At 68.9% G+C, this 57,671-nt stretch carries 51 protein-coding genes (2 of these 51 only partly in view); 21 read left to right on the top strand and 30 right to left on the bottom strand.

Translation table 11 applies throughout. The annotated features are described in order from the left end of the window. Positions 1–515, bottom strand: partial view of an acyl-CoA dehydrogenase gene (locus tag B5X82_RS21185; RefSeq protein ID WP_079650212.1) — the start only. 1,561 nt of this gene lie to the left of the window's left edge; only the first 515 of its 2,076 coding nucleotides appear in the window; its start codon is at positions 513–515; its stop codon lies beyond the left edge, outside the window. Positions 516–643: 128 nt separating this feature from the next. On the opposite strand from B5X82_RS21185, the gene B5X82_RS21180 reads away from it, so the two are divergent. The 4 genes from B5X82_RS21180 to B5X82_RS21165 all read left to right on the top strand — a co-directional run bounded on the left by B5X82_RS21180 (position 644) and on the right by B5X82_RS21165 (position 4,985). After that, positions 644–1,459 (top strand): enoyl-CoA hydratase, encoded by an 816-nt coding sequence (locus B5X82_RS21180; protein WP_223811197.1) that lies wholly within the window; start codon positions 644–646, stop codon positions 1,457–1,459. Next, on the top strand, positions 1,459–2,238 hold the full coding sequence (locus B5X82_RS21175; RefSeq protein WP_079650163.1) for an enoyl-CoA hydratase-related protein: 780 nt from the start codon (positions 1,459–1,461) through the stop codon (positions 2,236–2,238). Before B5X82_RS21180 ends, B5X82_RS21175 begins: the two co-directional genes overlap by 1 nt. A gap of 100 nt (positions 2,239–2,338) precedes the next feature. Further along, complete coding sequence (locus B5X82_RS21170; protein ID WP_079650162.1) at positions 2,339–3,526, top strand: amidohydrolase family protein; 1,188 nt, start codon at positions 2,339–2,341, stop codon at positions 3,524–3,526. Between the two features lie 4 nt (positions 3,527–3,530). After that, positions 3,531–4,985: a class I adenylate-forming enzyme family protein gene (locus tag B5X82_RS21165; RefSeq protein WP_079650161.1), complete on the top strand. Its 1,455-nt coding sequence runs from the start codon at positions 3,531–3,533 to the stop codon at positions 4,983–4,985. Between the two features lie 152 nt (positions 4,986–5,137). Here the strand turns inward: B5X82_RS21165 and B5X82_RS21160 are convergent, their stop codons facing one another. Together B5X82_RS21160 and B5X82_RS21155 are read right to left on the bottom strand one after the other, a co-directional pair. Next, positions 5,138–5,932 (bottom strand): CoA-transferase subunit beta, encoded by a 795-nt coding sequence (locus B5X82_RS21160; RefSeq protein WP_079650160.1) that lies wholly within the window; start codon positions 5,930–5,932, stop codon positions 5,138–5,140. Positions 5,933–5,934: 2 nt separating this feature from the next. Beyond that, positions 5,935–6,819 (bottom strand): CoA transferase subunit A, encoded by an 885-nt coding sequence (locus tag B5X82_RS21155; protein ID WP_079650159.1) that lies wholly within the window; start codon positions 6,817–6,819, stop codon positions 5,935–5,937. Between the two features lie 172 nt (positions 6,820–6,991). Here B5X82_RS21155 and B5X82_RS21150 point away from each other — a divergent pair, with 172 nt between their 5' ends. From B5X82_RS21150 to B5X82_RS21130, 5 genes are all read left to right on the top strand, one after another. Continuing rightward, entirely contained in the window at positions 6,992–8,143 is a 1,152-nt protein-coding gene (locus B5X82_RS21150; protein WP_079650158.1) for a helix-turn-helix transcriptional regulator, read from the top strand. A gap of 292 nt (positions 8,144–8,435) precedes the next feature. Next, complete coding sequence (locus tag B5X82_RS21145; RefSeq protein ID WP_079650157.1) at positions 8,436–9,569, top strand: LLM class flavin-dependent oxidoreductase; 1,134 nt, start codon at positions 8,436–8,438, stop codon at positions 9,567–9,569. A gap of 175 nt (positions 9,570–9,744) precedes the next feature. After that, complete coding sequence (locus B5X82_RS21140; protein WP_079650156.1) at positions 9,745–12,024, top strand: TonB-dependent receptor; 2,280 nt, start codon at positions 9,745–9,747, stop codon at positions 12,022–12,024. A gap of 116 nt (positions 12,025–12,140) precedes the next feature. Continuing rightward, on the top strand, positions 12,141–13,238 hold the full coding sequence (locus B5X82_RS21135; RefSeq protein WP_079650155.1) for an NAD(P)H-dependent amine dehydrogenase family protein: 1,098 nt from the start codon (positions 12,141–12,143) through the stop codon (positions 13,236–13,238). After that, a complete protein-coding gene (locus B5X82_RS21130) occupies positions 13,235–14,287 on the top strand; it encodes an amidohydrolase family protein (RefSeq protein ID WP_079650154.1) in 1,053 nt (350 codons plus the stop codon). The genes B5X82_RS21135 and B5X82_RS21130 overlap by 4 nt, the downstream gene beginning before the upstream one ends. Here the strand turns inward: B5X82_RS21130 and B5X82_RS21125 are convergent. From B5X82_RS21125 to B5X82_RS21070, 12 genes are all read right to left on the bottom strand, one after another. Beyond that, entirely contained in the window at positions 14,244–15,089 is an 846-nt protein-coding gene (locus B5X82_RS21125; protein ID WP_079650153.1) for an SDR family NAD(P)-dependent oxidoreductase, read from the bottom strand. The genes B5X82_RS21130 and B5X82_RS21125 overlap by 44 nt on opposite strands. After that, positions 15,086–16,357 carry an MFS transporter gene (locus B5X82_RS21120; protein WP_079650152.1) on the bottom strand — a complete coding sequence of 424 codons (1,272 nt, stop codon included), beginning with the start codon at positions 16,355–16,357 and terminating at the stop codon, positions 15,086–15,088. Before B5X82_RS21120 ends, B5X82_RS21125 begins: the two co-directional genes overlap by 4 nt. Positions 16,358–16,380: 23 nt before the next feature. Then, positions 16,381–17,076 carry a dienelactone hydrolase family protein gene (locus B5X82_RS21115; protein WP_079650151.1) on the bottom strand — a complete coding sequence of 232 codons (696 nt, stop codon included), beginning with the start codon at positions 17,074–17,076 and terminating at the stop codon, positions 16,381–16,383. 14 nt (positions 17,077–17,090) lie between these two features. After that, positions 17,091–17,660 carry a hypothetical protein gene (locus B5X82_RS21110; RefSeq protein ID WP_079650150.1) on the bottom strand — a complete coding sequence of 190 codons (570 nt, stop codon included), beginning with the start codon at positions 17,658–17,660 and terminating at the stop codon, positions 17,091–17,093. Then, positions 17,657–18,415 (bottom strand): SDR family NAD(P)-dependent oxidoreductase, encoded by a 759-nt coding sequence (locus B5X82_RS21105; RefSeq protein ID WP_079650149.1) that lies wholly within the window; start codon positions 18,413–18,415, stop codon positions 17,657–17,659. Before B5X82_RS21105 ends, B5X82_RS21110 begins: the two co-directional genes overlap by 4 nt. Continuing rightward, positions 18,406–20,544, bottom strand: a complete 2,139-nt coding sequence (locus tag B5X82_RS21100) for a hydantoinase/oxoprolinase family protein (RefSeq protein WP_079650148.1) — start codon at positions 20,542–20,544, stop codon at positions 18,406–18,408. Before B5X82_RS21100 ends, B5X82_RS21105 begins: the two co-directional genes overlap by 10 nt. Further along, positions 20,537–22,300, bottom strand: a complete 1,764-nt coding sequence (locus B5X82_RS21095) for a hydantoinase B/oxoprolinase family protein (RefSeq protein WP_079650147.1) — start codon at positions 22,298–22,300, stop codon at positions 20,537–20,539. Before B5X82_RS21095 ends, B5X82_RS21100 begins: the two co-directional genes overlap by 8 nt. Position 22,301: 1 nt before the next feature. After that, positions 22,302–22,784, bottom strand: coding sequence for a hypothetical protein (locus B5X82_RS21090; RefSeq protein WP_079650146.1), 483 nt, complete (start codon positions 22,782–22,784; stop codon positions 22,302–22,304). A gap of 22 nt (positions 22,785–22,806) precedes the next feature. After that, complete coding sequence (locus tag B5X82_RS21085; RefSeq protein WP_079650145.1) at positions 22,807–23,688, bottom strand: TauD/TfdA dioxygenase family protein; 882 nt, start codon at positions 23,686–23,688, stop codon at positions 22,807–22,809. 44 nt (positions 23,689–23,732) lie between these two features. Beyond that, on the bottom strand, positions 23,733–25,466 hold the full coding sequence (locus B5X82_RS21080; protein WP_079650144.1) for an N-acyl-D-amino-acid deacylase family protein: 1,734 nt from the start codon (positions 25,464–25,466) through the stop codon (positions 23,733–23,735). A gap of 275 nt (positions 25,467–25,741) precedes the next feature. Next, entirely contained in the window at positions 25,742–27,238 is a 1,497-nt protein-coding gene (locus tag B5X82_RS21075) for an aldehyde dehydrogenase family protein (RefSeq protein WP_079650143.1), read from the bottom strand. 18 nt (positions 27,239–27,256) lie between these two features. Continuing rightward, on the bottom strand, positions 27,257–28,375 hold the full coding sequence (locus B5X82_RS21070; RefSeq protein ID WP_079650142.1) for a Zn-dependent alcohol dehydrogenase: 1,119 nt from the start codon (positions 28,373–28,375) through the stop codon (positions 27,257–27,259). A gap of 278 nt (positions 28,376–28,653) precedes the next feature. On the opposite strand from B5X82_RS21070, the gene B5X82_RS21065 reads away from it, so the two are divergent. From B5X82_RS21065 to B5X82_RS21035, 7 genes are all read left to right on the top strand, one after another. After that, complete coding sequence (locus B5X82_RS21065; protein WP_235862758.1) at positions 28,654–29,910, top strand: MFS transporter; 1,257 nt, start codon at positions 28,654–28,656, stop codon at positions 29,908–29,910. Positions 29,911–29,965: 55 nt separating this feature from the next. Further along, the gene (locus B5X82_RS21060) at positions 29,966–32,248 is read left to right on the top strand and encodes a TonB-dependent receptor (protein WP_176152647.1); all 2,283 of its coding nucleotides are present in this window, start codon (positions 29,966–29,968) and stop codon (positions 32,246–32,248) included. Positions 32,249–32,384: 136 nt separating this feature from the next. Continuing rightward, on the top strand, positions 32,385–33,209 hold the full coding sequence (locus B5X82_RS21055) for an IclR family transcriptional regulator (protein WP_079650139.1): 825 nt from the start codon (positions 32,385–32,387) through the stop codon (positions 33,207–33,209). Between the two features lie 148 nt (positions 33,210–33,357). Further along, positions 33,358–35,040 carry an N-acyl-D-amino-acid deacylase family protein gene (locus B5X82_RS21050; protein WP_079650138.1) on the top strand — a complete coding sequence of 561 codons (1,683 nt, stop codon included), beginning with the start codon at positions 33,358–33,360 and terminating at the stop codon, positions 35,038–35,040. An 11-nt stretch (positions 35,041–35,051) separates the two neighbouring features. Next, positions 35,052–35,987 (top strand): TauD/TfdA dioxygenase family protein, encoded by a 936-nt coding sequence (locus B5X82_RS21045; RefSeq protein ID WP_079650137.1) that lies wholly within the window; start codon positions 35,052–35,054, stop codon positions 35,985–35,987. A gap of 152 nt (positions 35,988–36,139) precedes the next feature. Continuing rightward, positions 36,140–36,847 carry a cupin domain-containing protein gene (locus B5X82_RS21040; protein ID WP_079650136.1) on the top strand — a complete coding sequence of 236 codons (708 nt, stop codon included), beginning with the start codon at positions 36,140–36,142 and terminating at the stop codon, positions 36,845–36,847. Positions 36,848–36,863: 16 nt separating this feature from the next. After that, positions 36,864–37,754 carry an alpha/beta fold hydrolase gene (locus tag B5X82_RS21035; protein ID WP_235862757.1) on the top strand — a complete coding sequence of 297 codons (891 nt, stop codon included), beginning with the start codon at positions 36,864–36,866 and terminating at the stop codon, positions 37,752–37,754. 125 nt (positions 37,755–37,879) lie between these two features. Here B5X82_RS21035 and B5X82_RS21030 read toward each other — a convergent pair whose 3' ends face one another. The 13 genes from B5X82_RS21030 to B5X82_RS20970 all read right to left on the bottom strand — a co-directional run bounded on the left by B5X82_RS21030 (position 37,880) and on the right by B5X82_RS20970 (position 51,430). Beyond that, positions 37,880–38,653: an SDR family NAD(P)-dependent oxidoreductase gene (locus tag B5X82_RS21030; protein ID WP_079650135.1), complete on the bottom strand. Its 774-nt coding sequence runs from the start codon at positions 38,651–38,653 to the stop codon at positions 37,880–37,882. Further along, complete coding sequence (locus tag B5X82_RS21025) at positions 38,650–39,459, bottom strand: hypothetical protein (RefSeq protein WP_079650134.1); 810 nt, start codon at positions 39,457–39,459, stop codon at positions 38,650–38,652. Before B5X82_RS21025 ends, B5X82_RS21030 begins: the two co-directional genes overlap by 4 nt. After that, entirely contained in the window at positions 39,456–40,385 is a 930-nt protein-coding gene (locus B5X82_RS21020) for an LLM class F420-dependent oxidoreductase (RefSeq protein ID WP_079650133.1), read from the bottom strand. Before B5X82_RS21020 ends, B5X82_RS21025 begins: the two co-directional genes overlap by 4 nt. A gap of 17 nt (positions 40,386–40,402) precedes the next feature. After that, positions 40,403–41,557: a serine hydrolase domain-containing protein gene (locus B5X82_RS21015; protein ID WP_079650132.1), complete on the bottom strand. Its 1,155-nt coding sequence runs from the start codon at positions 41,555–41,557 to the stop codon at positions 40,403–40,405. Then, positions 41,554–43,104 (bottom strand): class I adenylate-forming enzyme family protein, encoded by a 1,551-nt coding sequence (locus B5X82_RS21010; RefSeq protein WP_079650131.1) that lies wholly within the window; start codon positions 43,102–43,104, stop codon positions 41,554–41,556. The genes B5X82_RS21015 and B5X82_RS21010 overlap by 4 nt, the downstream gene beginning before the upstream one ends. After that, positions 43,101–43,520 carry a Zn-ribbon domain-containing OB-fold protein gene (locus B5X82_RS21005; protein WP_079650130.1) on the bottom strand — a complete coding sequence of 140 codons (420 nt, stop codon included), beginning with the start codon at positions 43,518–43,520 and terminating at the stop codon, positions 43,101–43,103. The genes B5X82_RS21010 and B5X82_RS21005 overlap by 4 nt, the downstream gene beginning before the upstream one ends. A gap of 1 nt (position 43,521) precedes the next feature. Further along, a complete protein-coding gene (locus tag B5X82_RS21000) occupies positions 43,522–44,451 on the bottom strand; it encodes a cyclase family protein (protein WP_079650129.1) in 930 nt (309 codons plus the stop codon). Between the two features lie 10 nt (positions 44,452–44,461). Beyond that, entirely contained in the window at positions 44,462–45,616 is a 1,155-nt protein-coding gene (locus tag B5X82_RS20995; protein ID WP_079650128.1) for a thiolase C-terminal domain-containing protein, read from the bottom strand. 216 nt (positions 45,617–45,832) lie between these two features. After that, positions 45,833–46,894: an LLM class flavin-dependent oxidoreductase gene (locus tag B5X82_RS20990; RefSeq protein WP_079650127.1), complete on the bottom strand. Its 1,062-nt coding sequence runs from the start codon at positions 46,892–46,894 to the stop codon at positions 45,833–45,835. 1 nt (position 46,895) lies between these two features. After that, entirely contained in the window at positions 46,896–48,533 is a 1,638-nt protein-coding gene (locus B5X82_RS20985) for an AMP-binding protein (protein WP_079650126.1), read from the bottom strand. Positions 48,534–48,535: 2 nt separating this feature from the next. Beyond that, on the bottom strand, positions 48,536–49,237 hold the full coding sequence (locus tag B5X82_RS20980; RefSeq protein ID WP_079650125.1) for an SDR family NAD(P)-dependent oxidoreductase: 702 nt from the start codon (positions 49,235–49,237) through the stop codon (positions 48,536–48,538). Further along, entirely contained in the window at positions 49,234–50,313 is a 1,080-nt protein-coding gene (locus tag B5X82_RS20975; protein WP_079650124.1) for a phenylacetate--CoA ligase family protein, read from the bottom strand. Before B5X82_RS20975 ends, B5X82_RS20980 begins: the two co-directional genes overlap by 4 nt. Before the next feature lies 1 nt (position 50,314). Next, positions 50,315–51,430: an LLM class flavin-dependent oxidoreductase gene (locus B5X82_RS20970; RefSeq protein WP_223811195.1), complete on the bottom strand. Its 1,116-nt coding sequence runs from the start codon at positions 51,428–51,430 to the stop codon at positions 50,315–50,317. 414 nt (positions 51,431–51,844) lie between these two features. On the opposite strand from B5X82_RS20970, the gene B5X82_RS20965 reads away from it, so the two are divergent. Then, positions 51,845–52,465 carry a TetR/AcrR family transcriptional regulator gene (locus B5X82_RS20965; RefSeq protein WP_079650122.1) on the top strand — a complete coding sequence of 207 codons (621 nt, stop codon included), beginning with the start codon at positions 51,845–51,847 and terminating at the stop codon, positions 52,463–52,465. Positions 52,466–52,689: 224 nt separating this feature from the next. Then, a complete protein-coding gene (locus B5X82_RS20960; RefSeq protein WP_209046668.1) occupies positions 52,690–53,751 on the top strand; it encodes an isopenicillin N synthase family dioxygenase in 1,062 nt (353 codons plus the stop codon). On the opposite strand, the gene B5X82_RS20955 is transcribed toward B5X82_RS20960, so the two are convergent. Continuing rightward, positions 53,690–54,535, bottom strand: a complete 846-nt coding sequence (locus B5X82_RS20955; protein ID WP_235862756.1) for an IclR family transcriptional regulator — start codon at positions 54,533–54,535, stop codon at positions 53,690–53,692. The two genes, B5X82_RS20960 and B5X82_RS20955, sit on opposite strands and share 62 nt — an antisense overlap. 78 nt (positions 54,536–54,613) lie before the next feature. Here B5X82_RS20955 and B5X82_RS20950 point away from each other — a divergent pair, with 78 nt between their 5' ends. Genes B5X82_RS20950 through dmpG form a run of 3 tightly spaced genes read left to right on the top strand, consistent with a single transcriptional unit; the run spans position 54,614 to position 57,374 of the window. After that, a complete protein-coding gene (locus B5X82_RS20950) occupies positions 54,614–55,393 on the top strand; it encodes a 2-keto-4-pentenoate hydratase (protein ID WP_079650121.1) in 780 nt (259 codons plus the stop codon). Positions 55,394–55,395: 2 nt separating this feature from the next. Further along, positions 55,396–56,340, top strand: a complete 945-nt coding sequence (locus B5X82_RS20945) for an acetaldehyde dehydrogenase (acetylating) (RefSeq protein WP_079650120.1) — start codon at positions 55,396–55,398, stop codon at positions 56,338–56,340. After that, on the top strand, positions 56,337–57,374 hold the full coding sequence (gene dmpG / locus B5X82_RS20940) for a 4-hydroxy-2-oxovalerate aldolase (protein WP_079650119.1): 1,038 nt from the start codon (positions 56,337–56,339) through the stop codon (positions 57,372–57,374). The genes B5X82_RS20945 and dmpG overlap by 4 nt, the downstream gene beginning before the upstream one ends. Before the next feature lie 7 nt (positions 57,375–57,381). On the opposite strand, the gene B5X82_RS20935 is transcribed toward dmpG, so the two are convergent. After that, positions 57,382–57,671, bottom strand: the 3' portion of a protein-coding gene (locus tag B5X82_RS20935) for a hypothetical protein (protein ID WP_079650118.1). The gene runs 16 nt beyond the window's last position; only the last 290 of its 306 coding nucleotides appear in the window; the start codon falls outside the window, past its right edge; its stop codon occupies positions 57,382–57,384.

Below are 57,671 nucleotides of genomic sequence, written 5' to 3'. Positions count from 1 at the left end.
ACCGCCTCCTGCGCCGCGCCGACCAGCCAGGCCGCCGACAGCAGGTCGCGCTCGGCCAGCGCCGCCGCGTGACGGTCGAGCGCCGCCGGGCCCGACGCCAGCGACGCGGCCGAACCGTCGGGCGCCACGATCGCCAGCTTGCCGCCGGTTGCGACGATCCGCCGCCCCGCGCCCGCACCGAGCAGCAACGGTCCCTCGTGCAGTTCCGTTACGTCGCCGCCCACCTCACCAAGCAGCCGCGCGGCAGCGAGAGCATCGACGAGCGGGATCGGCGCCAGCCGGCGCCCCGCCTGCTCGCAGAGCAAGGCCGCCTCCAACAGATCGGCATCGGCACCGCCCGCCGCCTCGGACGCGCGCATCGCGACGAAACCGGCCGCGACCGCCTTGGCCCAGAGGTCGGGCGAAAAGGCATCGCGTTCGGCGGCGCGCACGACATCGGCGGGGCATTCGGCCGCGAAGAAGCGTTCGGCAGCATCGCGCACCAGCCGCTGCTGATCGGTGAGGTCGAGATTCATGCATCGGGCTTCGCGGCGGCAGCGGCGGGCTGTCAAACCGCGCCGCATCGCTTCCAGCCCGTCGGAAGCCGCCGCTTCTCCCATGCGGTCATCACCCAGCCGGCGCATCGATGGCGGCTGGAGGACATATGGCAGATTTCATCGGCTACGCCGTCGCCGACCGGATCGCGACGATCACGCTCGACCGGCCCGACCGGCGCAACGCGCAGAACCAGCAATTGCTGGAGGAACTCAACGACGCCTGGGAACGGGCGGCGGCGGACGATGCGGTGCGCGTGATCCTGCTGCGCGCCGAGGGTCCCCATTTCTCGGCCGGCCACGACATCGGCCCGGAGGAGGTCGCCAAGGGCCCCTTCCAGCGGATCGCCGCCTCGATCCCGACGCACGGCCTGCTTGGCATCCATCAATGGGAGGCGCGCCACTATCTCGGCTTCTCGCGGCGCTGGCGCGACATCCCCAAGCCGTCGATCGCGGCGGTGCAGGGCGCGTGCATCGCCGGCGGGCTGCTGCTCGCATGGCCGTGCGACCTGATCGTCGCCGCCGACGATGCCCGCTTCTCCGATCCGGTGGTGCTGATGGGGATCGGCGGGGTCGAATATCACGGCCACACCTGGGAACTGGGCGCGCGCAAGGCGAAGGAGATGCTGTTCACCGCCCGGCCGATCGACGCGCATGAGGCCGAGCGTCGCGGCATGGTCAACCGGGTGGTGCCCCGCGCCGAGCTCGACGACGCCGCCCGCGCGCTCGCCGCCGAGATCGCCCGGATGCACCCCCACGCGCTCGCCATGGCCAAGCGCGCGGTCAACCAGACGCTCGACATCCAGGGACAGGCCGCCGCGCTGCAAAGCTGCTTCGACATCCACCAGCTCGGCCATGCGTCGGCCTATGCGCAAAGCGGCCAGTTCGTGCTGACCGACCTGCCCGGCATGAAGGGCAAGGACTGATGCTGCGCATCGCCGACGCGGACGGCGTGCGGACACTGACGCTCGACCGGCCCGAGCGGCTCAACGCGCTGACCCCGGCGCTGCTCGCCGAACTGATCGCCGCGCTCGATGATGCCGCGATCGACCCCGCCGTCCGCTGCCTGCTGCTCGCCGGCGCGGGACGCGGCTTCTGCGCGGGCCATGATCTGGGCGGCGACGACAAGCCCGGCGACGATCTCCGTCCCGACACGGTCGCGGCGATCATGCTGCGCGATTCGCGCGCGCTGACGCTGCTCCGCCACATGGGCAAGCCGACCGTCGCGGCGGTGCGCGGTCCGGCGGCCGGCAGCGGATTGCTGCTCGCCGCCGCCTGCGACCTGCGCATCGCTGCCGACAGCGCCGTCTTCAAGCTCGCCTTCGCCAGCGCCGGGCGCTGCGGCGATCCGGGCGGCGCCTATCTGCTCACCCGGTTGCTCGGCGCGGCGCGGGCGCGCGAGCTGTTCCTGCTCGACGAGAAGATCGATGCCACGCAGGCGCTGGCGATCGGCCTCGTCACCCGGGTCGTCGCCGACGACGCGCTCGATACCGAGGCGACCGCGCTCGCCCGGCGGCTCGCGCAGGGGCCGACCGGCGTCTATGCCGCGATCAAACGCAACCTCGCCGCCGCCGAGACGCTGGCCTTCGAGGAAAGCATTGCCGCCGAAGCACCCGGCAACGCCCGCGCCAGCCTGTCGCATGACGGCCGCGAGGCCGCGCTCGCCTTCGTCGAGCGGCGCCCGCCGGCGTTCCGGGGCTGGTGATCGGCGCCTTTCCGCGCCTTCGGAAAAGCCGCCGCACGGCTTGCCGCAAGCGCCCGCCGGCCGCCAGCATGGTTACGATTTCCCCAGACGAGCGTGGACGATGACCGACACCCTGCCCTTCCCCGTCTATGACGCGGACAATCATTTCTACGAACCCGAAGATGCGATCCTGCGCCACCTGCCGGCCAAATGGCGCGACCAGATCCAGTTCGTCACGGTCGACGGGCGCAAGAAGCTCGCCATCGGCGGCAGGATCTCCCAATATATCCCCAACCCGACCTTCGAGCGGGTGGCGGCGCCGGGCGCGCATCTCGACTTCTACCGCGCCCGCAACCGCGAGGGCCGCTCGCTGCGCGAGATCCAGGGCAAGGCGATCGCCCCGCCCGACGAATTTCGGCGCGGCGAGAAGAGGCTGGCGGTGATGGACCGCCACGGCGTCCATGCCGCGCTGTTCTTCCCAACGCTGTTCTCGGCGATCGAGAACCGCATGGCCTACGACCATGGCCTGCTCCACGACGCGCTCCACGCGCTCAACCTGTGGACCAGCGAGGAATGGGGCTTCGCGCGGCACGGGCGGATGTTCGGCGTGCCGATCATCTCGCTCGCCGACATGGACCGGGCGCTGGCCGAGCTCGACTGGCTGCTGGCGCAGGGTGCGCGCTGCGTCTGCATCCGGCCGGCGCCGGTGCCCGGCTATCGCGGGTCGCGGTCGATGGGCCTGCCCGAATTCGACCCCTTCTGGGCACGGATCGCGGAGGCGCGGATCTTCGTCGCGATCCACGCCGCCGACACCAATTACGACACGCTGATCACGATGTGGACCGGCGGCGCCGAATGGCTGCCGTTCGAGCCCAATCCCCTGGTCAACTGCCTGCGCATCATCGACCGGGCGATCGCCGACACGGTCGCCGCGCTGATCTGCGGCGGCGTGTTCGACCGGCATCCGGATGTGCGGATCGCCTGCATCGAGAACGGCGCCGCCTGGGTCCGCCCGCTGATCGAGACGCTGCGCTATGTCCATGGCCAGATGCCGCAGGCCTTCGGCCGCGATCCGGTCGAGGCGTTCCACCGCCACATCTTCGTCGCGCCCTTCGTCGAGGACGACGTCGGCGAGCTGGCGCGGCACATGGACATATCGCGCATCCTGTTCGGCAGCGACTGGCCGCACCCCGAAGGCACCGCGGAGCCGCTCGACTATGTCGAGGAACTGGCCGGGTTCGACATGGCGCAGAAACGGCAGATCATGAGCAGCAACCTGCAAGGCTTGCTCGAAGGGCGACGGGACTGAGACGATGGACGTGGCCGATCGCATCCGGCGGTCCTTCCGCGAACTCGGCGAGCGCACGGCAATCGAGTTCCGCGGTCGCTGGATAAGCTGGCGGGAGGTCGGCCGCTTCGCGGACCGGCTCGATACGCTGCTGGCGGCGGCCGGCGTCGCCCCCGGCGCGCGGATCGGCCTGGTCGCGCGCAACCGCGCCTCGCACGCGGCGGCGATGCTCGCGCTGGTGGCGGCGCGGCGATCGATCAGCCTGGTCCACCCCTTCCTGCCCGCCGCCGCGCTGTCCGCCGAGATCGAGCGGCTCGGCGCCGCCGCGCTGATCGCCGATGCCGAGGACTGGCCGCCGATCGCGGCGAGCTGCGCCCGCATCGGCTGCGCGGGCATCGCGCTGGCCGAGGAGCCTTTCCTGCCGGCGCCGGTCGACGGGCTGGAGTGCGCGATCATCGCCGGGGCGGCCGATGATGGCGTGATCGAGATATTGTCGAGCGGCACCACCGGCCCGCCCAAGCGGCTGCCGCTGCCGCTCCACGTCCTCCAGCGCGCGGTCGACAGCGCGCCCGAGGGCGAGGGCGCCGACGGCCCCCCGCCGCAGATCAACGTCTGGCCGCTGAGCGGGATCGGCGGGCTGAGCCTGCTCGCGGCAAGCGGCGCGCAGGGCGCCCCGCTCGTCCTGATCGAGAAATTCTCGGCCGAGGCGCTGGCCGACGCTGTGCGCCGCCACCGGCCGCCGATGCTGGGCCTGCCCCCGGCGGCGATCCGCATGACGCTCGACGCCGACATCCCGCGCGCGCACCTGGCGAGCGTCACCGCGATCTACGGCGGATCGGCACCGCTCGATCCCGACATTCAGGAGCGGTTCGAGCGCCATTACGGCATCCCGATCCACTGGGGGCTGGGCGCAACCGAATTCTGCGGCACGATCGTCCGCTGGACCCCCGAGATGCGCCGCGCGGTCGGCGACGCCAAGCGCGGCAGCGTCGGCCTGCCGATGCCCGGCGTGGAGCTGCGCGTGATCGATCCCGACGACGGATCGCCGGTCGAGGACGGGCGCGAGGGGCTGATGCAGGTCCGCTGTCCGGCGATCCGGCCCGACTGGGTGGCGACCACCGACCTGATCCGCATCGACGCCGACGGCTATGTCTATCATCTCGGCCGGCACGACGGCGCGATCATGCGCGGCGGCTTCAAGATCATGCCCGAGCGCGTCGCCGACGCGCTGCGCGAGCACCGCGCGGTCCGGGACGCGGCGGTGGTCGGCCTGCCCGACGCGCGGCTGGGGGCCGTCCCCGCCGCGATGGTCGAGCTGCACGGCGGCGCGGATGCCGACGAGGCGGTGCTGCTCGCCCATCTGCGCGAGCGGCTGCCCTCGACCCATATCCCGGTGCGGATCGCCGTCGCCGACGAACTGCCACGCACCCCCTCACTGAAGGTCAGCCTCGCCGCCGTCCGCGCGGCGATGATCGGGTAAGCCCGTCATGCTGAACTTGTTTCAGCATCCACCAAGTCGGTCGAGCGGGGCAGGCGTTGTGCGACATGGTCGTCGCAGGAACCGCCCGGTCCGGAGAGTGCCTCCCGGTGGATGCTGAAACGAGTTCAGCATGATGGTTGCCGATAAAGGCCTCACCCCCATTCGGGCCGGCCGGGCGGATTCCCCTTGATGATCGTGGCGCGGACGTCGTGCGGATCGAGCCGGGCGATCACCGCCAGTTCCTCGTCGGTCGGGGCCGGCGTCTCGGGCGTCCCTCCACCGTCGCGGTGGATCGGGAAGCCGGTATTGTCCTGCACCTCCTCGAAGCTCACGCCCGGGTGGAGCGAGACCAGCCGGATCGCATGGCCTGGCCCACCGAAGTCCATCACGCACAAATTGGTGAGGATCAGCCGCAGCTCAAGCCTGAACGGCTTGCGCCCGCCCGGCCAGCGCGCCGGATTATAGCCCGCCATGCAGACATAATCGACCTCACCCTCGACGAAGGCCCGCTTGTTGTGCGCGGGGAAGAAGAAGCTGTTCGGATGGTGGATCGAATTGCCGGGGAAGCCGCGTGCGCCGAGCAGCGCCGCCTTCGGTTGGTCATGGTCGCCGATCACGCTGATGTTGGTCTGGCCGTAGCGGTCGATCTGCACCGGGGCGACCATCGCGTGGCGGCGGCCGTTCCACAGATTGTCGAAGGTGCGCAGATAGGGCGCCCAGCCCTCGATCACCGGCTCGAAGCCGTCGCGCGGGCCGAGCGGCACCGGATCGCGCGCGAACCAGTTCTCGCCGTCGGTGATCATCAGGCGCGGATTGTAGAGCGTCTTGGCGAGGCCGGCCGCGAGGCGCGGCACGGGGGTGATGCCGGTGGCCAGCCATTCGGGATCGTCGGCCCAGGCCTTGGCGGCGCGGGCGATGATCAGTTCGGTGAGCGTATGCCGGGCCATGGTCAGTACACCGGCCTGGGCGCGGCAAGGATCGCGTCGGCGCCGCCGACCGATGCGACATAGGCGGCCTGGTCAACGTCGACATGGGCGGCGCGATAGGCGTTCCACGCGTCGTCGCTCTCGGCCGACGCGACATAATGGCGAAGATGCTTCATATCGATCTCGTAATCGGGGGCGGCGCTGGTCGGGTGCGCGCCGAACGGCGCCTCCGCGACGCCGGTGACGACCGCGCGCTCGAAAGGGTGGAAACGGGCGTTGCCGGGCAGGCCCAGCTCCTCGGTCGGGACGATGCGCTCGGCGCTCAGGAACACCCGGTCGGCGGCGCGCGCCATCAGCTCGTCGAAGAAGGGATCCGGCGACAGGATCAGCGCGTTGCCCCGCTCGTCCGAGCGGTGGACGTGAAGCAGCGCGGCGTCGAGCCGGAGCGCCGGCATCGCGATCAGCTCCTCCCCGTCCGCATAAGGACTGCGGATCGTGCGAAGGCCCGGATGCTCGGCGACCGAGGTCGCCATGCCACAGCGGGTCGGCAGGAAGGGAAGGTGCATCGCGGCGGCGCGCAGGCCCCAGTGGAGCATGCCTTCGTCCATCTCCCACACCTTCAGGCCCGCCTGGCGCGCCTTCTTGAAATGTGGCTCGATCGGGATGTGATCGAGCGAGACGAAGGCGAAGGCGAGCTTCGCGATCTTGCCGGCGGCAGCGAGCACGCCGACGTCGGGTCCGCCATAGGACACCACGGTCAGGTCCTTCAGCTTCGACCGGGCCAGCGCCCGGACCAGCGCCATCGGCTTGCGCCGGGTCGCCCAGCCGCCAATGCCGATGGTCATCCCATCGGACAGGCTGGCGATGATGTCATCGATCGACATTCGCTTGTCGAACGTAGTCGTCATGGCTCTCTCCTCTGCCCCTCGCTTTGCTAAGCGATCGCTTGGTTGTCAACATCGCCAGACGATATTCGGGATAATATCCCAAGTATCACCGCCACAGGCCGCGGCCGGTTGCCACCCGGACATTCGCTTGATAGCCTGACCGAATCAGCCGAGCCACCGGAAGGGGAGAGCCATGGCCACACGCGACGAGACGCCGCCCGCGAGGCTGCTCGAGGCGCTGTATGCCGGCGTGGCCGACGTCGCCGCATGGAACCGATTCCTGCTCGCCTTCGCCGACCATATGGGGGCGAGCCGCGCGGTGCTGCTGCTGACCCGCGTTGGCGAGGACCGCCCGCGCGAGATCCTGTCGCCGGGCAGCGACCGGCATCGCGCCGCGCTCTATGTCGACCGCCATTTCGCGACCGACCCCTTCGTCGGACTGCCGCAGACACGGGTGGTGTCGTTCGGCGAGTTCCTGAGCCGACGATCGGCGGGCGAGGTCCGCGCCATCCGCGCTTATCTGTCGGAAACGGTCGGCAATCAGATATTGGGCGTCGACATGACCCCCGCCCCCGGCCTGGTCGCGCGGGTCAGGGTCGCGCGGCTGCTCGGCCTGCCCGATTTCGGCAGGCGCGAGCGGGGGCGGATGGAGGCGATGGTGCCGCACCTGGCGATCGCGCTCAGGGGCCTGGCGCTGACGATGCGCCGGGACGCCGAATGCGCGATCCTGCGCGACGCGCTGGCGGCGAGCGGACAGGGCACGCTAGTGATCGACCGCGACCGCCGGATCATGGTCAGCGACGGCATCGCCGACGAGCTGATCGCGCGCCGGGCGGGGCTGAGCACGTCCAACACCCGGCTGCGCCTGGCGACCCCGGCGGCAGACCGGCAGCTCGGCGCCTATCTCGACGCGGCGCCCGGCCATGGCGACGAAGCCGGTTGCACCCTGCTGGTCGATCCGGCCGGCGACGACGTGCCGATCGCCGTCGCGGTGCGCCCGATCCGGCCGGCGATGCCGGTCTGGACGTCGGACCGCGAGCTGCTGCTGCTGCGGGTGCGCGATCCGGCGCGCCGGTCGCGCTTCGACGCGGCGACGCTGCGCGGCCCCCTGCCGCTCACCTTCGCCGAAGCGTCGGTCACCGCCGCGATGGCCAATGGCGAGACGCTGCGCGAGGCCGCCTCGCGGCTCGGCATCACCTACAACACGGCACGCGCGCATCTCCGCGCGATCTTCGCCAAGACCGGCACGACCCGGCAGGCCGAGCTGCTCGCCCTCGTCCAGACGCTGGTCCCCGCCGAGCGGCCGGCCGCCGTCGATCGCAAAGCCAGAGCATCCCGCCTTTGATTGGACGCACCCCCATCCGCTCATCCTGAGAGTCTGACCGGAACACCCCTTACCGCTCATCCTGAGGAGGACTGAGCCTGGCGAAGGCCCGTCTCGAAGGATATTTCCAGCCTCGAACGCCCCTTCGAGACAGCATTTCGACCAGGCTCAATGCTTCCTCAGGGCGAGCGGGGACTTTTGAGTCAGACTCTCAGGATGAACGGTTCAGGGGCGACCTCGTCCAACTGGACGAGGCGCGGCGGCCGCGGTGCGCCGACAAGGCCCGCGAACCCGGACAGGCAGGAAGCAGGCCATGAAATTCTCGATCATCTACGAAGCCCAGATGGTGGACACGTCGCGCGAGAACGAGGCGCGCGTCTTCCACGAGATCGTCGAGCAGGCATTGCTCGCCGAACGGCTCGGCTTCGACACGGTGTGGGCGGTCGAGCATACCGCGCTCACCCAATATGCGCATATGTCCGCACCCGAGACCTTCCTCGCTTATCTGGCGGGGCGGACGACGCGGCTCGGCATCGGCCATGGCGTCGTCTGCCTGCCGCCGGCGATGAACCACCCGGTCAAGGTCGCCGAACGGATCGCGACCCTCGACATATTGTCGAAGGGGCGCGTCCATTTCGGCATGGGCAAGGGCGGCACCCAGCAGGAGGCGGGGACCTTCGGCTATGAGCTGGCCGACCTGCCGCCGATGATCACCGAGTCGATGTACCTGATCCCCAGGATCATGACCGAGGAGGTCGTCTCGCACGACGGCACCTATGTGAAGATCCCCCCGCGCGAGATCCATCCCAAGCCGTGGCAGACGCCGCACCCGCCGATCTACATGGCCTGCACCAAGGACGACGCCCTGCTGACCGCCGGCGAGCGCGGCATCGGCGCGCTGGTCCTCGCCTTCAGCGGCCCGGCCGAGGTCGCGCGCAAGAGCGCCGTCTATCGCGAGGCCTATGCAGGGCGCGATCCGGCCAGGCAGGTCGGCTTCCGCCCGATCGAGCACCTCGCCGCCTTGTGCCCGACGATCGTGCTGGAGGATCGCGAGCGCGCCCGCCGGGTCGGGCTGCGCGGGCAGCGCTTCTTCGTCGAATCGCTCGCCCACTGGTACCAGGGCGGCCCGCGCCCGAGCGCCGAGGACCTGTCGGCCGACGAGAACGCCGCCGCGCTGGCCGAGCGCAAGGCCAATGTCGTCGCATACATCTCCGAGGAGCGGATCGAGTCGTCCCCGCGTGAGACGATCCACGACGTCGCCGACGACGCCTATGGCGATCCCCAGGACTGCCTGCGCCACGTCCGCCGCCTCGCCGAGGCCGGCGCCGACGAAATATTGTTCCTTTTCCAGATGGGCGGAATTGCCCACGCCGACATCATGGAAACGATCCGGCTGATCGGCGAGCATGTCATACCGGCCTATCGCGCCGGCCAGGGTTCGGCCTGAACGCGGAATCCTGCGCAATGCCGCCACCATAACCAAGCGGTCGCTCTATGTGCATGATATTCCGAAACGATAAGGCTTTTTTCAGTTGATATCAGCGAACGTCTTGACTCGTTTTGAATAACAAGCAATCACTTGGTGAACAAAATAGAGTGATGTTTGGGAGAGGGGTAGAGGAATGACACGCAAAACGGTGTTGACCATCCTGGCCGGCGTTTCACTGACGGCCTTGGCAAACGGCGCCTCGGCGCAGACCGTCCCCGACCAGGCGGACGAGCAGCGCCAGGGCCTCGAGGAGATCGTCGTGACCGCCCGCCGCCAGGCGGAAAATCTGCAGACCACGCCGGTGTCGGTGTCGGCGGTGTCCGAAAAGATGCTCGCGCGCGCCAACGTCACCCAGATCGACCGGATCACGACGATGGTCCCGAACGTCTCGATCCAGCAGCAGTCGGGCTTCCTGGGCGGCAACACCGCCTTCATCCGCGGCATCGGCACGCAGGAGCCGCTGCTGACGGTCGACTCGCCGGTCGGCATCTACATCGACGGCATCTATGTCGGCCGCAGCAACGCGGCGAACTTCGCGCTGGTCGACCTGCAGCGGGTCGAAGTGCTGCGCGGCCCGCAGGGCACGCTGTTTGGCCGCAACACCACCGGCGGCGCGATCAGCATGACCACCAAGGACCCGTCGGAGGAGATGGGCGGCGCGATCAAGCTGGGCGTCGCCAATTATCGCGAGCGGCAGGCGGCCGCCCGCTTCGACACCGGCAAGCTCGGCAATACCGGGATCGCGGCGACGCTGTCCTACCAGCATATGGAGCATGCCGGCTTCACCAAGAACCCCTTCTCGTCGAGCCGGGCGACGACGCCGGGCAGCCTCAACAGCGATGCGGTATGGGCGAAGGTGAAGGGCGAATGGGGCGATTTCAGCGCCACCTACATCTTCGACTGGAACGACCTGAGGGGCCTGCCGCTGGCGCAGCAGCCGCGCTTCATCTCGAACAACGTCCGCGGCTATTACACCAACGCCACCAATGGCGGCCTGTTCCTGAGCAACGTCAGCGAGTCCTACAAGAAGTCGCTCAACCTCGCCATCGCCGGGCAGCAGAAGGTCAAGATCTGGGGCCATGGCCTGACCCTCGAATATCATGTGTCGGACGCGTTGAACTTCAAGTCGATCACCGGCTTCCGTTCCTATCGCGCCAATCCGCTGGGCACCTATTACGGCCCGCCCGGCGTGTTCGGCCCGACCACGACCGGCATCAAGGAAGTCTATCCGTTCCTGAGCCTCAAGAAGGTCGAGGAGACCGACCAGGTTTCGCAGGAATTCCAGGTGCTCGGCGACACCGGCCAATTCAAATATGTCGCGGGCCTCTATTACTTCAAGGAGGACGGGTCGACGACCAACCCGTCCAATTCGACCTTCGTCATCTCGCCGACCCTGGCGTCGAACACCGCATCGGTGCTGCAATTCGGTTTCAAGGCGAAGTCCTATGCGGCCTTCGGCCAGGCGAGCTATCGCCCGGCCGCGCTCGACGACAAGCTCGAGCTGACCGCCGGTGTCCGCTACACCAAGGACAAGAAGGAGGTGAGCCAGACTCTGCCGAGCATCCGCAACGGCAAGAACACCTTCAACAACACCTCGTTCAACGCGATCGTTTCCTACCAGTTCACCGATCGCGTGATGACCTATGCCCGCTACGGCACCGGCTATCGCTCGGGCGGGTTCAACACCCGCGCCTCGGCGACGCAGAACTTCGTCTTCCTGCCCGAGAAGGCGAAGACGGTTGAAGCCGGCATCAAGACCGAGTTCTTCGACCGGCGGCTGCGCTGGAACGCCGCGGTGTTCCACACCGACTACAGCAACCTGCAGGTGACCCAGTTCGTCACCACCGCGGTCGGCAACAGCGGCGGCTTCACCTCCAACGCGAAGGCGACGTTCAAGGGCTTCGAGGGCGAATTGCAGGCGGTGCCGGTGAAGGGCCTGACCCTGTCGAGCAGCCTCGGCTACGTCGATCCCAAGTACAAGGTGTTCATCGCTCCCAATCCGGCGGTGCCCGGCACCTTCTTCAACGCCGCCGACCAGAGCGAATTCCCCTATGTGCCGAAATGGACGGCCAATGCGAGCATCCAGTATGAAGGCGACGACGTCGGCTTCGGCCGACCGCTGGCCCGGCTCGCCTATTCCTATATGAGCAACCGCTTCTTCCACGCGAACCAGTTCTCGGGGAACGTCTTCTACCGGAACATCCGGTCGGGCGCGAACAAGCGGCTCGACGGGCGGATCGGCCTGACCGACATCTCGCTCGGCGCGACCACGGTCGACCTGTCCTTCTATGTCGACAACATCACCAACCGCCACAACATCATCTCGGGCATCGACTTCGGTGCGCTGGGCTTCGCGATCAACAGCTATGCGCCGCCGCGGCGCTTCGGCCTCGATCTCAAGGTCAGCTTCTGAGAACGGGGGACGGGAGCCGGCCGGAGCCAACAGCCGGCCGGCTTCCAACCGATGGAAAGGGGGCGCCGTGATCCGGCGCCCTTTTTTCGGGAAGGACGAATAGGGAGAGGACAGTCATGGCGATCCGCGTCGGCCAATGGGCCACGGGCAATGTCGGAAAGAATGCGCTGCGCTCGATCATCAGCCATCCCGAGCTGGAACTGGTCGGGCTGGTGGTCAGCGACCCGGCCAAGGTCGGCAAGGACGCTGCCGAGATCTGCGGTCTCGACACGCCGACCGGCATCATCGCCACCGACGACGGCGACGCGCTGATCGCGCTGAAGCCCGACTGCGTCTCCTTCTGCTCGGCCGGCACGTCGGGCCGCGAAGGGGTTACGACCGGCAATCGCCAATCGGATGCCGCCGACCATATGTGCGACCTGCTGCGCGCCGGCATCAACGTCGTGTCGACGGCGATCATCCCGCTGGTCCACCCGGGCAGCGCCGACCAGGAGATCGTCCGCCGCCTCGAGGCCGCCTGCCGCGAGGGCGGCACGACCTGCTTCACCTCGGGCCTCGATCCGGGCTTCATGCACGACATCCTGCCGCTCGCCCTGTCGGGCGTGACCCGGCGGATCGACACGATCCGGGTCAGCGAGGTGATGAGCTACGGCGTCTGGGACAAGCCCGACGCGATCACCGGCAAATTCGGCTTCGGCAAGCCGATCGACGAGGTTCCGCCGATCGCCCGGCCCGGCGTGCTCGACATGATGTGGGGCTCGGTGGTGCGGCTGATCGCCGAGCAGCTCGGCCTCAAGCTCGACCGCACCGAGGAATATTACGAGCTCTATCCCGCGCCCGAGACCTTTACCATCCCGGCGGGCACGATCGTGAAGGGCAGCTCCGCCGGCATCCGCTTCGAGGTGCGCGGCATCGTCGCCGGCAAGGCAGCCGTCGTCGTCGAGCACGTCACCCGGCTGCGCGTCGAGGACGCCCCGCACTGGCCGAAAGGGCCGATCGGCATCGGCGGCGGCTATCGCGTCCAGATCAGCGGCGATCCCGATTGGGTGCTGGAGGTCGGCAATCCCGGCTATGCCGATCCGACCGTGCCCGGCACGCTCGCCACCGCGCTGCGCATCGTCAACGCCATCCCCGTCGTGGTCGCGGCGCCGCCCGGCGTGGTGACGCCGTTCGACCTGCCGATGATCACCGGCAAGGGGCTGGTCGCGGCATGACCGAAGGCCTGGCCGGGGACGACGTCGCGATCGAGCCCGACCTGCCGATCGTCGATCCGCACCATCATCTGTGGGACGGCATCGCCGCGCTGGGGCCGCGCGGCGGCCGCCGCTACCACACGCCCGACCTGCTCGCCGACCTCGGCGCGGGACACCGGATCGTCCAAACCGTGGCGATCGAATGCGGCGCGCATTATTTCGCCGACGGGCCGGAAAGCCTGCGCCCGGTCGGCGAGACATTGTTCTTCCTCGGCTCGGCCAAGGGCGCGTCACCGGGGCTTTGCGCGGGCATCGTCGGCCACGCCGACCTGCAACTGGGCGACGCGGTGGCGCCGGTCCTGGAGGCGCATGTCGACGCCGGCGAGGGCCGCTTCCGCGGCATCCGCCAGTCGGCCAATCGGGACGACGATCCGCTGTTCGACAATTGGCCGCGCCGGCCGCCGCCGGGCCTGCTCGCCGACCCCGGCTTCCGCGCCGGATTCGCGCGGCTCGCACCGCTCGGCCTGTCGTTCGACGCCTGGATCTTCCATCCGCAGATCGGCGAGCTCGCCGACCTCGCCGCCGCCTTTCCCGACACGGCGATCATCCTCGACCATGTCGGCGGGCTGCTCGGCATCGGCAATCACGGCACCCGCCCGGCCGAGACCTTCGCGCTGTGGCGCGACGGCATGGCGCGGCTGGCGGCGCGACCCAATGCGCTGGTCAAGATCGGCGGGCTCGGCATGCCGTTCGCCGGATCGCCGCTCCACATGCGCGAGCCGCCGGCGACGGTCGACGAGCTGGTCGCCGCCTGGCGCCCGGTGGTGGAGACCTGTGTCGAGCTGTTCGGCGCCGACCGCTGCATGTTCGAGAGCAACTTCCCGGTCGATTCCGCGACCTGCAGCTATGTCCGCCTGTGGAACGCCTTCAAGCGGATCAGCGCCGGCTGGTCGGCCGACGAGCGCGCCGCCCTGTTCGCGGGAACCGCGCGCCGGGCCTATCGACTGCCGGAGGCCAGCGAGGCGATCAGTCCCCCAGCAGCCGCTCGCGCAGCGCCGGATCGGTCATGAACACAGGCAGTCCGTCCGCGTCGTTGTAAGGCGGCCGGGCGAGCATGCCGCCGTCGACGGCGATCACCTGCCCCGACACATAGGCGGCAAGGTCCGACAGCAGGAAAAGCGCCACCCCGGCGATATCTTCAGGCAGGCCGCGGCGGCCGAGCGGCACCACCGCCTTCGCGGCGCGGTCCTTCTCGTCGGCCCCGCCGTCGAAGCGCTGGCGGCCGAGCTTGGCGGTGGCGATGCTGCCCGGCGCGATCGCGTTGACCCGCACGCCGGCGCCGCCCCATTCGGCCGCCATCGTCCGGGTGAGGTTGATCAGCGCGGCCTTGGCGGCGGCATAACCCGCGCCGAACGGCATGCCGGCAAGACCGGCGGCCGAGGCGATGTTGACGATGCTGCCGCCCTGCCCGTGCCCAACCATCGCGCGCGCGACCGTCCGCGACGCGGCAAGCGTCGGCACCGTGTTGAACCGCATCAGCCGATCGAAGATGTCCATCGCCCCGGTGGCCAGCAGCGGCGCGATCAGATCCTGGCTGGTGATACCGCCGACGACGTTGACCAGCCCACGCACCGGCCCCGCGTCGGCCAAAGCATCGGCAAGCGCCGCCTCGTCGGTAAGGTCGGCCTGGACGACGCGATGCTGCGGTCCGTACTGCGCCAGCGCCTCGGTGGCGCTGGCGCAGCCGAGGTCGGTCTTGTCGACTGCGAGCACCGTCGCCCCCGCTCTGGCCAGCAGCAGGCAGGCCGAGGTCCCGATCCCGCCGCCGCCCGCGCCGGCGACGACATGGATCTGTCCACCCAGGTCGATCATGCCGCCGCCACCGGTTCGGGCGCCGATTCGGGATCGGCACTGGCGGGCTTGCGGTTCGCGCGGAAGGCGAACAGCGCGCCGAGCATGATGAAAGCCCCGAACAGGATGAAGGCGGCGTGGATGCCGATCGCCATCCGCAGCGGGTGCATGATGAAGGGATTGGCGAACTCGCCCAGATAATGCGCGGGGGCGATGAAGCCGACTGCGCGGCCGCGCTGCTCCGCCGTCACCCGCTCCAGAATCTGCTGCGACAGATAGGGGGTGGCGATGCCCGCCCCTGCACCCATCATCGCGCAGGACAGGCCCATCGCCCAGACCGGATGAAGGCTGCCCATCAGGACGATTCCGCCGCCGAGCAGCAGCAGTGCCACCACGAAGGTCATCGGCCCCGACAGCCGGCTGCGGAGCCGGCCATAGTTCCACGAGCTGATCGTGAACATGATCGTCGCCATCGAGATCAGGGTCGACTGGAGCGTCGGCTTGGTGATGCCGTTGGCGGTCATCATGAACGACCCCTGCACCACCGACATGAAGGCGGCGGCGTAGATCGGGATCATGATCAGCAGGATCGGCCAGATCCGCCCGAACGCCCCGGCCCCCGCCGCGCGGGCCTGGACCGACACCGGCTGGGCCGGCCAGCGGCCAAGCAGCGCCAGCGGCACGAACAGCAGCACCAGCGCGTAGAGGCCGTAGGACACCCGCCATTCGACATGCTCGGCGATATAGCCCGAGATCATGATCGACCCCATCGAGACGACCGCCGCTACCGAGGCCTGGTAGCCGAGCACGCGGGCGAGCGTCCGCCCCTGGAACAGCAGCCCGGCCAGGGTGAGCAGAGCGGTATAGCCGCCCGCCGCGCCGAAGCCGACGAGCAGCCGGCTGAACAGGAAGGGCACGATGTCGTGGACGACGGCGCCGGCCATGCCTGCGAGCCCCATCAGCACCGCGCTGCCGATGATCACCGCGCGGATTCCGATCCGCTCGATCAGCCAGCCGGCGACCGGGCCGCCGATGATCACGCCGATGCACGGAACCGTCACCATCATCTGCGCCGCGAAGGCGCCCGCGTCACCGCCGCCGAAATGCTTCGCCACCGCCGGGATGATCGGCACAACCGGCGTCCCCATCATCGCGGTGAACACCGGCGGCACCAGCACGAGCAGCAGCGCGAGAAACGCCCTCGCCCGCGCCGTCGGGGTCGGCGCCTCGGCGATGAAGCCGCGCAGCCGCCGACCCTCCGGCTGGTTTGCGTCCACTGCGATCGCCATTCGTCCTCTCCTCGATGCGCGACCTAGCCGCGCAGGTGCCGTTGCAGGAATTCCTCGGTGCGCCGCTGCGCCAGGGCGCTGGCATCGGCATGGAAATGCACGCCTTCCGATCGCGCGAAGGCGTGGTGCGCGCCGGCGTAGATGTGGGTGGTCAGCGCCGGCGTCCGGCGCGCCTGTCCGGCCAGCGCCGCCTGCGCCTCCTCCGGCACGAAGCGGTCGAGCGCGGCGACATGCAGCAGGGTCGGCGCGAAACCGTCGTCGATCGCGTCGAGCACATGTTCGATGCCGATCCCGTAATAGGCGACCGCCGCGTCGGCCCCGGCCCGCGCGGCGGACAGGAAGGCGAGCTTGCCGCCCAGGCAATAGCCGATCACCCCGACCTTGCCCGAGCAGCCGGGCAGGGCGCGCAGCCAGTCGACCGCCGAGGCGATGTCGCGCACCGCCTTGTCCTCGTCGAAGCCCTCGTGCAGCGCCATCGCCTTGTCCCAGCCGGCGGGCGTGTCGGGATCGAACACCGCGTTGCGCTCCTGCCGCCACAGCATGTCGGGCGCGATCGCCAGATAGCCCTGCCGCGCCAGCCGGTCGCAGATGCCGCGGATGTCCTCGTTGACGCCGCGTATCTCCTGGATGACGACGATGCCGGGCGCAGGCGCGCCCTCCGCCGGGGTGGCGACATAGGCGTCGAAACGATCCCCGTCGAAGCTGTCGATCCGTGCCACCTGCCCCTCCCCGTTCAGACCGACGTCTGTTCGCCGTCGATCAGGATGCTGTTGCCGGTCGCGGCGAAATCCGCGCCCGCGCTCGCGGTCGCGATGCCGGCGATCGCGCGCGCGACGTCGGCATCGGCGGCTTCGAGCTGGGCGGCGGAGAGCATCGCGCAATTGACGCGGAGGCCGCGCGGTCGCCAGGCCTTGGCGACCGCTTTGGCCAGCGTCCTGATCCCCTCGGCCGCCATCGTCTGCGCGGCCGTCCCCGCCACACCGAGCATGCCGATATTGGGCAGCGCGATCAGCAGCGCCCCGCCCGGCTCGCGCATCCGGGGGGACAGCGTCGCCAGCAGGTGGCGGACCTCGTCCATCGGCCGTTCGGCCAGGTTGATCCAGGCGTCCTCCGCCAGCGTCGCGAAGTCGTCGGTTCGGATGTCGGTGATCGGCAGGGCGACGACCAGGTCGACCGCCGCCGTGCCCGGAAGGTCCCGGCCGGCCTGCTCGACCGCGAACCCTACCTTCGCGATCGCCGCGGCGACCGCGTCCGCCAGCGGTCCCTCGCCCGCCACGATCGCCCGTCGTTCGTCTCCGCTCATAGCATATAGGCCCCGCCCGTGAGGATCAGCGTCTGGCCGCTGACGAACCGGCTCTGCGGTCCGAGCAGGAAGGCGACGCCCGCTCCGATGTCGCTTTCGCAATCGCCGATCCGGCCCAGCGCGGCGCGGTTCGAGATAACCGGCACCATGTGCGGATGCAGCTCGAAGAATTTGTCCATCGCCGGGGTCAGCGCGACCGGGGCGATGCCGTTGACGCGGATGCCGAGCGGCCCCCATTCGCGCGCCAGGCTCTTGATGAAGCCGCGCTGCGCCCCCTTCATCGCCGAATAGGGCCCGATCGAGGGATTGCCCTCGATCCCGGCGTTGGACGTCAGCACCACCAGCGTCCCCCCGCTGGCGCGCAACGCCGGGAAGGCCGCCTGCGCGCAATGGAGGGTGCCGCGGAAGCTGACCCGCATCTGGTCGTCCCAATTGTCCTCGGGCACGTCCTCGATCGCGACCGGCACGCTGGAGAAGCCGCTGACTGCATTGTGGACCAACCCGTCGAGCTTGCCGAAGGCGGCAACCGTACCGGCGATCGCCGCCTCGACGCTGGCACGGTCGCCGACATCGCAGGTCAGCGCCGTCGCCCGGCCCCCGCGCGCCGCGATCTCGTCGGCGACGGCCTGCGCCGCTTCGATCCGCCGCGCGGTGACGGCGACGGCCGCGCCCTCGGCGGCGGCGGCGAGGGCGATCCCCCGGCCGACGCCCTGCGCCGCGCCGGTGACGAGCACCGAAAGTCCGTTCAGAGACATGTGACCAGATTTTCCCGGATCGAAGCCCGCTCATCGAGGCCGTTGCGCTCGATGACCAGGTTCAGGTGGCGGTCGACCTCGACGACATAGCCGGGCGGGCAGATCGTCGTGGATTCCGGTTCCTCGACGATCGCGGGGCCGGCGAAGGCGTCGCCGGGCGCCAGCCGGGCGCGATCGTAGACCGGCGTGTCGACAAAGCCGCCGGCCGCCGTGAAATAGGCGGGCCGCCGCCGCTTCACCGCCTGTGCCGCATCGCCCGGGCGCGGCGCGTGGACCGCCTGCTCGGGCTTGCGGACATGGGCGACGACGCGGACCTTGCAATGGACCAGCGTGCAGCGGTCCGTCGGCCGCAACCCGGCGGTCGCGGCATAGAGTTCGCGGAAGCTCGCTTCGGCCGCCGCGATGACGGCGGCATCGACCGGGCCGTCGGGGATCGGGATGGTCAGGTCGAGCACCTGGCTCTCGAAGCGGATCGACACCGCGCGCTCGACGACGATCCCCTCCTCGAACCCATCGCGGCGGAGCTGCTCGCGCCCCTCCGCTTCGAGCTGGGCGAACTGCGCGTCGAGCGTAGCGAAATTGCCGGTCGAGACGTCCGCCGCCATCGCGATCTGGTCATAGGCCATGTCGGCGACGAGCAGCCCGAAGGCGGAGCGGACTCCCGGTGACGGCGGGATGATCACGGTCGGGATGCCGAAATGCTCGGCGACGCCGACGACGTGGAGCGGCCCCGCCCCGCCCGAGGCGGTCAGCACATATTCGCGCGGGTCGATGCCGCGCTGAAGCGTGACGATGCGGATCGCCGAGGCCATGTTGGTGTTGGCCAGCATGTGGATGCCCCGCGCCACCCCGGTCGCGTCGATGCCGAGCTTCGCCGCCAGCCGATCCGCCGCCGCGCGGCTGCGATCGGGATGGATCTTCATCGTCCCGCCGAGGAAATAGTCCGGATCGAGATAGCCGAGCAGCAGGTTGGCGTCGGTCACCGTCATCTCGGTCCCGCCGAAGCCGTAGCAGGCGGGCCCTGGTTCGGAGCTGGCGCTTTCCGGCCCGAGCTGGAGGAAGCCGCCGCGATCGACCCAGGCGATCGATCCGCCGCCGGCGCCGACCTCGGCCAGGTCGATCACCGGCACCTTGATCGGCTCGCCCGCGTCGCGCCCGCCCGCGCTCGCCTTGCCGCCGACGCGGAAGTCGTTGGTGATGCGCGGCTGGCCGTTCTGGACGACGCCGGCCTTGGCGGTGGTTCCACCCATGTCGAACGAGATCAGGTTGTCGAAGCCGCAGGCGCGGCCGAGCTCGGCGGTCGCCATGATGCCGGCGGCGGGACCGCTCTCGATCATGTAGGCGGCCTTGCGGGCGGCGGCGGCGGCGGTCATCACCCCGCCGCTCGACTGCATGATCTGCAGCGGCCGGGCATAGCCCAGGTCACGCAACGCCCGTTCCAGCTCGTTGACATAGCCCGAGAAGGTCGGACCGATATAGGCCGAAAGCACCGCCGTCGAGGCGCGCTCATATTCCTGATATTCGGGCCAGATGTCGGACGAGATGCAGACATAGGCGCCGGGCATGTGGCGGCGCGCGATCTCGGCCACGCGCTGCTCATGATCGGGATTGGCATAGCCGTGCATCAGGCAGATCGCGACCGCCTCGGGCCCCTTGGCGGCGAGCGCCGCGATCCGCGCTTCCGCGTCGGCGACGTCGAGCGGCGTGATCACTTGGCCCAGATGATCCATCCGCTCGCATATCTCGGCGACCATGCCGCGCGCGACCAGCGGCTCGGGCCGGCGGTAGCTCAGGTCGTAGCGGTTCGATCCGATCGGCTTCTGCTTGCTGATCCGGAACATGTCGCCAAAGCCGAGCGTGGTGACGAAGCCGACCTTCGCGCCCTTGCGTTCGAGCACAAGATTGGTCGGCAGCGTCGTCGCATGGACGACGCGATCGATCTGGGCGCCGGTCGCCCCGACCAACGCCAGCGCCTCGCGCACCGCGTTCATCACGCCCCTGACCGGCTCGGCCGGGGTGGTCAGCGTCTTGACGTTGCGGACCTCGCCGGTCTGGCTGCAGACGATGACGAGATCGGTGAAGGTACCGCCGACGTCGACGCCGACGAAATAGGTGGGACGATCAGCCACGGCGCAGCACCTCGGTCGCCGCGTCGTCGATGCCGGTGCGATCCGGGTTGAGCACGACCCTGTAGACCTCCCTTGCCGCCTCGACCGAGACGATCCCTTCCTCGACGTCGGCGAGCACCAGCGCCGGATCGCGCTCCCGCGGGTCGCCCAGCCCGCCGCCGCCCGGACACATGATGGTCAGCACGTCGCCGGCCTTCAGCCGATGATTGGTGATCTTGCCGGGCAAGGCATATTCGCCCGCCTCGCCCCGGTTGACGATCCAGGCCGCGCCGCTGCCGGCCAGCCCGCCCCCGATGCCGGGCGGGGGGCGGTCGAAGCGGTCGGTCGCCCGCGCGGTGATCACCACGTCGGTCTGGAACTCGATCTCCTTGACCAGCCCCGCGCCGCCGCGCCAGCGGCCCGGGCCGCCCGTGTCGGGCGCCAGCCGGTAGCAGCGGTAGCGGACCGGATGGCCCCACTCATAGCCTTCGAGATTCCGCTCATAGCCGGCCTGGCCATGGAACAGCAGCGGCAGGCCGTCGCCGCCGTCCTCGCCATGGCGCGCCCCGCACGACCCGAAGCAGACGTCGAGCATGCTCCACAGCCCGCTGCCGTCCGGGGTCGCGCCTTGGATGTTGAGGGTGTGGACGGTGGCGCCAGGCGCCATCGAGCGGGTCTCGTCGATCACCGACAGCGCCTGCAGCACCGCGTCGATCACCGCCTGCCCGGTCGCCAGCCGGATGTTGCACGCCGACGGATAGGAACAGTTCACCACCGTGCCCGGCGGCAGCAGCACCTCGATCGGGCGATAGAAGCCCTCGTTCATCGGGATGGTCGGGTCGAGATGGCAGCGCAGCGCATAGTTGATGCACGACAGCGTCTGCGACGCGGTCGAGTTGATCGCGCCGGTCGCCTGTTTCGCGCTGCCGGTGAAGTCGAGCCGGCATTCCGATCCGTCGATCTCGATCCGGACATGGACGGGGTAGTCGCGGTCGGGGACGATGCCGTCATTCTCGACCGTGAAGCTGCCGGTGTAGACGCCGTCGGGCATGTCGGCGAAGCCCTGGCGGACGAGCCGCTCCGAATAGTCGAGCAGCTCGTCGATCATATCGCCGAGCGGTTCGTAGCCGAACTTCGCGACCATCTCCGCCAGCCGCAGCGCCGCGACGTTGCCGCCCGCCGCCAGCGCGTTGATGTCGCTCATCAGCTTGGCAGGGGTGCGGCTGTTCGAGCAGATCAGCCGCGTCACCGCCTCGTCGAGCTGACCCGCGCGGTAGAGCTTGGTCGGCGGGATGGTCAGCCCCTCGTGGAAGCATTCGCTGGCATTGGCCGGCAGCCCGCCCGACGACAGCCCGCCCAGGTCCGACACGATCATCATCAGCCCGCAGTAGAAAGCGGGCCTGCCCTCGTGGAACACCGGGCGGAAGGCGCCGACATCGGTCGGGTGGACGCCGCCGGCGAAGGGATCGTTGACGATCAGCACGTCGCCCTCGACCAGCGTCTCGGGCGGGTGATCGCGCAGCACGGCCTGCAGCATGGCCCGCAGCGCGGCCGAGTGCATGATCCCCACCTCGGTCTGCGCGATCAGCCGGGCGTCGGCGTCGTAGAGGGTGCAGGCGATCTCGGCCGAGGCCGCGACGAAGGTCGATCCCGCGCTGCGCGCGGCGCGGATGCCGGCCTCCTGCGCGACCAGCATCAGGCTGTTCTTGACGACCTCGCACAGGATCGGGTCGAGCCCCCGGCTCGTTTCGACGGCACCGCCGGTCGGCTGGCTCACCTCAGTTGTTCCTCGTGTCCTTCAGCCAGCTCGGCATGTCGATCGGCGGGTTGGGAAGCGGGACGATGCCCTTGTCGGCGAGCAGCTTCTCATACTCCTCGCGATTGGCGGGAAAGGAGCGCGGGTCGCCCATCATCACCTCGAACAGCTTGACCCCGTTGGGGCCCGCGATGAACGGGCCGAAGGTGTCGCCCTTGTCGAGCGCGATATGGGTGCCGGCCGGGCAATGGATATCGCCGCACATCATGTCGCCGTCGAGGACGAAGACCACGTGGTTGCTGTTGTGCCCGTGCGGGCGGACCACCATGCCCGCATCCCATTCGGCGTAGAGCGACAGATATTTGTCGGAGAACTCCATCCACTTCTCGCGGACCGAGGCGGTGCGGTCGCCATGCTGCTGGCGGCGGACCTCCTGCCACTTGAAGTCGTCGAGATGGGTGAAGCGAGCCTTCTTGTTGAGATTGGGGTCGATCGTCTCGTCCATGCATCCTCTCCGATGATCTTTTTCAGTGGGCGTGCGCGGTTTCGCGATCGGCCCCTCGTTTCCCATTGGCGCGTTCCGCGTCGGGAATGCCCTGGATGCGGGTGCCGGCGATCGTCACCCGCTGCATCATCCGGCGCTCGCGATAGTCGGCGACGGCATAATGCTGCACGGCCCGGTTGTCCCAGAAGGCGACGTCGCCGGTGTTCCAGCGCAGCCGCACCTGGAATTCCGGGCTGCGGACATGATCGTAGAGCAGGCGCAGCAGCGCGTCGCTTTCGGCCCGGCTCATCCCGTCGATCGCCACCGTCCAGTTGGCATTGACGTTGAGCAGGCGGCGGCCGGTCTCGGGATGGACCGCGACGACCGGGTGGAGCACCGGCGGCCACTGGTCGACCTTGTCGCGCAGCGAGGCGCCCATGACATGCTTGGTCCGCTCGGCCATCTGTTCGAGCGAGTGGATCGCGTTGAGCCCGTCCAGCATCGCGCGCAGGTTCGGCGACAGCGCGTCATAGGCGGCGTACATGTTGGCGAAGCAGGTGTCGCCGCCGATCGACGGCAGCAGGTGCGCCTGGAGGATCGATCCCATCGGCGGCGCCGGCATATAGGTGTTGTCCGCGTGCCAGCTATCGGCGCCCTCGCCCTTCGGGTTCTTCTGATCGAGGACGATCACCTCGGGCGCGGGCGACGATGCCGTGCGGAACAGCGGCAGATCGATGTCGCCGAAATAGCGCCCGAAGCGGACATGCTCCTCGACCGACAGCTTGCGCTGCCCGCGGAAGAACAAGACCAGATGCTCGAGCAGTGCGGCGCGAATCTCCGCCACCACGCCCTTGTCGAGCGGCTGGGACAGGTCGACGCCGTGCACGTCCGCCCCGATATTCGCCGTCACCTTGCGGATGTCCATCCGTCCAACCCTCTCCTGTTTGTCCTGCGTCCTGGCCCGCCGCGTCAGGCCGGCGACACCACCTCGCCGGGCAGGTTGGTGGTCAGCGCGCCGTCGAGGACGATCGGCCGGCCGTTGACGATCGTCGCCTTGACGCCCTTGCCCCACGCCTTGAACCGCCCGACGCCGCCCGGCAGGTCGCGCGCGAATTCCTTGCGCCACGGGCCGATCGTCTCGGGATCGAAGATCATGATGTCGGCCGGGCCGGTCACCTTCAGCGTGCCGCGATCGACCAGGCCGAGCAGCGAGGCCGGGATCTGGGTGATCTGGCGGATGCCCTCCTCCAGCGTCCAGGCGCCGCGATCGAGCACCCAGGAGCGCAGGAAGTAGGAGCTCCAATCGGCCGCGTCGTCCTTGGCGAGATGGGCGCCGCCGTCGGACACGCCGACGATCATGCGCGGGTCCTGCTGCGCGACGCGCACCGCCTCGGCCCATTCGGGGGTCTCGGTGCGCCAGCGGAACTCGGTCGCCATGTCCTCGTCGAGCAGTAGGTCGAGCACTACGTCGCCGGGCGCCTTGCCGGTTTCCGCGGCGATCTCGGCGACGCTCTTGCCCTGCAGCCCGGCATTGCGATCGTTCGCGACATGGTCGACGAACAGCGCGGTCCACAGCGGCGGCGGCAGGATCGTGCCCTTCTTGGGATCACGGTTGTAGTTCTCGACCGCCTGGCGCATCTCGTCGCGTGCGGCGGGATCGCGCAACAGCGCGTCGCGCTCCGCCTTCGGCAGCCGCATCATCGCATGCCACGACGCGACCGCCGCATAATGCGGGCATTCGGGGCTGAACACCACCGGCCGGTCGAACGGGCGGGAGATCAGCAGCGAATAGACCGGCGCACCGGCCGCCGTCGCCCGGTCGAGGAATTCGACCGACGCCTCCCAGGTCGCGGTCGGGGCATCGACCTTGTTGCGCCCGCCCAGCCCCTGGATGATGATCGGCACGCCCGATCGCTTGCCGAGCTCGATCAGATACTCCTTGTCCTCCTCGTTGAGGCCGCCGATCGAGCTGGCCGGCAGGAAGGTGATCGACCCCTTGCCGAAGCGGCCCAGTTCCTCGGCCAGCGCCAGGAATTCGGAGCGCTCGGCGAGGCGCGACGGCACCGGGTCGCCGTTGATGTCCATGTGCACCGCCGCCGCCGAGGAGGAGAGGCCGGCGGCGCCGGCCTCCAGCGCCTCGGCCAGCATCGCCCGCATCTGCCGGACCTCGTCCTCGGTCGCCGCGCGGCGATGCGAATCGTCGCCCATCACCCAGCGGCGCAGGTTCGAATGGCCGACATAGCAGGCGAAGTTGATGCCGAGCCTGCCTTTGCGGGTCTGGAGGAATTCGTCGAACGTCTCGAACTCGTCCCAGCGGACGGCGCCGAGCGCGATCGGGTTCATCTCCTCCACCCGGGCGAAGATGCCCTTCAGATATTCGCGGTCCTCGGCCTTGCAGGGCGCGACCGAGAAGCCGCAATTGCCCGCCAGCACCGTCGTCACGCCGTGGAAGCAGGATACGGTGGCATAAGGGTCGAAGGTGATCTGCGGATCATAATGGGTGTGCGGATCGACGATGCCGGGGGCGACGATGCAGCCTGCGGCGTCGATCTCCTCGTCGGCGGTCGCTTCCCCCAGATGCGCGAACTTGGCGATCCTGCCGTCGCGGATGCCGACGTCGAGCCGGCGGCGCGGCAGGCCGGTGCCGTCGACGACGATGCCGTTGCGGATCAGAAGATCGAAATGTTCGGCAACGCCCGTCATCCACTTCTCCTATCGATGGGGCGAACCCTGCGCCGCTGCCGCGGTCTGGCTGAATCGCCCTGCTGACTCGCAATCTATCCACCAACCGATCGCTTGTCTATATCGACGAGAAGAAGGGATGCGTGCCGGAGCGGACGGCGGCACACCTTCTTTTAATTTATAGAAATCAGTATCTTATTTTAAAATTTTCTTCCTGGATTTCGAACCGGCAGCAAATGCGAGAATCGCGAATGACCGGAAAATGACACTAAGCACTTGATAGGTTTGGAACAGGATTAGGCTAGATCGATCCAGACCGACTTGGTCTGCTGATAGCCGCGCAGGCTCTCCATTCCGCTGTCGCGGCCATAGCCGCTGTCCTTGTAGCCGCCGAACGGCACCGCCCAGTGCAGGCGGCGATAGGTGTTGACCCACACCGCCCCCGCCTCGATCGCCGCCGCCATGCGGTGGGCGCGCTTGAGATCGTTGGTCCACAGCCCGCAGGCGAGGCCATAGTTCGAATCATTGGCGATCGCGACCGCCTCCTCGGCATCGTCGAACGGCAGCACGCAGGCGACCGGGCCGAAAATCTCCTCGCGCACGGTGCGTGCCCGGTTGTCGAGCCCGGCGAACAGCGTCGGCTGGACGAAATAGCCGCCGGCATGGGGCGATCCGGCGCCGAACACCGCCTCGCCAGCCAGACCACCGCACACCGCCTCGCCGCCTTCCTGCCGGCCGAGGTCGAGATAGGATTTCACCTTCTCGAATTGCCGGTCGAGCGCGATCGGGCCCATCTGGCTGGCGGCGTCCATCGGATCACCCAACCGGATGCCGGTGATGATCTTCACCATCCGCTCGATCATCTCGTCATAGATCGGGCGCTGCACCAGGATGCGCGACCCGGCAATGCACGACTGGCCGGCGGCGCCGTTGAAGATGCCCATCGTGGTGACGCCGATGGCTGCCGCATCGAGATCGGCGTCGGCGAAGACGATGTTGGCCGACTTGCCGCCCAGCTCGAAGCTCAACGGCTTGATCGCCTCGGCCGAGCGGCGGGTGATCGCCCGCGCGGTCAGGGTCGATCCGGTGAAGCTGATCTTGCCGACGTCGGGATGGCCGGCGATCGCGTCCCCCGCCTCCGCTCCGAGGCCGGCGACCACGTTGACCACGCCGGGCGGGAAGCCCGCCTGTTCGAACAGCTCCGCAAGGACGAGGATCGAGCAGGACGCGGTCTCGGCCGGCTTGACGACGACGGTGTTCCCCGCCGCCAGCGCCGCGCCGACCTTCGCCGCGAACACCGAGCCCGGCGAGTTCCACGGCACGATGATGCCGACCACGCCGATCGGCTCGCGCTGGACATAGTTCACGCTCGCGGGGCTGACCTGGATCGTCTCGCCGTGGATCTTGTCGGCGGCACCCGCCCAGTAATGGAACATCTGCGCGATCGCGGGGATGTCTCCGGCCCGGGTGTCGTTGATGATCTTGCCGTTGTCGCGGGTCTCGATGACCGCCAGCTCCTCCAGCCGGGGGGCGACCAGATCGGCCACCTTACGCAGCAGCGCCGCGCGCTGCGCCGCCGCCATCTGCCGCCACGGCCCGCGGAAGGCGCGCTTCGCGGCGGCGACGGCAGCGTCCACATCGTCGGCGCGGCCGTCGGGAATCTGCGCCCAGACCTGCCCGGTCGCGGGATCGATGCTGTCGATCCAGCCACCGTTCGCGGCCGGCCGCGACTGGCCGTCGATCAGATTCTGGAAGCGCCGCACGCGCGTGTCGGCGCGGTCATAGTCCGCCATGTCGTTTCCCCATTCCTATCAGAGCAAGGCGCGGTCGATCGCGACCACGGTCTTCGCGGTCTGCGCCCGGTCGGCCTCGGCGATCGCCTCGCCGATGTCGTTGAAATCGAAGGTCTTCCCTACCAGTTCGTCGAGCTTTAGCATGCCGCGCTCGTAGAGGCCGACGATGCGCGGGATCTCCCGCCCCGGTATGTTGCCGCCGCCGAGGCAGCCCATCAGCTTGCGCTCGCCGAACAGCAACCCGGCATTGACCGAGACGTCCGACGCCCAGGGCACGCCGCCGATCATCACCGTCGTCCCGCCGCGCCCGGTGAAGCCCACCGCCTGGCGGATCAGCGCATGATTGCCGACCACCTCGAAGGCGAAATCCACGCCACGCGGTTCGAGCGCCTTGACCGCCGCGTCGACCTCGGCCGGGTCGCCGCCGCTCTGGATCAGGTCGGTCGCGCCCATGTTCGAAGCGATGTCGAGCTTCGCCCGATTGGTGTCGATCGCGATGATGCGCGACGCGCCCGCGATCCGCGATCCCTGGATCACGTTGAGGCCGACGCCGCCACAGCCGATCACCGCGACGCTGGCCCCCGGCGTCACCCTGGCGACGTTGAATACCGCGCCGAGCCCGGTCGTCACCGAACAGGCGCAGAAGCAAAGCCGGTCGAGCGGCAGATGCGGCGCGACCTTGACCAGCATCGCCTCCCGCATCACCGCATATTCGGCGAGCGAGCCGACGCCGACCATTGGAAAGACCATGCGCCCATCCTGCGAGAAGCGGGTCGAATCGTCGGCCATGCGCCCGACCGCGCTCTTGAACTCGGGGCCGTCGCAGAATTGGAGCTTGCCGCTGTTGCACTGATCGCAATGGCCGCACGGCCCGAACATCGCCATCACGACATGGTCGCCCCGCTTGAGGTCGCGGACACCGGGCCCGACCGCCTCGACCACGCCCGCGCCCTCATGGCCCAGGATGACCGGGCGGTCCTTGCCGACATTGCTGCGATTGTGGACGACGTGGAGGTCCGACCCGCAGATGCCCGAGGCGGCGATCCGGACCAGCACCTCGCCGAAGCGGGGCTCCTCGACCGCGACCTCCTCCAGCCGCGGGGTATGACTGTCATGGTGCAACAGGGCTGCGCGCATCCGGCTCTCCTTTCTCGCCTCTCCGGGCAAGCGGCACGAAACTAGCAGCCACGGAAAAACCAGACAATCGCTTGTTTGGTAAAAATCACCATGAGCATCATTCATTTCGCAATGGAACAACGTCTATTTCCGGCGGGCGAGCCTGCCCCTACCCTGGAATTCAACTCAACCAACCGGTCGGTTGACAGGCAAACCGTTCACATTTATCGTCACATGATCACATATAGGAACGATGCTGGCCGCAACGATCGGTAGGCACGGATCGGGAGAGGCAGGCTGTGGACAGCCAGAGTGCCAGCTTGGGCGATTATGTCGCGCTGGGCGCGAGCCCCGTCGCACGCTTCCGGCGGATGCTGGCGATCTTCGTGATGATCTCGGGCGGTTGCTTCACCGGCCTGATGACGACCGCGCTGTCGCCCAGCATGGTCGCGATCAAATCCCATTTCGGCCACGACGCCTCGGCCGCGCTGGTCGCGCAGCTCGTCGTGACCACCGCCAGCCTGGGGGTGGTGGTCGGCGGCCCGATCGCCGGCTGGCTGATCGAGCGGGCCGGCATCAGGCAGGTGCTGCTCGCCGCGCTGCCACTCTACGGACTGTTCGGATCGGCCGGGCTGGTGCTCGAAAGCGCCCCCGCGCTGTTCGCCGCACGCTTCGGCCTGGGCTTCTGCGCGGCGACGATCTTCACCGCCAGCGTCACCCTGCTCGGCGATAGCCTGGTGGGCGGCGGGCGGGCCCGCGCGCTCGGCTTCAAGACGACGGTGGCGGCTGGCTTCGCGGTGCTGTCGGTGATGATGTCGGCCCGGATCGCCGAGGCTGCGGGCTGGCGCATGCCGTTCGCCCTCTACGGCGCGGTCGCGCTGGTGATGCTGTGCATCGTCCTGTTCGCGGTCGAATCGCCGCCGCGCGAGAAGGGACGCGCCGCGGCCGGCGGCACCGGGACGATGGCCGTCCTGATCCTCTGGCCGGTCTATGCGGTGGTGCTGGCGATCTCGACGATCACCATCCTCAACCAGACGCAGGTGCCGCTGCTGCTGGCGTCGGACCATGACGTGCCGCCGACCACCATCGCCTGGGTGATCACCGCCGGCACGCTGGCCTACACCATCGGATCGCTGTTCTACGGCAGCCTGCAGGTGCGGATCGGCGCGCGGCGGATGTTCGCGCTCAACCTGGCGCTGATCGGATCGGGCGTCACCATCCTCGGCCTGTCGCACATGCTGATGCTGTCGGCTTTCGGCTGCATCCTGCTCGGCACCGGCGGCGGGCTGATGCAGCCCTATATGCTCAACATCCTGCTCGACCGGGCCGCACCCGAGACGCGCGGGCGCGCGATCGGGCTGCTGTCGCCCGCGATCAATCTGGGCCAGTTCCTGAGCCCGCTGCTGTTCTTCCTGCTGTTCACCAACCTGGGCGGCCACGGCGCCTTCCTGGCGATCGGCATCACCCTGTTCCTGTCGGCGACGATCGGCCTGCGCACCGGCGTGCCGGCGGTCCGCGCCCGCACCGGTGGCGGAGGCACCCAGCCGACGAGCTGACCCGCCACGTCCACCAGCCTGCCTGGATTCCACAATGACGACAGAGGAGGGGACAATGGTTCAGTTGAGGGCACGAACGATGATGCTGGCGGGCTGCGCGGCGGCCTGTCTGGTCACCGAACCCGCCTTCGCACAGGACGGCGGCGACGGCATCCGGCTCGAGGAGATCACCGTCACCGCGCGGCGGCGCGAGGAGATATTGCAGTCGACCCCGGTGTCGGTATCGGCGCTGTCCTCCGCCCAGATCGAGCAGCAGCGCGTGCTGACGGTCGACCGGCTGAGCCAGCTCACCCCCAATATCGCGCTCGCCCCGGCGGGCGGATCGATCGCGGGCACGGTCGCCTATATCCGCGGCATCGGCAATGCCGACCCGATCCTGGCGATCGACCAGGCTGTCGGCATCTATCTCGACGGTGTCTATATCGCGCGGTCCAACGCCGGCAATTTCGACCTGGTCGACCTGCAGCGGGTCGAGGTGCTGCGCGGTCCGCAGGGCACGCTGTTCGGCCGCAACACCACCGGCGGCGCGATCAACCTCGTCACCAAGGCGCCTTCGGCCGATTTCGGAGCCACCGCCAAGCTCGAATATGCCGAGGGCAACCAGTTCGTCGCGCTCGCCCGGATCAACACCGGCGAGATCGGCGGCACCGGCATCGCCGCGACGGTCAGCTACCAGCGGCGCCAGCGCGACGGCTTCGTCGACAATCCCTATGCCCCTGACGACAAGGACCCCGGCGCTCTCGCCAGCGATGCGGTGTGGACCCGCGTCCATGGCCGCTGGGGCGACTTCTCCGCCGATTATGCGTTCGACTACAACGCCCAGCAGGGCCGCCCCGCCGCCTATCAGTTCGTCGCGGCGACCCCGACCGTCCGCACCTATTACGGCCGTTCGACCGCGCTGGGCGGCGATCCCTTCTTCATCCAGCAGGGCCGGTCGGACACGGTGCCGCTGGCGGTGCGCAAGCCGCAGCGCACCCGCAGCTACGGCCATGCCCTGACCCTCGAATATGAGGTCGGCCCCGCACTGACCCTCAAGTCGATCAGCGCCTATCGCAAGATCTTCTCCTATGTCCCGACCATCTATGTCGCCGCCAACCTGCTCGGCGTCGTCTCGGCGGCGGGCGCGGTCGCGCATGTCCAACCGTCGGAGAGCGACCGCTATATCCGGCAGCACCAATATTCGCAGGAGTTCCAGTTGCTCGGATCGGCCGGGCGCTTCGACTATGTCGCCGGCTTCTATTATTTCGACGAGCACGGCCGCGACGAGAATACCAGCTTCTCCACCCGTATCGCCAATGTGCCCAATGTCGGCCTGGTCGGCACCAACGCGACCAGCCTGACCGACTACAAGATCCACGGCACTTCCTATGCCGGCTTCGGTCAGACGAGCTACACGCCGCCGATCCTCGACGACCGGGTCGAGCTGACCGTCGGCCTGCGTTACACGATCGACAAGAAGCGCGCGCGGCAACTCTCGACGATCGCGCGCAGCGGCGAGCGCACTTTCCACAACACCGCCTACAACGTCACGCTGAACTTCCAGGCGACCGATGCGCTGATGCTCTACGGCCGGGTCGGCACCGGCTATCGTTCGGGCGGCTTCAACACCCGCGCCGCGGCGGCGGGCAGCTTCCTGTTCGAGCCGGAAAAGGCGATGGCCTATGAAGCGGGCATCAAGTCCGAATGGTTCGACCGGCGGCTGCGCTGGAACGGTGCGGTGTTCTATACCGACTACAAGGACCTTCAGGTCAATCAGTTCACCGGCATAACGCCGGGCGGCGGATCGGGCTTCACCTCCAACGCCCAGGCGCATTTCCAGGGGTTCGAGGGCGAGGTGCAGGCGATCCCGCTGCGCGGCCTGACCATCGACGGCAGCATCGGCTACACCAAGGCGGTCTATGACGAGATCTATTTCCCGAACCCGGCGAACAACGTCATCACCAACTATGCCGACCAGGCGCACGTCCCCTATGTGCCGAAATGGACGACGCATGTCGGCGCGCAATATGAGTTCCCGCCGCTGTCGATGGGGACGCTGTCGGTAAGGGCCGACTATTCGTGGAGCAGCACGCGCTATTTCCACACGATCAACCTGCCGAACGTGAACCCGTTCAACAATGAGGTGCGCGATCCCGGCCAGAAGCTGCTGAGCGCGCGCATCACCCTGGCCGACGTCGACGTCGGGCCGCGCGCGAAGCTCGAGCTGTCGGTGTGGGGCGAGAACCTGCTCGACAAGGACATCGTCACCGGCGGCGTCGACTTCGGTGCCTCGGGCTTCGGCGTGCAGGTGTTCGGCCAGCCCCGCCGGATCGGCGGCACCGCCCGCATCGTCTATTGAACCGAAGGCGCCGGCATCCTTCCGGACGCCGGCGCCTTCCAAGATTCGTGTGGCCAACCGGCCGCTTCTGTAGGAGAGGAGAGAGGAGTGCGCCCCGTCGCCCGACCGACCGCCGCCCGACCGACACGAGGGAAGCATGCCGCCACGTTCCGCCGCCGCCGTCACCCCGCAGATCGCCCCGCGCGGAGCGGCGACCCTGTCGGTGGCACGGCTGCCGCAAATCCTCGACCTGCTGTCCCGCGCTTCGCCGAACGGTGCCAGCCTCGCTTCGCTCAGCGCGCAGACCGGCATCCCCAAGAGCAGCCTGCTCAACATCCTGCGCGGGTTGCAGAGCCTGGGCTACGTCACCTCGGCCAATGGCGCCTACCATCTCGGGCGGGAAGCCTATGCCCTCGCCAACCTGATCATCTCGACCCTGCGCTCGGGCCGGCTGCCGGCGATCGCGCGGCCCGCACTCCAGCGGCTCGCGGACAAGGTGGGCGAGACGGTGATCCTGGGCGTGCTGTCGCAGGACGAGCGCCATGTCGTCTATGTCGACGCGATCGAGAGCCGCCACACGGTGCGCGTCTCGGGGATCATAGGCAACCATACGCCGCTCTATGCCTCGACCGGGGGTTGGGTGATGCTGGCGCACCTGCCGGACGGCTTCGTCGACGCCTATCTCCGCTCGGTCGACCGCGTCCGCCACACGGCCAAGACGCTGACCGGGATCGACGAGCTCAAGGCGATGTACCGCCAGGTGCGCGAGCAGGGCGTGTCGATCGCCATCGGCCAGATGGACGAGAGCATCCTCGGCTTCGGCGCGCCGGTCTTCGATGCCGGCGGCACGATCGCGGGGGTGGTGATCATCTCCTCGGTGGTCAGCCGAGCGCTCCAGCGGTCGGACGAGCTGGCCGACGCGGTGCGCGAGGCGGGCCGCGAGATTTCCGGCCTGCTCGGACATTCCATCGCGGCAGTCTGACCGCTCCATTTCGGCTTCATCGCACACGATCGTCCGTCCTGCGCGGCGCGTTGACGCACGCCTCTTGTTCATATTACAGAATATTCAAACATATATATGAACGATTCGCCGCCAACGGCCGAGCGATGCCCAGCCGTAAGGAGAGCCCATGTCCTTCGACCTTCTGATCCGGAACGGGACCGTCATCGACGGCACCGGCGCGTCACGCTTCGACGCCGATGTGGCCGTGAAGGACGGACGCATCGCCGCAATCGGCACGATCGACGGCGACGCCGCCCGCACCATCGATGCGGCCGGCATGATCGTCGCTCCCGGCTTCGTCGATCCGCACACCCATTATGACGCGCAGCTGTGCTGGGACCCGCTGCTGACCCCGTCGAGCTGGCACGGCGTCACCACCGTGGTGCTCGGCAATTGCGGGGTCGGCGTCGCACCCTGCCGGCCCGAGGATCGCGAGAAGGCGACCTGGGACCTCGTGAACCTGGAGGCGATCCCCTATGAGACGCTCGAACAAGGGCTGAGCTGGGACTGGGAGAGCTTCCCCGACTATATGGACGCCGCCGAGCAGCGCGGCTGCGGGCTCAACCTCGCCTTCCTTGCCCCGCTCGCGCCTTTCCGTCGCTATGTGCTGGGCGACGAGGCGATGGAGCGCCCGGCGACGGCGGAGGAGACGACCCGCATCCGCGCGCTGCTGCGCGAGGCGATGGCGGCCGGCGCGGTCGGCTTCTCCTCGACCCAGGCCCCGTCGCACATCGGCTATCAGGGCAAGCCGCTCGCCAGCGTGCCGGCCAGCGCCGACGAGTTGGTCGCCTATGCGACCGAGCTGGGCGAGATCGGGCGCGGCGCGATCGAGATGGCGATCGGATCGGTCGCGCCGTGGATGAAGCCCGCCGACTTCGAGCTGCTCGACCGCATGCTCGGCGCCAGCCGCGCGCCGCTGACCTTCCTCGCGCTGATGAAATTCCTCGACAAGCCCGAGGAGCATTTCCGCGCGATGGAGCAGGTCGCGCCGCTGGTCGCGCGCGGCGCGCGGCCGCAGATGCATTCGACCAACCTGGTCAGCGACCTCAACCTGCGCGACCCGTTCATGCTGTCATCCTTTGCGTCGCTGCGCGGCGTGTTCAACCAGCCCCGCGACGTGCAGGCCGCGATCTATCGCGACCCGGCCTTCCGCCGGGCGTTCCGCGACGATCTCGTCGAACAGGCCGCCGCCTTCCACGGCGACTGGTCGATGGTCTGGGTGATCGCGACCGGCCGGCCCGATTTTGAGCGGCTGATCGGCCGCAACATCGTCGAGATCGGCGCGGAGCGTGGGCAGGACCCGGTCGACGCCTTCTTCGATCTTGCGCTGGAGGACGATCTCGCGACCGAGTTCACCGCCGTCCGTTTCGGCGTGCCGGAGGAATTCCTCGGCGATCCCCGCACCCTGATCGGCCTGTCCGACGGCGGCGCCCATGTCGGTATATTGTGCAACGCCGGCTACACCACCGAGATGCTCGGCGACCTGGTCCGCCGGCGCGGGCTGCTCGACCTGGAGACGGCGGTGATGCGGCTGACCTCGGACCCGGCCGATTTCTTCGGCCTCTCCGATCGCGGCCGCCTGAAGCCAGGCCTCGCGGCCGACATCGTCATCTTCGACCCCGCGACGGTGGGATCGGACAGCGCCCGGCCGGTGCCGCGCGACGACCTGCCTGGCGGCGCCCGCCGCCTCGTCGTCGAGGCCGAGGGGATTCGCCACGTCATCGTCAACGGCGCCAGCCTGTTCGAGGATGGCCGGCACAGCGGCGCCTATCCCGGCCGGGTGCTGCGCCCCGGCCGCGCCACCGCGTGAGGGAGGCCGCCATGCCCATCACCATCGAGAAGCTCTCCCCCCATGTCGGCGCGCGCATCACCCTCGATCCCGCCCGGATCGGCGATCCCGCAATGACCGAGGCGCTGCGCCGGGCCTTCGCCGACCATGGCGTGCTGCTATTCCCGCGCATCGGCACCTCGCCCGACATCCATGTCGCGCTCAGCCGCTGCTTCGGCAGGCTCCAGGTCCACCCGGTCAACAGGAACCAGGTCGAGGGTTTTCCCGAGGTGGTCGACATGTCCTACACCCCGCCCCGGCGGCCGGGGGACCTGTCCTACCATGCCGTCTACCGGATCGAGGGGCGCGAGCTGGCCGGCTGGCTGCCCTGGCATTTCGACCTGTCCTACATGGCCGAGATCAACCATGGCAGCATGCTGCGCGCGCTGGAGGTGCCGCCCGAGGGCGGCCGCACCGGCTTCATGGACCGCATCCGCCTGTACGAGCTGCTGCCCGACGATCTCAAGCGGCGGATCGAGGGACTCGACGTTGTCTATCGCTTCCAGCCCGACATGATGAAGCGCCGCTATTGCCGCCCCGCCGACATGGCGCTGGTGGCGCCATCGATGAAGGCCGGGATGTTCGACGGCGACGTGCTCGACCGCGATTTCCCGCCGGTCGCCCACCCGATGGTCTATACCGATCGCGACAGCGGCCGGAAGGTGCTCAACGTCGCGCCGCTGTTCGCGGTCGGCATCGTCGGCATGGACGATCCCAAGGGCGACGCGCTGCTCGGCGCGGTGATCGACCATTGCTGCACCGCCGACTTCGCCTATTTCCACCGATGGGCGGTGGGCGACATGATCATCTGGGACAATTGGCGGGCGCTGCATTCGGCCGAAGGCGTCCCCCCGCACCATCCGCGCCGCATGCAGCGGACCAGCCTGGCCGGCGATTATGGTCTCGGCCGGGTGCTTGGGAAGGTCTGAGCTCATGTCACGTCATCCCAGCAGAAGCTGGGATCTCCCTTCTTCATTGTCGCGTTGGTCGCAGGAAGGCAATGACACGGATCGGGCGGCTGGGCTTGAACCAACCAGTCGCTTGCTATAATTCTACCTCTAATAAGGAATGGAGGGACAGGATGATCGGCGCGACTCTCGAGCAGGCGATGGCGGCGAACCGCGTTCAGAGCGACGGGGTGGCAAGCGCGACCGACTTCATCGGCGAGCGACAGATCGACAGCGACACGCCGCAGGCCTTCCTGGTCCGCGCGGGCGCCGGCCACGTCATCCCCGGCCATTTCCATGCCGTCGATCAGTTCCAGATCTTCGTCGAGGGCAATGCGAAGCTCGGCCGCTTCGAGCTGCACCCCGGATCGATCCACTATACCGACGCCTATACGACCTACGGCCCGATCATCGCGACCGAGCAAGGCTATGCCTATTTCACGCTGCGGCCGGTTTCGACCACCAGCTATCACCAGATGCCGGCCGAGGCGAAGCTGCTGCGCGAGGCACGCCACACCAGCGGGTCGAAGCGGCGGATGCTGATGGGCGAGGTCGACGAGGCGGCCGAAGCAGCGGCGGGCATCGCCCCCATCTTTGCCCAGCCCGACGGAGTCGGCGCCTATCGGCTCAGCGCCGCGCCAGGCGAGGCCCTCGCCTTCCCCGCCGAGGCGAGCCATGGCCGCTTCCTGCTGGTCATCTCCGGCAGCGCCGAGGTCGACGGCCAGGTCTATGGCCCCAAATCCTGCCTGTGGGCCGGTGAGGGCGAAGCGTTTGCCCCGGTGGTCGCGGGCGACGAGGGCGTCGTCGCGGTGCTCGCGGCGTTCGGCAAGCAGGCCGCCTGATCCGGCCATCCAGCGAATGACATCGACAGCAGCGGCCGGACCGGCCTGGTTCCGCGACGCGCTCGCCTGCCCCCCTGAACGCGGGACGGTGCGGGCCGAGGGCGCGACCATCGAGACATTGGCCTGGGGCGATCCGGCGAACCCCGGGCTGTTCCTGCTCCACGGCGGCGCGGCGCATGCCGACTGGTGGAGCTTCATCGCACCGATGTTCGCCGACCGCTATCGGGTGGTCGCCTTCTCCTGGTCGGGGATGGGTCGGTCCGACTGGCGCGAACGCTATTCGATCCACGGCTTCGCGCGCGAGGCGGTCGCGGTCGCGCGGGAGACGGGGCTGCTCGACGGGCCGGTCCCGCCGATCTGGATGGCGCACAGCTTCGGCGGCCACCCGTCGCTGGTCGTCGCCGCCGAGATGCCCGAGGCGCTGTCGGCGCTGGTCCTGATCGACACCGGCGGATTTCCCGCCCCCGGCGTGGTCGAGAATTTCGTCTATTCGAGCCGCCCTTCGCCGATCTTCGCGACGCGCGAGGAGGCGCTGGCGCGCTTCCGCTTCGTGCCGCCCGACCGCGACGCCCCCGCCTTCGTCCGCGACTATGTCGCCGAGCGGTCGATCGTCGAGCAGGGCGGCGACCGGCCCGGCTGGCGCTGGCGCTTCGACTTCTCGATGTGGAGCCGGCTCGACCGCGAGCCCGACGTGCTGGAATTGCTGGCGTCCGCCGACGTGCCGATCGCCTTCATCCTGGGCGGCGAGACCCAGATCATGGCCGACGACGCCGCCGACCGCATCCGCGAGCTCCGTCCCCGCTTCACTCCGATCGCGACGGTGCCCGACGCGGGCCACCACATCATGATCGATCACCCGCTGGCGTTCGTCGCGGCGGTCAACGGGCTGCTGTCGGCCTGGCCTTAGGAAGCTCTCCCCATCTCGTCATCCCAGCGAAAGCTGGGATCTCCCTGCCTTTCCCGTGTTCGGGGAGACGAAGGAGGAAAAGAAGGGAGATCCCGGCTTTCGCCGGGATGACGGGAAAAGGGTCCTCAGACCCCGAAGCCGCCGGACACCGAAATCTGCTCGCCGGTGACATAGGCGGCGCGGTCCGACGCAAGGAACACCGCGGCGTGGCCGATCTCGGCCGGCTTGCCGTAGCGCTTGATCGAGAGCGACTTCTGGGTCGCCTCCTTCCACGCCTCGTCGAAATGGCCGATCGCGTCGAGCTTGTCGAACATGCCCCCGGCGATCACCCCGACCAGCACTGAATTGGCGCGGATGCCGAAGCGGCCCTCCTCGCGCGCGATGCCGCGCACCAGCGCCTCGTTGGCGGCCTTGGGCACCACCGACAGGCCGTCCTTGCCCGGCCACAGCCGGTCGCCGGCCGATCCGATATGGACGAAGGAGCCGCCGCCCGCCGCGCGGAAATGAGGCAGAGCGGCCTGCACCACGTTGAAGAAGCCATCGACCTCGATCGCGAAGGCGGCCTTCCACTGCTCAGGCGTCACCTGCGACATGTAGATTTGCGGGACCAGCGGGCCGGCGGCGAAGACGATGCTGTGGACCCGGCCGTGCCGCTCGACCGCCGCGGCGATCGCGGCCTCGACGCTGGCGCGGTCGGTGAGGTCGGCCTGGACGGTGCTGGCCTCGACCCCGGCGGCCGCGATCTCGGCCGCCATCGCCTCGGCCTTCTCGCGGTTGCCGCGATAGCCGAGCGCCACCGCGCTGCCGGCGCGGGCGAATTCGAGGGCAACCGCTCCGCCGAGCCCGCCGCTGCCGCCGAACAGGAGCGTGGCGCCTTCGGGAAAGAGACGATCGGTCATAGCTGGTCCACATGGGTATCGGTGCCGGGCACCGTGGGGATGAAATGGCCGGCAAAGACGAGCGCGCCACGCCCGGCCGCCTGTAGCGCGGCCTCGACGGCGCGCGGCACCGCGTCCCAGTCGGTCGGCGGCGGCGTGTCGAAGAAGGCGAGCACCAGCACCCGCTGCCGGAAATAGGCGGGGTCGGGCCGCGCGACGTTGCCCGGCGCATTGTCGGGCAGCGGCACCGGCCGGAAGCACAGCGCCATCGGCACCGCCGTTCCAGCGATCAGCCCCGGCAGGACATCGTCACGCAGCCAGTCGGCGACCGCGTCGCCATCCTCAGCCGCGTCGACCATGATGGCCATGGCGCCCGGATAGCCATGGTCGAGCGCGAGTTCGGCCGGCACCCCGTCCTCGTCGCGGAAGGCGCCGCCGGCATAGCGGTAATAGCCGGTCGAGATGTTGCGGCGGGGCGCCTCCATCCGGCCCTGCCGGTGCAGCCGGAGCACCTGATCGACCGACCAGATGATTGTCTCGTCGAGCCGCTCGCCCAGCACCCAATAGGTGACGAGGAAGCTCCCGTCGCGGATGTCGTCGGCGACCGGCGTCGTCTCGGGAAAGCGCTCGGCCCGCATCGCGCGGGTGGCGAGCCAGCGGCGGCCGGCGAAGAAGCCAGCCCCGGCCATGCACCCCGCGTAGAAATGGTCGCGCTCGTACCAGCGGTGGAAATGGCGCTCCCAACCCGGATCGGGCTGGGCGAGCGAGAACAGCATGCCGCCCAGCCGGATATCCGGCACCGGCCGGTCGTCGATGGGCGCGGTCATGCCCGGCCGCCGATCCGGGCCAGCACCTCCTCCCCGAACCACAGGACGTTCTCGACATATTGGCCGCGGTCGTTCTGCGGCAGCGCGACCGCGCTCCACGTCACCCCGGCCGCCGCCAGTTCCTCCAGCTGGTCGATGATCGCCTGCGCGTTGAGGCGGGTGCCGTTGTAGAGGGTCATGTCGAACGGCACCATGCAGACGTCGAACGGCCGGGTCCGCCCCTGCTCGGCGCACAGCTCCCTGGCAAAGGCGATCTTGTCGGCGAGCTCGGCGACCGAGGTGAGCTGGTCGGTGCCGGTGATCGCGCTGAGCTTGCCCCGCGCCGGGAAGGGCGCCCAGCCGTCGCACCAGGTGACGGCGCGGCGGATCGCCTTCTCGCTGTTGCCGCCGCACCAGATCGGCGGATGCGGCCGCTGGACCGGCAGCGGCAGGAGCTGCACGTCCTGCGCGTCGAAGGCATGGCCGGTGAAGCTGACCGGCTCTCCGGTCCAGGCAAGCTTCATCGCCTGCAACGCTTCGTCGACCAGGGCGCCACGCTTCTCGAACGGGACGCCCAGCGCCGCGAACTCTGCCTTCATATAGCCGACGCCGACGCCCATGATCATCCGCCCGCCCGAGATCACGTCGAGGCTGGCCGCCGCCTTGGCGGTGAGGAAGGGGTTGCGATAGGGCAGCACGACGATCTGGCTGTGGAGCTTCAGCTTCGTGCTGACCGCCGCAACGGCGGTGAGCTGGACGAAGGGATCGAGCGCCGAATGGCCGCCCGCCGCGAGCCAGGCCTGCGCGGGCGCGGGATGATCGGTGACGTAGCAGGCGTCGATCCCCGCCGTCTCCAGCGCCTGCGCCATCTCGGCGATCGCCGCGACCGACATGAACTCGGCCGGATTGTCGAACTGGTTCAGGCCCAGCGCCATCGAGATGCGCATCGTCCCCTCCTCTTATGTCAGAAGCACGCCAGCGCCGCGTCGAGCAGCGCGCCGTTGCGGCTGCGATCGCCCATCTCGCCGCACAGATTGGTGACGTAGCCGAGCGCGAAGCCGCGATCGGGATCGGCGACGCCGATCGATCCATAGGCGCCCTTGTGGCCGAACAGCGCCGTGCCGGGCCGGTCGACATGGCCGAGCGAGACGCCGCCCGCCGGCAACTGGTAGCCCAGCCCATAGGCGACGTCGTTGCCGAGCAGCGCGTCCTCGCCGCGATATTGCTCGGCGGTGGCGATCGCGAGCCGTTCGCGCGACAGGACCGGCGCGTGGCGATCAATCAGCGCGGCATAGATGGTGGCGAGGCTGAACGCGTCCGAATGGCCGCCAGCGCCGAGCCCGTTGGCCGCGCGCCAGCCGGCCGAGGCGGCGACCGCCGGCGTCAGCAGGGTCCAGTCGTCGAGCGAGGTGATGCCGGCGAATTGCTGGTCGCCGCCGGTCGCCCAGACCGGGGCGCCCGGATTGGCCGAGGCGAGCATCGCAACCCGATCGGCGGGCAACGCTGCACCGCGCCAGGCGAAGCGGGTGCCGAGCGGTCCGTTGAGATGGCGGTCGAGCAGCCTGTCGAGATCGTCGCCGGCGATCCGCATCATCAGCTCGCCGATCAGCCAGCCGAAGGTCAGCGCATGATAGCCCGACCGGCGCGGGCGCGTCCCGAAGGCCGGTGCGGCGGCGAGCGCCGTGGTGACACGATCCCAGTCGAGGACATGGCCCGGCGCCGCCGGATCGGGCAGCCGGCCGAGCCCGGCCTGGTGGGCGAGCAGCTCGCGGACGCTGATGTCGGCCTTGCCGGCCGCCGCGAACTCCGGCCACCAGCGCGCGACGGGTGCGTCATAGTCGACGCCGTGCTTCTCGGCGAGGATGTGGAACAGGCTCGCCGCCACGCCCTTGGTGCAGGAGAAGACGCAGGGTGCGGTCTCGGCCCGCCACGGCGTCCCCGCGCTGTCGGCGACCCCTCCCCAGATATGGGCGACGACCCGCCCCTCGACGATCAGACACATCGCCGCGCCGACCTCGGTCGCGCCGTCGCGGGCCGGGTCGAACAAGCCCAGGAAGGCGTCGGCGACCCGGCGGAAGGCCGGGTCCCAGCGGCCCTCGATGCGCTCGCGCACCGTCATCCCGCGAGCCGGCCTTCGTAAAGCGCGCGGATCTCGCGCCGCAGCAGCTTGCCGCGCCCGCCCGAGGCGTCATTGCCGTGCGGCAGGCTGTCGGCCACGACGATCAGGTCCGGCATCGCCTCCGCCGGCAGCAGCGCCTCGAGCCGCGCGCGCAGCCCGGCCTCGTCGAGCGTGGCGCCAGGCTGGGGCGAGACCGCGAGGATGATCTTCTGCTCGGGCGCGCCCGCCGGGCTGCCCGCGACGCCGGCCTCGGCCACGCCCTCGATCGTGCCGGCGACGTCCTCGATCTGGATCGGCCGCAGATAATGGCCGCCCCGGCTGATCGCGTCCTCCTTGCGGCCGAGCACCGTCAGCCGGCCGCTCTCGTCCATCAGGCCGAGGTCGCCGGTGTGGAACCAGCCGTCCTTCAGCACTTCGGCGGTCTTGTCGGGCTGGCCGTCATAGCCCTGGAACAGGTGCGGGCCGGTCATGACGATCTCGCCCGGCACGCCGACGACACGCTCGCCGTTCGCGCCGATCGTCCGCACCGCCTGCCCCACCCGCGCCCGGCCCGACGTCGCCGCCAGATGCGCCTCGGTGATCGTGTTGACGCAGTTATAGGGCCCTTCGGACTGGCCATAGAAGCTGTAGAGCGACAGGCCGGGCAGCCGCTCCATCAGCCGCGAGAAGATGTTGGGCGAGATCGGCTCGCCGCCGAGCAGGATCACCTTGAGCGACGACAGGTCGAAATCCTGGTGCGGATGGTTCGAGAGGATGTCGGCCCATTGGCTGGGGATCATCGTGATGTGCGAGATGCGCTCGCGCTGAACGGCCTCCAGCAGCCGCGCCGGGCCGAGATCGTCCTCCAGGGCGACCTTCATGCCGGCGTAGAACGCCGCGCCGATCGTGCAGGGGAAGCCGATGCCCCAGATAATTGGACCCGATCCCCAGACGGAGTCCGTCGACCGCTCGACCTCGTACAGCACCGTGCTCATCTGGATGCAGGACGAATGGCTGTGGACCACCGCCTTCGAGGTGCCGGTCGTGCCCGACGTGTAGAAGAAGCCCATCGGGTCGTCGAAGAAGGCGCCGAGCGGCGGCTCCTCGTCCGATGCCTGGGCGAGCGCGTCGTCGAGCGACACCGCGCCGTCGATGCGGGTGCCGACCGCGATCAGCCTGACCTCGGGCAGCTCGGCGCGGACGGTCTCGGCGAACTTGGCGTTGGGAGCGTCGATGGTCAGCCAGTCGATCTTCGACCGGCGCGCCATCTCCACCACCATGTCGGGCGCCCAATAGGGATTGAAGGCGGCGATCACCGCGCCGATCTTGGCCTCGGCGAAATAGGTCTCGGCGACGTGCAGCGCCTCGCCGAGCAGCGACGCGACCTTCTGCCCCGGCTCGACGCCCAGCGCGCGCAGCGCGTTGGCGGTGCGGTTCACCCGGCGGTTGAGCGCGTCGAAGCTGTAGCTCTGGCCGCGATAGACCAGCGCGACGTCATCGGGCGTGCGGGCCGCGTTGTTGGTCAGTACCGCATGCGCGTAATTGCCGTAGGGCGCCCTTGCGCTCATTCCTGCTCCCCTCGTTCGGTCATCCTGAAATTGGGCATCGCTATGTCGCCGCGCCGCTCGAACCACAGCTCGACCGCCATGCCGATCCGCACCGCGTCGGGCGCACAGCCGGTGACGTTGCCGAAGACCCGCAGGCCCGGCTGTTCGGGCAGGTCGATCCAGGCGATGACGTAAGGCTCGCCGTCGAAGCCCGCGACGAAGCTGCGGTGGACGACGCTGAAGGTCGCGACGGTGCCGCGCCCCGAGACCGTGTCCCAGTCGAACTCGTCCGACCCGCATTCGGCGCAGCGCGGCTCGGGAAAATGGATCCAGCGGCCGCAGCCCCGGCAATGCTGCAACGCCAGCCGCCCCTCCGCCGCCGCGCGCCAATAGGGCGCAGTCAGCTCGGTCGGCTGGGGAAGCGGTTTGGCGGCCATGTCAGAGGATGGCCAGCGGGTTGATCGGGCTGCCGGTGCCGCCGACGATCTTGAGCGGGGCGACGACGAACTGGAAGGTCGCGGGCGCGGCCTCGGCCAGCTCCTCCAGCCACAGCATCTCCATCAGGTAGATGCCGTGCCGCCACAGGAAGATCATGTGGATGTCGCCGTCGAGGTCCTCGTCCGCGCCGCCCTGTGCATTGAGGCCGCAGATCGCGCTGTTGTCGGCGGCGACGGCGACGACATCGCGTTCGGCCAGCCACAGCGCACCGTCGGTGGCGAGGCCCGGCTCGCCGCCCCAATAGGTGTCGGCGCTTCGGTAGAACTGCTTGGTCCAGCCAGTGCGCAGCACCACCGCGTCGCCCGCCCCTATCGTCACACCGGCGGCCGCGCACATCGCCTCCAGGTCGGCGGCGGTGATACGGTCGGCGGGGTCGAGGATGTCGCGGCCGCGATGGCGCGCGACGTCGAGGAAGACGCCGCGGGTCGCGATCCCCGGAAGCTGCTCGATGCCGCAGCGGAGCGCGCCGTAGCTGCGGATGCGCGCGCTGTCATGGCCGTTGTAGAGGCGGCTGCCGTTCCACATGTGGCATAGCGCGTCCATGTGCGTGGTGGTGCCGTGCGGCGACACGATCAGCGCGTCGTCGGCGATCGACAGGCCGGCGGGCGGCTTCGCCCCGGCCAGATAGTCGCCGCCGTCGATCGACATGAAATGCTGCGGCAGCGGCCGGCCGCGCAGGTGCGGCACCGTGCAGGGCGCGTTGCTCGACGTCGATCCCTTGATCGGCAGGCTGAGGCTGAGCACCCGCCCCCGCGCGACCGCGCCGGCGCCGGCCTTCACCACATCGGGCGTCAGCAGGTTGGCCGCGCCGATCTGGTCGTCGTCGCCCCAGCGGCCCCAATTGTGCGGTTCGGGAGGTGTATCGCTCATCGCCTGTCCTTCACGCCTCCAGCCCGAGCAGCAGCGCCGAGCCGAAATTGCCGCCGAAGCCGGTGCACAGCGCGGTCGCGGCCTCGACCTGCCGGTCGCCCGCCTTGCCCTGGAGCTGCTCCACCGCCTCGACGACGTTGTTGAGGCCGTGAACATAGCCTTCGGACAGCAGCCCGCCATTGGTGTTGAGCGCGAAGCCGCGCCCCGCCTCGCCCGTAGCGGCGAAGTCCGCGACCTCGCCGGGGGCGAGGAAGCCGAAATCCTCGAGCTGCTGGAGGATCAGGTAGGAATAGGCGTCGTAGCATTGCACCAAGTCGATATCGGCCGGCGCGACGCCCGTCGCCGCGTAGAAGCGCGGTGCCACATGGGCGGAGAAGATGCGGGCGGGATCGTCGCCAGCCTTGTCCATCGCCCCCGCCCCGCGGCCGCCCGCGCGGATCGCGCCGAGGATGTGGACCGGCCGGTTGCGCAGGGCCCGCGCCCGATCGGGCGTCGTCACCACGATCGCGCAGGCGGCGTCGGTCTCCAGGCAGCAGTCGGGCCGGCGCAGCGGCGAGGCGATCATCGGCGCGGTGCGATAGTCGTCGATCGTCAGCGGATCGCGCAGCAGCGCCTTGGGATTGGCGACCGCCTTGGCGCGCTGCCGCACCACCAGCGGGCCGAGCGCGTCCGGCGCCAGCCCGCGATCGTGGAGGTAGCGCTGCGCCGCCAGCGCGAACAGGTTGACCGGCCCGCGAAAGCCGTAGGGGGTGAGGAACTGCTCCTCCATCCCGTCGCTGGAGCCGAGCGAGATCTGCCCCATGCGCTTGCCGCTGCGGCCGTTGAGCGAACGGTAGACGACCACCGTCTCGGCGAGACCGGCCGCGACGACCATCGCCGCGTCGCCGAGGATCGCCGCCGCCTGGCTGCCGCCGCCATGATAGTCGTTGGTCCAGCCATGGTCGGCGAGGCCGAGCATCCGCGCGACCATGTGGGTCGGCACCGAATCGGACAGCGCGTAGGACAGCAGCCCGTCGACGTCGCGGCTTTGGAGACCGGCATCGGCGACCGCTGCATGGACGGCCTCCATCGTCAGGTCGAGCACGGTCCGGCCGGATTCGCGGCTGAAGCGCGTATAGCCGACCCCGGCGATCGCCGCCTTGCCCGAAAACGCCTGCCTCTCCACGCCCGACACCGTCCTCCTCTACCCAGTTCGTCATGCCGGCGGAGGCCGGCATCTCGGCGGACTCCTGCCTCGGCCTTCTCTCCCCCCAATCGTCATTCCCGCGAAAGCGGGAATCCATGGACGGCGGCACCTCCCGTCAAACAGCGTCCCGTTTCCGTGGATTCCCGCTTTCGCGGGAATGACGAAGGGGAGGGCGGTTCGATCCTGCCCGGCCTCCTACCGGAACGCCGGCATCACCTCCTTGGCGAAGAAGGACACCAGCCGCTTCATCTCGGGCATCGGCAACGGCCGGGTGCTGCCGAAATCGCACATCAGGTTCGAATAGCCGAAATCCTGCAGCATCTTCACCTGGCCGATCACGCGCTCGGGATCGCCGATCACCTCCATCTTGTCCCAGCGGAAGTCGTCGCTGACCTCGCCGCCCTTCATATATTTGGCTTCCCAGGACTCGTAGCCCTTGGCGATCTTGCCCGTCTTGGGATCGATCGGGGCGCTTTCCTTGTTGATGATCTTGCCGCGGTCGAAGCCGGCCTCGAAGGCGCGGAAATCCTCGCGCGCCTTCTCGTTGGTGTCGGCGACGTAGACGCTGCGCATCGCGCACAGCGAATGGCCGTCGATGGCGTGGCCCGCCGTCGTCATCGCCTCCTGCCAGGCCTCCGCCGCGCGCTTGAGCGAGCCGAAGGTCGCCAGCGCGTCGGCCATGATCGGCAGGCCGCGCGCCGCATAGCGCTGCACCGTGTCGGGGCTGACCGACGCCACCCAGGTCGGAATCCGCTTCTGCAGCGGCCGGGGCTTCAGGTTGACGCTCTCGCAATGGTAGAATTTGCCGCTGTGGCTGACGTCGTCCTCGCGCCACAGCCGGTTGATCAGGTCGAGCGCCTCGTCGAACCGCTCCCGCGCCTCGGAGAGGTCGACTCCGAGCCGGCTGAACTCCAGCGACTGGTAACCGCGGCCGATGCCGAAATCGAAGCGGCCGTTCGACAGCAGGTCAAGCTGGGCGATCTCCTCGGCGATCAGGATCGGATTGTGCAGCGGCAGGATGAGGACGCCGCTGCCGAGCCGGATCTTCGAGGTGCGCGCGGCGAGGTAGGACAGCATCGCCGGGATGTTGGTGCACAGTCCATAGTCGCGGAAATGATGCTCCGCGACCCAGACGCCGTCGAAGCCGCATTCCTCGAGATGTTCGACCAGTTCGGTGTTGTAGTCGTAGACCTGTTTCTCGCTCCAGCCGGCATGCTGGTGATAGAGCAGGAAGGCGGAGAATTTCATGCGCGCCATGTCAGGCTTGTCCAGCGTCTGAATATTGGCGGGCGCTTGTTCGCAGTACATCTTTCGCCACCTTGCCATTTGCGTTGAGCGGAAGCTCCGTGCCGAGCACGAAAGTCCGGGGAACCTTGTAGTTGGCCATGTTCTCGCGGGCCCAGGCAGTCAGCGCCTCGGCGGTGACGTCGCTGCCCGGATGCGGGATGACGAAGGCGACGCCGACCTCGCCGAGCCGCCGGTCGGCGACTCCCACCACCGACACCGCCGACATCAGCCCCGACGACAGCAACAGGTTCTCGACCTCGGCCGGGTAGACGTTGAAGCCACCGCAGGTGAACATGTCCTTCTTGCGGTCGACGATGCGGATACAGCCATGTTCTTCGAGCAGGCCGATGTCGCCGCTGTGCAGCCAGCCGTCGGCATCGATCGCGGCGGCGGTCAGTTCCGGCTCGCCCCAGTAGCCCTGCATGACGTTGTAGCCGCGCATCACGATCTCGCCGGTCTGGCCCTGCGGTACCGGCCGGTTCTCGTCGTCGACGATGCGGACCTCGACCCCGTCCATCGGCCGGCCGGTGGTCGTCGAGACGACGTCCTCGGGATCGTCGGCGCGCGTCATCGAGACGACACAGCCCTCGATCAGCCCATAGGCGTTGATTGCACGCCGCACGCCCAGTTCGACGCGCACCCGACGCAGCAGCTCCATCGGCACGCTCGCCGCGCCGATGAAGCAGACGCGCATCGTCGTCACCTCGGCGCCGGTGCGGGCCCGCTGGTCGAGCAGGGCTAGGTAGAGGTTGGGCGGGCCCGAGGCGACGGTGATGCCGTGCCGCAGGATCAGGTCCAGCGCGCGTGCCGGATCGAAGATGTCCATCAGCACCATCGTCATGCCGCGCTCGGCACTGGCGAGGATGCCGGCGTTGAGGCCGAAGCCGTGCGAGAAGGGCGGGATCACCAGATAGACATCGCCCGCGCGCAGCGCCGCGACGTCGGCCCAGTCGCGATAGGCGCGCATCAGCTGGCCATGGCTGAGCTGCACCCCCTTGGGCGCCCCGGTCGATCCCGAGGTGAACATCACCTCGGCCAGCATGTCCCCGTCGATCCCGGCGATCACCGCGTCGAGATCGGCATCGGACACGCCCTCGCCGCTCGCCAGGAAATCGGCGAAGCCGACCTCGCCCGGCGCGGAGGAGGAATCCTCGTCGAGGCGGACGATGCGGCGCACCGCCGGCAGCCGCTCGAATGGCCGGTCGGTCCCCGCGCCATAGGCGGCCTTGACGATGTCGATCAGCCGGGTGCCGGCGCATTCGCCGACGGTGACGAGCAGCTTGGCGCCGGTCGCCTCCAGCAGCGGGCCGACCTCGCGCGCCTTGAGCCGGGTCGACAGCGGCATCAGCACCGCGCCCGCCATCCAGGCGGCGTGCGCGGCGATCACCCAACGCGTGATATTGGGCGCCCAGCAGACGACGAAGTCGCCCGGCTCGATCCCCCCCGCGATCAGCGCGCGGGCCATGCGCCGCGCCGCGTCGTGGAGATCGCGGACGCTGGTCTCGCGGTCGCCTTCGCGCACCGCTATCCGGTCGGCATGGTCGATGGCCCGGTCGCGCAGCAGGTGCGCGATGCTGCGATGGCCGGTCAGCGTGTCGCTCGATGCCATGATCAGCCCACCATCGTCAGACCGCCGCTGACGCTCAAGGTCTGGCCGGTGACGAACGCCGAATCGTCGCCCAGGAAGAAGGCGACCGCGCCGGCGATGTCCACCGCCTCGGCCACGCGCTTCATCGGCGTCTTGGCGGCGAGCTTGTCCATCACGTCGCCATGCGCCGCCGACATCGGCGTGCGGACCGGGCCCGGAGAGACATTGTTGACGCGGACACCGAAGCGGCCGACCTCCTGGGCCAGGCTGCGGGTGAAGGCGGCGAGGCCGCCCTTGGCCGCCGAGTAGACGGCTTCCCCCGCCGCCCCGGCCCGCGCCGAATCGGAGATGATGTTGACCACCGATCCCCCGCCAGCCTCGATCATCGACGGCACGACGACGTGGCAGGCCTGGATCGCCGCGGTCAGGTTGACCGCGACCAGCAGGTCCCAGCGCGGTTCGAGCTGGAGGAAGCGGCCGACCTGCGCGACGCCCGCGCAGTTGACCAGGCCGTGGATCGGGCCGCCCGCGACGATGCGTTCGAGCGCGGCGTGGTAGCCGGGCGCATCGGTGATGTCCTGCGCGACCCGCTCGGCCAGCGCGGGCGAGGCGTCCGGAAAGGCGAGGTCGACGCCGATCACCTGCCAGCCGCGATCGGCGAGCAGCTGGGCGATCGCCGCGCCGATCGCGCCCGCCGCCCCGGTCAGGATCACCCGGCGGCTCATGCCGCGATCCCCGGCGCGTCGCCATGATGGCCGCGCAGGTCGTCAACGGCGCCGCGCGGCTTGCCCTCGATCTCCCCGGCGAAGGAGGTCTCGACCGCGATCGACACCGGGCAGGCCGCGGCGATCGCCTGCTCGACCCGGCTCAACCACATCGGATTCTTGACGAGCGTCTCGCGGTTGAAGCCGACCTTGAGCGTCGCCGCGTCGAGCGTGCGATCGCCACGGTCGATCTCCAGCGTCCAGGCCGACACGCCGTCGATCAGCGCGAGCTGCCGGCGTAGCGCGTCGAGCGACACCCAGCGGCCGCGCAGCAGCACATGGTCGCCGAGGGTGCGGTCGAACAGGCCGGCGTCGCTCTTTGGCGCCGCGCGCAGCGTACCGGTGCGCAGCACATCGTCCTTCAGCGCCGCGCAGAAGGTCGGCCGCACGACGATCTCTGCATCGCCGATATCGGCGGCCAGGTCCTCGGCGACGATCTCGTCCCGGTCGGGAGCCGCGAGCGCGACGGTGCCGCCCGCCGCTTCCCACGGGCCGCCGCAGCGCCAGGCGAGCGGCAGGCCGAAGAAGGGATCGAAATAGAGTTCGGCGACCTCGGCCTCGAACTCGCGGGCGAGGCGCTTGCGCAACCCGGCGGTCGCCACCTCGCCACCGATGACGATCCGCTCCAGGCCCAGCTCGACCGGGTCGACGTTGAACTCCATGTAGAGCCGCGCGAGGAAATCGGCGGCGCCGCACGGCGTGGTGATCAGCACCGTCGGCTTGAGCGAACGGATCGCCGCCAGCAGCCGCATCCGGCCGCGCGCGCCGGTGACCGCCACCGACTGGACGAGCGGCGCGGCGGCGCGGGCGAGCAGCGCGACCGATAGCGAGGCCGGCTGCTCCATCGCGATCAGCACCCGGTCGCGCGCGCCCAGCTCGCATCCCATCAGCGCTTCGCGCGCGATCGCCTCGGCGGCGTCCCAGTCCTGCGGACCGAGGCCGATCACCGCCTCGGTCGGCTCACCGGCGAACAGGATGGAGCCCGCGGGCGCGGACGGTCGGGCCGCCAGGAGGTCCCGGCGCGTATGCCACTGCATGTCAGCCTCCGACGGCGGCGCTGAGCTTGCGCGCGGGGATATCGGTATCGGCGAAGCCGGCGACCTCCTTCGCGAACAGGTTCATCGAGCTCACGATCTCGCTATGGGCGATGCCGCCCACCTCGAACTGGAGGATCAGGTCGGTCGCACCAGCGGCGAAGAACTCGTCCATCGCCTTGCGCGATTCCTCGGGGTTGGCGATCACCACCATGCGGTTGTCGGTCAGCTCCTGGAGCGCCTTCTCCTCGGTCATGCCGACCGCGGTCTGGCCGAACAGGCGATGGGTGGCGTGGCGCGCGTCGGTATAGTCGGGCGGCGCGACCAGGCTGATCTGCCGGCGCAGGTACCAGATATAGGCGCTGACGATCGCCTCGATGTCCGAATCGGCGTGGGTGACGTGCCACGGCACCATGATCGCGATCCGCGCCTTGGCCGGATCGAAGCCGTTGCGCGCCAGTTCCGCCTTATATTCGGCGATGTCCTCGGCCAGGCCCGAGAGGCCCTTGAGGATCGGCATGCACAGCAGGTGATAGCCATGCTTGGCGGCGGCGAGGAAGCCGTCGAGGCTGGTCGAGGCGACCCAGACCTCGGGGTGCGGCTTCTGGACGACGCGGGGCAGGACCGACACGCCCGGAATCTCGTAATATTTGCCGCTGCGGGTGACTTCGGCGCCATCGGCCTTGAATATCTCCAGCACCGCGTCGAGATGGTCCTCCCAAATCTGGCGGCTCTGCTCGAACGGGCGCTGGAACGCCTGATATTCGAGCGGCGACGCACCACGCCCGGTGCCGAACAGGACGCGCCCGTTGCTGATCACGTCGAGCGTTCCGACCCGCTCCGCCACCCGGATCGGGCTGAGGAAGGGCAGCAGCATCACGCCCAGGCCGAGCTTGATGTTCTTGGTCGTCCGCGACGCCGCGGCGAGCATCAGGTCGGGCGCCGACGAGTGCGAGAAGCCACGGGTGAAATGATGCTCGACGAACCAAGCGGCGTCATAGCCGAGTTGATCGGCGATATCGATCTGCTCCAGCACGTTGTGAAACGTCTTCTGCTCGACCTCGGCGGAGCGCCCGCGCACCGACATCTCGAAGAATATGCCAAAATTTCGCTTCGACACCTGCTCTGCCTCTCCCTTTGGAAGCATCGGCGGCCCCTGACCCCGCGCCCCAACCGTAATCAAACAACAAACCTAGCGATCGCTTGGTTATGATTTCCGACTCCCTCGCCGTCAACCCACTTTCGAGTTGCAGTCCTGCAAATAATGCGATTGCGCGAGACTATATCGGATATTGAACATGCCTCATGAGGCATAAAAAGCGCTTGCTTGGCCCAACGAGCCAAGCCTAGGCTGACATGTTTCGCCGCGATGGCGGGGTTTCCCGACCTGGCCAAGCAGCCCACCGGTCGATTCCCGGGATTTTCGCCTTGCAGGCCGGCGGCATCGGCCGGCGACCGGGGCGAGCATCCGGTTGCTCGACTGCGGCGCTGTTGCTAGAGGACCGGTCAGGGGCCGTTACACAGGAGGAAAGGCTTGCCCAAGGAGGTTGCGACAGCGGAACGCTCGCCGACGCGGCGCAAGAGCGGCCGGCGCGAGGAGATATTGCAGATCGCGCGGACCCTGTTCGCCGAGAAGGGCTTCGAGGCCGCGAGCATCCGCGAGATCGGCGACGCCGCCGGCATCCTTTCGGGAAGCCTCTATTATCATTTCGCGACCAAGGACGACATGCTCGACGAGCTGGTCCGTCCGTTCGTGCTGCCGCTGCTCAAGCAATATGAGGTGATCGCCCACAGCGACGCCGAGGCGCCCGACCGGCTGCGGCAGATGATCCAGTTCGGCCTGCAGAACCTGGTCCAGGAGCCGGACCTCCTCAAGATCGTCGCCAACGACCGCAAGTTCTTCGCCAAGTCGGAACGCTTCAGCTATGTCGAGGAAGCCTGGCAGGACATCTTCCAGATCTGGTACGGCGTGCTGCAGGACGGCGTCCGCCAGGGCCAGTTCCGCAGCGACCTCAACCTCCACATCACGCTGCGCATGATCATCGAATTGCTCAACGGCACGGTCGATTGGTTCCGCCCCGACGGCCGCTTCACGATCGAACAGGTGATCGACACCCAGGTCGAGCTGCTGTTCGGCGGCCTCACCCCGCGCTGAGCGCGTCCGCGACGCCCTGACCCGCGTCGGCGCCGGATGGGCGGCGCCCCATCCGATTCATGCGTCGCAGGCGGCTTTCCGGTGGGAAGCCGCCCATGATCGCGTGGGACATAATGTGGTTTACCCAAGACCTTCGACCGATATCCTCAAGTACGTAAACTGATCCTTCCCAGGATATCTCGTTATCCGGGGATGGATTTCCGTACTCATCGAGGAAATCCGACATGCTCGAAGCACTGACGGCATCCACCGACAGTTACGCTGACGAAAAGATGAGCGAATCTGTGATCGCACATCTTCCCACGCTCGACATCTCCAGGCTGGACGGCACGCCCGACGAGCGCGCTTCTGTCGCAGCTGACTTACGCGACATCCTCTATGAGCATGGCTTCTTCTATCTTTCGGGGCATGGTGTCGATCCGACGCTCGTCGCGGAGGTGCTGGCGGCGTCGAAACGCTTCTTCGCGCTTCCCGAAGCCGACAAGCTGGAGATCGAGATGATCCGCTCGCCGCGGTTCCGCGGCTATAGCCGGGCGGGCGCCGAGCTGACGCAAGGCCGGCCCGACTGGCGCGAGCAGGTCGACTTCGACTGCGAGGAGGAGGCCCTGGCGGTCGGGCCCGACAGCCCGGCCTGGCAGCGGACGATCGGCCCGAACCTGTGGCCGTCGGCGATGCCCGAACTGAAGGACGTCATCACCCGCTATCAGGACGCTGTCACCCGCGTCGGGCTCGACGTGCTCAGGGCGATCGCCATCGCCCTCGGCCAGGACGAGGACGCGTTCGAACCGATGGTCCGGCCGCGTCCCCGCCAGCATCTCAAGATCCTGCGCTATCCGGGCCGGGCCGCGGCCGGATCGGACCAGGGGGTCGGCGCCCACAAGGACGGCGGGCTGGTCACCATCCTCCTCCAGGACGAATTGGCCGGGCTGCGCGTCCAGGGGCAGGACGGCGAATGGATCGATGCGCCGCCGGTACCGGGCAGCTTCGTCGTCAACACCGGGGAATTGCTCGAGCTGGCGACGAACGGCTTCGTTCGGGCGGACGTCCATGCCGCGGTCTCGCCTCCGCCCGGCCTGGAGCGCTACTCGATCGCCTTCTTCCTCGGCGCCGCGCACGAGGGAAGCATCCCGCTGATCGACCTTCCGCCCGCGCTGAAGCGGGCCGAGCGGGGCGTCAGCTCCGATCCCGCCAACCCGCTGTTCCGCGACGTCGGCGCCAACCACCTCAAGGCGCGGCTGCGCTCGCATCCCGACGTCGCGCGCGTCCATTATGCCGATCTCCTCTGACCGCTGCCACCGTCCCCTCGTCGCTATAGGGGAACAGCCGCGCCTCGATCTCGGCGATCGCGCGGCGTAGCGGCGGCAGCAGGTCGGCGGGCGCGCAGGGCGGCCCGTCCCGCGATACGACCATCGACACCGCCGCCACCACGTCGCCCGCGCGCGCGAGCGGCGCAGCGATGCAGATCAGACCGGGCACCATCTCCTCATTGTCGATCGCATAGCCCTGGCCGCGCACTGCATCGAGCTCGGTCCGCAGCGCCGCGACCGAGGTGATCGTCGTCGGGGTCAGCCCGACGAACGGCCCGGTGGCGAGATAGGCGTCGCGCTCGCCCACCGGCAGGTGCGAGAGCAGCACCTTGCCGATCCCCGAGCAATAGGCTTCGAGCTGCATCCCCTGACGCGAGATCGTCTCCCCCTTGCGGTCGCCGATCTTGAGCAGATAGGTGACCATATTGTCCTCGAACACGCCGAGGTGGACGGTCTTGCCCGTCTGCCGCGACAGCCGGCCCAGGATCGGCCGGCTGACCCGGGCGGCGAAGCTGCCCCAGTCGCGCCGGGCGCCGGCCAGCCGCAGCAGCACCGGACCCGCGACATAATGGCCGCGCCCGACCCGCAGCAGGAAACCGCTCTTCTCGAAGCCGACCGCGAGCCGGTGCGCGCTCGACGAGGAGATGCCGAGCTCCCCGGCCAGCACCGACAGCGACAGGCCGCGATCGTCGTCGATGATACGTTCGAGCAGGAGCAGCGATCTGGTCAGCGTCTGCGGGGCCGAGGTTCCGATCCGGGTCATGCACCCATTTCCCACATGGCGGGAATTGCGCGCAAGCGAGATTTGACCGAGCGCCGCGCCCGGACCTAGTCCAGCGCCATGGAGAAGGATCTCGAACCCACCGCCCGCCGCCTGCGCGAGGCCTATGCCGCCGGCCCGATCGCGCCGCTGCGCGACGTGCTCGACCCCACCGACATCGACGGCGCCTATGCCGTGCAGGCGATCAACACCGCACATTGGGTCGGCGAAGGCCGCCGCCTCGTCGGCCGCAAGATCGGCCTCACCGCCAAGGCGGTCCAGGCGCAGCTCGGCGTCGACCGGCCCGACTTCGGCGCGCTGTTCGAGGACATGCGGATCGCCGACGGCGGCCGGCTCGATCCTGCCCGCGCGATCCAGCCCAAGGCGGAGGCCGAGATCGCCTTCGTTCTGGGCCGCGACATCGCCGATGCCGACGCATCGCCCGAGGTGATCGCCGCGGCGATCGACCATGCGGTCGCGGCGATCGAGATCGTCGACAGCCGCATCGCCGACTGGAAGATCAGCTTCGCCGACACCGTCGCCGACAACGGCTCGTCGGCCTATTTCGTGCTGGGCGGCGATCCGAAGCCGCTCGCCGGGCTCGATCTCTACAGCTGCGGCATGGTCATGGAGTTCAACGGAGCGGTGGTTTCGCTCGGTGCGGGCGCCGCCTGCCTCGGTCATCCGCTCAACGCGGTCCAGTGGCTGGCCCGCACCCTCGCCTCGCGCGGCGAACCGCTGCGGGCCGGCGACATCCTCCTGTCCGGGGCGCTCGGCCCGATGGTCGCGCTGACGCCCGGCGACGAGGTCCGCACCCTCATCGGCGGCCTCGGCACCTGCACATTCACCTACGGAGCATAGCCATGAGCCAGAAGGTCAAGGCGGCGATCATCGGATCGGGCAACATCGGCACCGACCTGATGATCAAGATGATCAAATACCCGCAGAACATGGAGCTGGCGGCGGTCGTCGGCATCGATCCGGCGTCCGAGGGACTCGCCATGGCGCGCGAGCGCGGCATCGCGACCACGCATGAGGGGATCGAGGGGCTGAAGAAGCTGCCCGACTATGCCGAGATCGGCGTCGTCTTCGACGCGACCTCCGCCTATGCGCACAAGGTCCATGACGAGGCGCTGCGCGCCGACGGCAAGCTGGTGGTCGACCTGACCCCGGCGGCGATCGGCCCCTTCACCATCCCGCCCGTCAACATGGACGAGCATCTCGACGCGACCAACGTCAACATGGTCACCTGCGGCGGCCAGGCGACGATCCCCATCGTCGCCGCCGTCGCCCAGGTCGCCACGGTCCATTATGCCGAGATCGTCGCGTCGGTGTCCTCGCGCTCGGCCGGTCCCGGCACCCGCGCCAACATCGACGAGTTCACCCGCACCACGGCGAGCGCGATCGAGAAGGTCGGCGGCGCCGCGCAGGGCAAGGCGATCATCATCCTCAATCCGGCCGAGCCGCCGATGATCATGCGCGACACCGTCTTCACCCTGTCCGAGGGCGCCGACGAGGACGCGATCCGCGCCTCGGTCGCGGCGATGGTCAGGAAGGTGCAGGCCTATGTGCCCGGCTACCGCCTGAAGCAGGAGGTCCAGTTCGAGCGCTTCGGCGACAACAACAAGCTGAAGATCCCCGGCCGCGGCGAGTTCACCGGCATCAAGACCTCGGTGTTCCTCGAGGTCGAGGGCGCCGGCGACTATCTGCCCAGCTATTCGGGCAATCTCGACATCATGACCGCCGCCGCCAAGGCGACCGGCGAGCTGCTCGCGCAGCGCATCATCGAACGGAGGGCCGCGGCATGAGCTTCGACGTCAGCAAGGACAAGCTCTACATCCAGGACGTGACGCTGCGCGACGGCATGCATGCGATCCGGCACATGTACGGCATCGACCATGTCCGCGCGATCGCCAAGGCGCTCGACGAGGCCGGGGTCGACGCGATCGAGGTCGCCCATGGCGACGGCCTGAACGGCGCCAGCTTCAACTATGGCTTCGGCGCGCACACCGACTGGGAATGGCTGGAGGCCGTGGCCGACGTGCTGACCCGCTCGGTGCTGACCACGCTGATCCTGCCCGGCGTCGGCACCGTCGACGAGCTGCGCCGCGCCTATGACATCGGCGTCCGCTCGGTGCGCGTCGCGACCCATTGCACCGAGGCCGACGTCTCGAAGCAGCATATCGGCATCGCCCGCGATCTCGGCATGGACGTGTCGGGCTTCCTGATGATGAGCCACATGATCGAGCCGGAGGCGCTCGCGCAGCAGGCGCTGCTGATGGAGAGCTACGGCGCGCAATGCGTCTATGTCACCGACAGCGGCGGCGCGCTCGACATGGACGGGATCCGCGCCCGCTTCCAGGCCTATGACCGGGTGCTCAGGCCCGAGACCCAGCGCGGCATGCACGCCCATCACAACCTCTCGCTCGGCGTCGCCAACTCGATCGTTGCGGCGCAGGAGGGCGCGGTGCGGATCGACGCCAGCCTCGCCGGCATGGGCGCGGGCGCGGGCAATGCGCCGCTCGAGGTGTTCATCGCCGCGGTCGACCGCAAGGGCTGGAACCATGGCTGCGACGTCAACGCGCTGATGGACGCCGCCGAGGATCTCGTCCGCCCGCTCCAGGACCGGCCGGTCCGCGTCGACCGCGAGACGCTCGCGCTCGGCTATGCCGGCGTCTATTCGAGCTTCCTGCGCCATGCCGAGAAGGCGGCGGCGGACTATGGCCTCGACACCCGTACCATCTTGGTCGAGCTCGGCCGCCGCAAGATGGTCGGCGGCCAGGAGGACATGATCGTCGACGTCGCGCTCGATCTGATCCGCGAACGCGGCGCCGCGGCCTGACGGCCGCTCAGGCGAACAGGTCGAGCCGGCTGCCGGTGCCCCGGTCGGTCCGTTTCAGCGCCGCGTCGGCGGTGTAGAGGTTCGGCGCGGGCGTCGGCTCGACCGGCGTTTCGCCCTCGTCCTCGTCTTCAAGCCGCCTCGCCGTCGCGCGGAGCGGGCGGCGGGGATGCTCGCCCACCGGCTCGACCCTGTCCGGCCGGGTGACGGCGGGGATGGCGGCGATGCCGCGCCGGTCGGCGATGGTCGCCGCCGCTGCGGCCGCCATCGCCTCGCCGACGCGCAGGTCGCTTCGGATGA

This window comes from Rhizorhabdus histidinilytica (assembly GCF_900167915.1).
Lineage (GTDB): Bacteria > Pseudomonadota > Alphaproteobacteria > Sphingomonadales > Sphingomonadaceae > Rhizorhabdus > Rhizorhabdus histidinilytica.
The sequence above is the reverse complement of the archived record's forward strand: the minus strand, read 5'-3'. Positions and strand labels throughout refer to the sequence as shown.

Bases quoted from the DNA above. Each gene is read 5' to 3' on its own strand.
- B5X82_RS20945 (WP_079650120.1), top strand. From the start codon at position 55,396: ATGAGCCAGAAGGTCAAGGCGGCGATCATCGGATCGGGCAACATCGGC.
- B5X82_RS21140 (WP_079650156.1), top strand. From the start codon at position 9,745: ATGACACGCAAAACGGTGTTGACCATCCTGGCCGGCGTTTCACTGACG.
- B5X82_RS21080 (WP_079650144.1), bottom strand. From the start codon at position 25,466: ATGACGGGCGTTGCCGAACATTTCGATCTTCTGATCCGCAACGGCATC.
- B5X82_RS21130 (WP_079650154.1), top strand. From the start codon at position 13,235: ATGACCGAAGGCCTGGCCGGGGACGACGTCGCGATCGAGCCCGACCTG.
- B5X82_RS21045 (WP_079650137.1), top strand. From the start codon at position 35,052: ATGCCCATCACCATCGAGAAGCTCTCCCCCCATGTCGGCGCGCGCATC.
- B5X82_RS21110 (WP_079650150.1), bottom strand. From the start codon at position 17,660: ATGAGCGGAGACGAACGACGGGCGATCGTGGCGGGCGAGGGACCGCTG.
- B5X82_RS21085 (WP_079650145.1), bottom strand. From the start codon at position 23,688: ATGGACATCCGCAAGGTGACGGCGAATATCGGGGCGGACGTGCACGGC.
- B5X82_RS21040 (WP_079650136.1), top strand. From the start codon at position 36,140: ATGATCGGCGCGACTCTCGAGCAGGCGATGGCGGCGAACCGCGTTCAG.
- B5X82_RS21010 (WP_079650131.1), bottom strand. From the start codon at position 43,104: ATGAGCGCAAGGGCGCCCTACGGCAATTACGCGCATGCGGTACTGACC.
- B5X82_RS21050 (WP_079650138.1), top strand. From the start codon at position 33,358: ATGTCCTTCGACCTTCTGATCCGGAACGGGACCGTCATCGACGGCACC.
- B5X82_RS21145 (WP_079650157.1), top strand. From the start codon at position 8,436: ATGAAATTCTCGATCATCTACGAAGCCCAGATGGTGGACACGTCGCGC.
- B5X82_RS21105 (WP_079650149.1), bottom strand. From the start codon at position 18,415: ATGTCTCTGAACGGACTTTCGGTGCTCGTCACCGGCGCGGCGCAGGGC.
- B5X82_RS21025 (WP_079650134.1), bottom strand. From the start codon at position 39,459: ATGACCGCGCCCATCGACGACCGGCCGGTGCCGGATATCCGGCTGGGC.
- B5X82_RS21060 (WP_176152647.1), top strand. From the start codon at position 29,966: ATGGTTCAGTTGAGGGCACGAACGATGATGCTGGCGGGCTGCGCGGCG.
- B5X82_RS21155 (WP_079650159.1), bottom strand. From the start codon at position 6,819: ATGACGACTACGTTCGACAAGCGAATGTCGATCGATGACATCATCGCC.
- B5X82_RS21075 (WP_079650143.1), bottom strand. From the start codon at position 27,238: ATGGCGGACTATGACCGCGCCGACACGCGCGTGCGGCGCTTCCAGAAT.
- B5X82_RS20990 (WP_079650127.1), bottom strand. From the start codon at position 46,894: ATGGCGCGCATGAAATTCTCCGCCTTCCTGCTCTATCACCAGCATGCC.
- B5X82_RS21055 (WP_079650139.1), top strand. From the start codon at position 32,385: ATGCCGCCACGTTCCGCCGCCGCCGTCACCCCGCAGATCGCCCCGCGC.
- B5X82_RS21005 (WP_079650130.1), bottom strand. From the start codon at position 43,520: ATGGCCGCCAAACCGCTTCCCCAGCCGACCGAGCTGACTGCGCCCTAT.
- B5X82_RS21015 (WP_079650132.1), bottom strand. From the start codon at position 41,557: ATGACGGTGCGCGAGCGCATCGAGGGCCGCTGGGACCCGGCCTTCCGC.
- B5X82_RS21160 (WP_079650160.1), bottom strand. From the start codon at position 5,932: ATGGCCCGGCATACGCTCACCGAACTGATCATCGCCCGCGCCGCCAAG.
- dmpG (WP_079650119.1), top strand. From the start codon at position 56,337: ATGAGCTTCGACGTCAGCAAGGACAAGCTCTACATCCAGGACGTGACG.
- B5X82_RS21090 (WP_079650146.1), bottom strand. From the start codon at position 22,784: ATGGACGAGACGATCGACCCCAATCTCAACAAGAAGGCTCGCTTCACC.
- B5X82_RS21180 (WP_223811197.1), top strand. From the start codon at position 644: ATGGCAGATTTCATCGGCTACGCCGTCGCCGACCGGATCGCGACGATC.
- B5X82_RS21070 (WP_079650142.1), bottom strand. From the start codon at position 28,375: ATGCGCGCAGCCCTGTTGCACCATGACAGTCATACCCCGCGGCTGGAG.
- B5X82_RS21150 (WP_079650158.1), top strand. From the start codon at position 6,992: ATGGCCACACGCGACGAGACGCCGCCCGCGAGGCTGCTCGAGGCGCTG.
- B5X82_RS20985 (WP_079650126.1), bottom strand. From the start codon at position 48,533: ATGGCATCGAGCGACACGCTGACCGGCCATCGCAGCATCGCGCACCTG.
- B5X82_RS21000 (WP_079650129.1), bottom strand. From the start codon at position 44,451: ATGAGCGATACACCTCCCGAACCGCACAATTGGGGCCGCTGGGGCGAC.
- B5X82_RS21020 (WP_079650133.1), bottom strand. From the start codon at position 40,385: ATGCGCATCTCGATGGCGCTGGGCCTGAACCAGTTCGACAATCCGGCC.
- B5X82_RS21135 (WP_079650155.1), top strand. From the start codon at position 12,141: ATGGCGATCCGCGTCGGCCAATGGGCCACGGGCAATGTCGGAAAGAAT.
- B5X82_RS20980 (WP_079650125.1), bottom strand. From the start codon at position 49,237: ATGAGCCGCCGGGTGATCCTGACCGGGGCGGCGGGCGCGATCGGCGCG.
- B5X82_RS21165 (WP_079650161.1), top strand. From the start codon at position 3,531: ATGGACGTGGCCGATCGCATCCGGCGGTCCTTCCGCGAACTCGGCGAG.
- B5X82_RS21030 (WP_079650135.1), bottom strand. From the start codon at position 38,653: ATGACCGATCGTCTCTTTCCCGAAGGCGCCACGCTCCTGTTCGGCGGC.
- B5X82_RS20960 (WP_209046668.1), top strand. From the start codon at position 52,690: ATGCTCGAAGCACTGACGGCATCCACCGACAGTTACGCTGACGAAAAG.
- B5X82_RS20950 (WP_079650121.1), top strand. From the start codon at position 54,614: ATGGAGAAGGATCTCGAACCCACCGCCCGCCGCCTGCGCGAGGCCTAT.
- B5X82_RS21035 (WP_235862757.1), top strand. From the start codon at position 36,864: ATGACATCGACAGCAGCGGCCGGACCGGCCTGGTTCCGCGACGCGCTC.
- B5X82_RS21125 (WP_079650153.1), bottom strand. From the start codon at position 15,089: ATGATCGACCTGGGTGGACAGATCCATGTCGTCGCCGGCGCGGGCGGC.
- B5X82_RS20975 (WP_079650124.1), bottom strand. From the start codon at position 50,313: ATGCAGTGGCATACGCGCCGGGACCTCCTGGCGGCCCGACCGTCCGCG.
- B5X82_RS21170 (WP_079650162.1), top strand. From the start codon at position 2,339: ATGACCGACACCCTGCCCTTCCCCGTCTATGACGCGGACAATCATTTC.
- B5X82_RS21120 (WP_079650152.1), bottom strand. From the start codon at position 16,357: ATGGCGATCGCAGTGGACGCAAACCAGCCGGAGGGTCGGCGGCTGCGC.
- B5X82_RS20955 (WP_235862756.1), bottom strand. From the start codon at position 54,535: ATGACCCGGATCGGAACCTCGGCCCCGCAGACGCTGACCAGATCGCTG.
- B5X82_RS21175 (WP_079650163.1), top strand. From the start codon at position 1,459: ATGCTGCGCATCGCCGACGCGGACGGCGTGCGGACACTGACGCTCGAC.